At 68.5% G+C, this 57,671-nt stretch carries 43 protein-coding genes and 3 pseudogenes (2 of these 46 running past the window's edge); 12 read left to right on the top strand and 34 right to left on the bottom strand.

Features of this window, described 5'->3' with window-relative positions; translation table 11 throughout:
• The 12 genes and pseudogenes from O7542_RS14040 to O7542_RS13985 form a co-directional block, all read right to left on the bottom strand.
• Positions 1-82: the 5' end (the start) of a hypothetical protein gene (locus tag O7542_RS14040; protein ID WP_281606413.1), read on the bottom strand. 368 nt of this gene lie to the left of the window's left edge; 82 of the gene's 450 nt are visible here — the first part of the coding sequence; its start codon is at positions 80-82; its stop codon lies beyond the left edge, outside the window.
• A gap of 124 nt (positions 83-206) precedes the next feature.
• Positions 207-1,196 carry a DUF932 domain-containing protein gene (locus tag O7542_RS14035; protein ID WP_281606412.1) on the bottom strand — a complete coding sequence of 330 codons (990 nt, stop codon included), beginning with the start codon at positions 1,194-1,196 and terminating at the stop codon, positions 207-209.
• 69 nt (positions 1,197-1,265) lie between these two features.
• A complete protein-coding gene (locus O7542_RS14030; RefSeq protein WP_281606411.1) occupies positions 1,266-2,495 on the bottom strand; it encodes a MarR family winged helix-turn-helix transcriptional regulator in 1,230 nt (409 codons plus the stop codon).
• Between the two features lie 171 nt (positions 2,496-2,666).
• Positions 2,667-3,260 carry a hypothetical protein gene (locus O7542_RS14025; RefSeq protein WP_281606410.1) on the bottom strand — a complete coding sequence of 198 codons (594 nt, stop codon included), beginning with the start codon at positions 3,258-3,260 and terminating at the stop codon, positions 2,667-2,669.
• A 12-nt stretch (positions 3,261-3,272) separates the two neighbouring features.
• A complete protein-coding gene (locus O7542_RS14020; RefSeq protein WP_281606409.1) occupies positions 3,273-4,001 on the bottom strand; it encodes a hypothetical protein in 729 nt (242 codons plus the stop codon).
• An 86-nt stretch (positions 4,002-4,087) separates the two neighbouring features.
• Positions 4,088-4,783: a hypothetical protein gene (locus O7542_RS14015; protein WP_281606408.1), complete on the bottom strand. Its 696-nt coding sequence runs from the start codon at positions 4,781-4,783 to the stop codon at positions 4,088-4,090.
• 307 nt (positions 4,784-5,090) lie between these two features.
• Positions 5,091-5,942, bottom strand: a complete 852-nt coding sequence (locus O7542_RS14010) for a replication-relaxation family protein (protein ID WP_281606407.1) — start codon at positions 5,940-5,942, stop codon at positions 5,091-5,093.
• Positions 5,943-6,145: 203 nt separating this feature from the next.
• Positions 6,146-8,611: a type IV secretion system DNA-binding domain-containing protein gene (locus O7542_RS14005; protein ID WP_281606406.1), complete on the bottom strand. Its 2,466-nt coding sequence runs from the start codon at positions 8,609-8,611 to the stop codon at positions 6,146-6,148.
• A complete protein-coding gene (locus tag O7542_RS14000; protein ID WP_281606405.1) occupies positions 8,608-10,311 on the bottom strand; it encodes a DUF87 domain-containing protein in 1,704 nt (567 codons plus the stop codon). The genes O7542_RS14005 and O7542_RS14000 overlap by 4 nt, the downstream gene beginning before the upstream one ends.
• Before the next feature lie 44 nt (positions 10,312-10,355).
• On the bottom strand, positions 10,356-11,249 hold the full coding sequence (locus O7542_RS13995; protein WP_281606404.1) for a PrgI family protein: 894 nt from the start codon (positions 11,247-11,249) through the stop codon (positions 10,356-10,358).
• A 3-nt stretch (positions 11,250-11,252) separates the two neighbouring features.
• Positions 11,253-12,233, bottom strand: a complete 981-nt coding sequence (locus tag O7542_RS13990; RefSeq protein ID WP_281606403.1) for a conjugal transfer protein TrbL family protein — start codon at positions 12,231-12,233, stop codon at positions 11,253-11,255.
• Between the two features lie 2 nt (positions 12,234-12,235).
• Positions 12,236-12,451, bottom strand: a pseudogene (locus O7542_RS13985) (pilin); the annotation flags it as partial.
• A gap of 132 nt (positions 12,452-12,583) precedes the next feature.
• On the opposite strand from O7542_RS13985, the gene O7542_RS13980 reads away from it, so the two are divergent.
• The 5 genes and pseudogenes from O7542_RS13980 to O7542_RS13965 all read left to right on the top strand — a co-directional run bounded on the left by O7542_RS13980 (position 12,584) and on the right by O7542_RS13965 (position 18,356).
• Entirely contained in the window at positions 12,584-13,360 is a 777-nt protein-coding gene (locus O7542_RS13980) for a transposase family protein (protein ID WP_274477492.1), read from the top strand.
• Positions 13,361-13,471: 111 nt separating this feature from the next.
• Positions 13,472-13,564: pseudogene (locus O7542_RS30530) on the top strand (transcriptional regulator); the annotation flags it as partial.
• Positions 13,565-13,937: 373 nt separating this feature from the next.
• A complete protein-coding gene (locus tag O7542_RS13975; RefSeq protein WP_281606402.1) occupies positions 13,938-14,066 on the top strand; it encodes a hypothetical protein in 129 nt (42 codons plus the stop codon).
• An 89-nt stretch (positions 14,067-14,155) separates the two neighbouring features.
• Positions 14,156-14,479, top strand: coding sequence for a hypothetical protein (locus O7542_RS13970; RefSeq protein ID WP_281606401.1), 324 nt, complete (start codon positions 14,156-14,158; stop codon positions 14,477-14,479).
• Positions 14,480-14,786: 307 nt separating this feature from the next.
• On the top strand, positions 14,787-18,356 hold the full coding sequence (locus tag O7542_RS13965) for an AAA family ATPase (RefSeq protein WP_281606400.1): 3,570 nt from the start codon (positions 14,787-14,789) through the stop codon (positions 18,354-18,356).
• Positions 18,357-18,751: 395 nt separating this feature from the next.
• Here the strand turns inward: O7542_RS13965 and O7542_RS13960 are convergent.
• The 4 genes and pseudogenes from O7542_RS13960 to O7542_RS13945 all read right to left on the bottom strand — a co-directional run bounded on the left by O7542_RS13960 (position 18,752) and on the right by O7542_RS13945 (position 24,740).
• A pseudogene (locus O7542_RS13960) lies at positions 18,752-19,526 on the bottom strand (transposase family protein).
• Between the two features lie 129 nt (positions 19,527-19,655).
• Entirely contained in the window at positions 19,656-23,573 is a 3,918-nt protein-coding gene (locus tag O7542_RS13955; RefSeq protein WP_281606399.1) for a restriction endonuclease, read from the bottom strand.
• 278 nt (positions 23,574-23,851) lie between these two features.
• Complete coding sequence (locus O7542_RS13950; protein WP_281606398.1) at positions 23,852-24,103, bottom strand: hypothetical protein; 252 nt, start codon at positions 24,101-24,103, stop codon at positions 23,852-23,854.
• Positions 24,104-24,482: 379 nt separating this feature from the next.
• Complete coding sequence (locus O7542_RS13945; RefSeq protein WP_069089447.1) at positions 24,483-24,740, bottom strand: transcriptional regulator; 258 nt, start codon at positions 24,738-24,740, stop codon at positions 24,483-24,485.
• A gap of 64 nt (positions 24,741-24,804) precedes the next feature.
• On the opposite strand from O7542_RS13945, the gene O7542_RS13940 reads away from it, so the two are divergent.
• On the top strand, positions 24,805-25,437 hold the full coding sequence (locus O7542_RS13940; RefSeq protein WP_281606397.1) for a hypothetical protein: 633 nt from the start codon (positions 24,805-24,807) through the stop codon (positions 25,435-25,437).
• 105 nt (positions 25,438-25,542) lie between these two features.
• On the opposite strand, the gene O7542_RS13935 is transcribed toward O7542_RS13940, so the two are convergent.
• The 3 genes from O7542_RS13935 to O7542_RS13925 are packed head-to-tail and all read right to left on the bottom strand — an operon-like array spanning position 25,543 to position 27,251.
• Entirely contained in the window at positions 25,543-26,292 is a 750-nt protein-coding gene (locus O7542_RS13935; protein ID WP_281606396.1) for a hypothetical protein, read from the bottom strand.
• An 18-nt stretch (positions 26,293-26,310) separates the two neighbouring features.
• On the bottom strand, positions 26,311-26,628 hold the full coding sequence (locus tag O7542_RS13930; RefSeq protein WP_262013705.1) for a hypothetical protein: 318 nt from the start codon (positions 26,626-26,628) through the stop codon (positions 26,311-26,313).
• Positions 26,625-27,251 (bottom strand): hypothetical protein, encoded by a 627-nt coding sequence (locus O7542_RS13925; RefSeq protein ID WP_281606395.1) that lies wholly within the window; start codon positions 27,249-27,251, stop codon positions 26,625-26,627. Before O7542_RS13925 ends, O7542_RS13930 begins: the two co-directional genes overlap by 4 nt.
• A gap of 195 nt (positions 27,252-27,446) precedes the next feature.
• Here O7542_RS13925 and O7542_RS13920 point away from each other — a divergent pair, with 195 nt between their 5' ends.
• Positions 27,447-27,797 carry a hypothetical protein gene (locus O7542_RS13920; protein ID WP_281606394.1) on the top strand — a complete coding sequence of 117 codons (351 nt, stop codon included), beginning with the start codon at positions 27,447-27,449 and terminating at the stop codon, positions 27,795-27,797.
• A gap of 128 nt (positions 27,798-27,925) precedes the next feature.
• Here the strand turns inward: O7542_RS13920 and fxlM are convergent, their stop codons facing one another.
• The 7 genes from fxlM to O7542_RS13885 all read right to left on the bottom strand — a co-directional run bounded on the left by fxlM (position 27,926) and on the right by O7542_RS13885 (position 35,115).
• On the bottom strand, positions 27,926-29,158 hold the full coding sequence (gene fxlM / locus O7542_RS13915) for a methyltransferase, FxLD system (protein ID WP_281606393.1): 1,233 nt from the start codon (positions 29,156-29,158) through the stop codon (positions 27,926-27,928).
• Between the two features lie 103 nt (positions 29,159-29,261).
• On the bottom strand, positions 29,262-30,083 hold the full coding sequence (locus O7542_RS13910; RefSeq protein WP_281606392.1) for an aminoglycoside phosphotransferase: 822 nt from the start codon (positions 30,081-30,083) through the stop codon (positions 29,262-29,264).
• Between the two features lie 12 nt (positions 30,084-30,095).
• Positions 30,096-30,584, bottom strand: a complete 489-nt coding sequence (locus O7542_RS13905) for a hypothetical protein (protein WP_281606391.1) — start codon at positions 30,582-30,584, stop codon at positions 30,096-30,098.
• A gap of 149 nt (positions 30,585-30,733) precedes the next feature.
• Complete coding sequence (locus O7542_RS13900; protein WP_281606471.1) at positions 30,734-31,066, bottom strand: hypothetical protein; 333 nt, start codon at positions 31,064-31,066, stop codon at positions 30,734-30,736.
• 949 nt (positions 31,067-32,015) lie between these two features.
• Positions 32,016-32,690 (bottom strand): GPP34 family phosphoprotein, encoded by a 675-nt coding sequence (locus O7542_RS13895; protein ID WP_281606390.1) that lies wholly within the window; start codon positions 32,688-32,690, stop codon positions 32,016-32,018.
• Positions 32,687-33,703 carry an acetamidase/formamidase family protein gene (locus O7542_RS13890; protein WP_281606470.1) on the bottom strand — a complete coding sequence of 339 codons (1,017 nt, stop codon included), beginning with the start codon at positions 33,701-33,703 and terminating at the stop codon, positions 32,687-32,689. The genes O7542_RS13895 and O7542_RS13890 overlap by 4 nt, the downstream gene beginning before the upstream one ends.
• A gap of 5 nt (positions 33,704-33,708) precedes the next feature.
• Positions 33,709-35,115: an APC family permease gene (locus tag O7542_RS13885; protein ID WP_281606389.1), complete on the bottom strand. Its 1,407-nt coding sequence runs from the start codon at positions 35,113-35,115 to the stop codon at positions 33,709-33,711.
• Between the two features lie 502 nt (positions 35,116-35,617).
• Here O7542_RS13885 and O7542_RS13880 point away from each other — a divergent pair.
• Positions 35,618-36,892: a helix-turn-helix transcriptional regulator gene (locus tag O7542_RS13880; protein WP_281606388.1), complete on the top strand. Its 1,275-nt coding sequence runs from the start codon at positions 35,618-35,620 to the stop codon at positions 36,890-36,892.
• Here the strand turns inward: O7542_RS13880 and O7542_RS13875 are convergent.
• Positions 36,889-37,623: a haloacid dehalogenase-like hydrolase gene (locus tag O7542_RS13875; RefSeq protein ID WP_281606387.1), complete on the bottom strand. Its 735-nt coding sequence runs from the start codon at positions 37,621-37,623 to the stop codon at positions 36,889-36,891. The two genes, O7542_RS13880 and O7542_RS13875, sit on opposite strands and share 4 nt — an antisense overlap.
• Before the next feature lie 357 nt (positions 37,624-37,980).
• Positions 37,981-38,877 (bottom strand): hypothetical protein, encoded by an 897-nt coding sequence (locus tag O7542_RS13870; protein WP_281606386.1) that lies wholly within the window; start codon positions 38,875-38,877, stop codon positions 37,981-37,983.
• A 1,749-nt stretch (positions 38,878-40,626) separates the two neighbouring features.
• Between O7542_RS13870 and O7542_RS13865 the strand changes: the two genes are divergently transcribed.
• Together O7542_RS13865 and O7542_RS13860 are read left to right on the top strand one after the other, a co-directional pair.
• Positions 40,627-43,218: a tetratricopeptide repeat protein gene (locus O7542_RS13865; protein WP_281606385.1), complete on the top strand. Its 2,592-nt coding sequence runs from the start codon at positions 40,627-40,629 to the stop codon at positions 43,216-43,218.
• A gap of 931 nt (positions 43,219-44,149) precedes the next feature.
• Positions 44,150-44,824, top strand: coding sequence for an HNH endonuclease family protein (locus O7542_RS13860; RefSeq protein ID WP_281606384.1), 675 nt, complete (start codon positions 44,150-44,152; stop codon positions 44,822-44,824).
• Positions 44,825-45,213: 389 nt separating this feature from the next.
• Here O7542_RS13860 and O7542_RS13855 read toward each other — a convergent pair whose 3' ends face one another.
• The 6 genes from O7542_RS13855 to O7542_RS13830 form a co-directional block, all read right to left on the bottom strand.
• The gene (locus O7542_RS13855; protein ID WP_281606383.1) at positions 45,214-45,372 is read right to left on the bottom strand and encodes a hypothetical protein; all 159 of its coding nucleotides are present in this window, start codon (positions 45,370-45,372) and stop codon (positions 45,214-45,216) included.
• 667 nt (positions 45,373-46,039) lie between these two features.
• Positions 46,040-50,113: a tetratricopeptide repeat protein gene (locus O7542_RS13850; RefSeq protein ID WP_281606382.1), complete on the bottom strand. Its 4,074-nt coding sequence runs from the start codon at positions 50,111-50,113 to the stop codon at positions 46,040-46,042.
• Positions 50,114-50,154: 41 nt separating this feature from the next.
• Positions 50,155-51,159: a MoxR family ATPase gene (locus O7542_RS13845; RefSeq protein ID WP_281606381.1), complete on the bottom strand. Its 1,005-nt coding sequence runs from the start codon at positions 51,157-51,159 to the stop codon at positions 50,155-50,157.
• A 9-nt stretch (positions 51,160-51,168) separates the two neighbouring features.
• Positions 51,169-52,875 (bottom strand): trypsin-like peptidase domain-containing protein, encoded by a 1,707-nt coding sequence (locus O7542_RS13840; protein WP_281606380.1) that lies wholly within the window; start codon positions 52,873-52,875, stop codon positions 51,169-51,171.
• Positions 52,872-53,225 carry a CU044_2847 family protein gene (locus O7542_RS13835; protein ID WP_281606379.1) on the bottom strand — a complete coding sequence of 118 codons (354 nt, stop codon included), beginning with the start codon at positions 53,223-53,225 and terminating at the stop codon, positions 52,872-52,874. Before O7542_RS13835 ends, O7542_RS13840 begins: the two co-directional genes overlap by 4 nt.
• A 308-nt stretch (positions 53,226-53,533) precedes the next feature.
• A complete protein-coding gene (locus O7542_RS13830; protein ID WP_281606378.1) occupies positions 53,534-54,778 on the bottom strand; it encodes a hypothetical protein in 1,245 nt (414 codons plus the stop codon).
• 592 nt (positions 54,779-55,370) lie between these two features.
• Here O7542_RS13830 and O7542_RS13825 point away from each other — a divergent pair.
• A complete protein-coding gene (locus O7542_RS13825) occupies positions 55,371-55,739 on the top strand; it encodes a CATRA system-associated protein (protein WP_281606377.1) in 369 nt (122 codons plus the stop codon).
• Positions 55,717-57,671, top strand: the 5' portion of a protein-coding gene (locus O7542_RS13820; protein WP_281606376.1) for a CATRA conflict system CASPASE/TPR repeat-associated protein. It continues 229 nt past the right edge of the window; the window shows 1,955 of its 2,184 coding nt (coding positions 1-1,955); it begins with the start codon at positions 55,717-55,719; its stop codon lies beyond the right edge, outside the window. The genes O7542_RS13825 and O7542_RS13820 overlap by 23 nt, the downstream gene beginning before the upstream one ends.

Genomic DNA, 57,671 nt, shown 5'->3' with positions numbered 1-57,671 from the left:
TTTCCCACCGCTGCACATCGGTGGCGGGTAGGCCACATACCGACTGTCGCAGGTCGCGGGGGTGGCGGAGATGGCCGGTCATCGGCGGGTTCTCTGGTTTGCGCCGAGTCTTCGGGTGCGGGGCTGTGTCATCTGAGGTGTCCGTTCCTTCGATGCCGGGGCAGCGGCGCGGGTGACCGCTGCCCCGGCGGCTATGGGTGTGGCGGTCAGATCTTCAGTAGGTCGAAGGCGGCGACTTTCAGGTCGCCGGTGTTGCCGGTCAACACCCGGTTGGCGCGGACGAGGTCGTTCTTGGCGGGCTGGTAGTGGTCGAGGTATTCGGTGATGGCCTGGTATCCGGCCCACCGGCTGCCGGTGATGGCTTTCTGGGTGTCGGCCTCGCGGATCAGGTACTTGAGGGTGCCGAGGCGTTGCTTGGCGTTGTTCTTGGCCTGCTCGGACGCGGTGTCCTTGACCGGCCATACCTGCGCGACGACGTTTTCGAACTCCCGCATGGTCAGCTCCGCGTTGAGCATGCGTTCGGCGGCCTTCTCGAAGGTCTCCATGTAGGTCCACATCAGGCCCAGGGCTTCGCGGGCCTGGCTGATCTGGGAGTTGACGTTGGAGGTGTGCCGGAAGGTGTAGTGGCCGACGGCGTGCTGGAAGGCGGCGCGTTGGGTGTTGGCGCAGACCACCCGGATCGGGCTGGCGTCCACCCGCAGGGCGGCGCTGCCGTCGTGGGAGGTGGTGCCGATGAGGTACAGGTCGAGGCGGTCCACCCCGGCGATCTCCATCGCGTCGGGCAGCTTCATCGTGACGAACACGCTCTTGCCGCGGCGCAGGCTGCCGGCGGTTTCGAAGTGGGCGCCGCCGACCTGATCGACGAGCCGGTCGAGCATCTCGGCACACTGCTCGTTCTGGACGACCGTGTAGTCGGTACCGACGATGCCCAGGTATTCGGTCTGGCCGGTGACCGGGTTACGGCGGACGGTCATCCGCTTGTCGTCGGCGGGAACCTGCACCTCGACGCCGTTGACGATGTCGATACCGACGGTGCGGATAGTGCGGACGCCCCAGTCGCCGAGGCGGGCGGCGGCCATGATCTCTTCGGCCTTCATCGTTTCCTGGGTGACGGTGCCGAGCTGGTGCCAGGCCGACAGGCGTGCGCTGGCAAAGGCAGTCGTTCCGTCGGTGAAGGTCTCGAGTTCGTGCGGCACGGATTCTCCTCTCGATGCGCTGGCGGGGGCCGAGCACGCGGCTCGGCCCCCGCAGGGAAGTGGCGTTGGTCAGGACTGGTCGGTGCTGCCCGCGTCGGCCTCGACGGGGTTGTCGCTGTCGGGTTGCGCCGGGTGGACGAAGGTCAGCGGCGCGTCGGAGACCAGGAGGATCCGACCGCCGGCGGCGGCCTTGGTGCAGTTGTTCCGCACGGCCCCGGAGCTGATAGCGCGGCCGAGTTGGCTGGCGAGCACGGTGGCGATGTCCTGCGGGGTCATCTGCTGTCCGGGGTTGGCGGCCAGGACGTCGAGGGTGAGTCTTTCCAGTTCGCCGCGGCTGAACGGTGGGCTGCCGTCGGCGTTGACGGTCCCGTCACCGCGCGGGCCCGTGCTGCGGGCGACGCGCGGCGTGCGGCCGGGTGCGCGCAGCGGCAGGGCGACGACGTGGGTCTGTCCGTCTTCGTCGACGACGTGCAGCGTGCCGTCCGGTCGGATCAGGGGCAGCACCGCCGCTGCAGCGATCGGCATGCTCGTGTGGCCGCGGATGACCTGGGAGCACAGCGGGCAGCGGGGCGGCTCCGGGTTCGGGTCCACCTCACTGGCTCTGGTCGGGCCGGCGACCCACCGCTCTGGTAGGCCGGACAGTCGACGGGCGGCGTCGGCCTGTTCCATCGCGGTCAGCAGCCGGGACGCGGTGGCGTGTCCGATGCCGCTTTCGGCCACGATCAGGTCGATGGTGGTGCCGGCGTCGCCGTAGTCGGCCAGGACTCCCTTGATGGCCATGACCTTGCGGTCACCGGGCCGCGCCGGCTGCACCGCAACGACGGCGGAACTCTCACCGGTCTCGCTGCTGTCGTCGTCGCGTCCGCTGCTGTCGTCGTGATCGGTCTCGTCTCCTGCCTCATCCGGCGCCTTGTTCGCGTGGTCGTCGCGGGATGGATCAGCCGCGCCGCCGTTGGCAGGTTCGCTCGCCGAGGTGTCGAGATGCGATCCGATGAGCTGCTCGCTCTCGTCCGCGGCGGCGGTCTGCTGGTCGCCGAGGTCGACGGCAGCGTCCGGTTCCGCAGCGGCGGCGCCGTCTGGGGCGGGCAGGGCCCACCGGGTGGACGAGCCATCGGCCGCATCGGCGTCGGTGTCCACGGGCACGATCAAGCCGGCGTCGGCCAGGGTCTTGAGTGCCTTGTCGGTGGTCGAGCGCGCTTTTCCGGCGCGGTCGGCCAACTCGTGGACATCGCCCTGGCCAAGATCGGTCAGGGCGTCGAGGACAGCCTGCGCTGCAGGCGTCAGGGACAGGTCTTTCATGGGGTTCCTTCCTTGGGGACGTAGTTCGGAAAGCGGCGCGAGTGAGGCCGCCCGGATGGTGAGCCGGATCGCGGGTGGCAGCCGGGGCGGCAGGCGCGCGTCGGGAGCGCCGTGCCGTGCGAGGTGTGCCATTCGTCGCCCGGTGAAGGGCGCCGCGATGAGACCGGTCGATTACCGGCCAGAGGTGGCGGGCGCGCCTGCCGCGGGCTGCAGCATGTAGAGGCGGCCCTCGGTGCGGTCCCGGTAGACGCCGGCGTCGCAGTGGGACAGCCGCACCGAGCTGACGCTGCCGGGCGGCCGAAACCGGACGTCGGAGCCGCCCACCCTGACGTGGGCGATGTGTCCGGCGAGGTTGAGCGCGCGGCAGGAGTCGGTATGCGGCAGAACGACCAGCACGGTGTCGCAGGGGTCGACGTAGCGCCGCCGTACCTGCTGCCCAGGGTGGGTCAGCGCGTAGGCGGTCCGCGTCTCGTCGCCGATGAGGGCGTCGATCCGAGCGCGAGTGTGGCCGTACTCGCCGGCCAGGTTCTGGATCGTCTTCGCCGAGCCCGTGATGGCGGCGGTGGATGCGTGTAGGTCGTCTTCGTTGAGGAGTCTGGTGCGCAGGTGGTCGACGGCGAGCAGCAGCTCGTCGCGTAGGTGGCGGAGAGCGTCGGCGGTCTCGGGTAGGTGCGCGGCGGCGGGGATGGGGTCGACGGCGTGTTGGTCGAGAGTGCGGCCGGTCGCTGCGGTGATCCACCGCTCGACCAGGTTGTGGTGCGGCATCACGCTGCTCCGTCAGTCGGTGAGGTGGGCGAGTTCGGCGGGGGTGAGCTGTGCGGGGGTGCGGTTGTGCCAGGCGTCGGAGTGGCGCAGGTGCCACCAGCGCAGCAGCGTCCGGCAGGCCGAGGTGAGCTCACCTCGGATCGGCAGGGAGTACACCGTGGCGAGCGGGACCTGATGCGCACGGGCGACGTAGGCGGTCGGCGCCCATCCCCGTTCGGTGTGGGTGACCTCGCCGACGATGCGCTGCGGGTAGGGGATGTCGAAGGCGGTGGCGGCTTCGGCGTCGGGTATCACCAGCCACGTGTCCGGATCCTTGCGCCGCAGGGTCGCCACGCCACGCGACGGGTCGCAACGCCGCAGCAGCACGTGTCGCTCGTCGCCTTCGTTCATCGGCCGGTGGTTGCGCCAGGCGCGGTAGCAGGCAGTGAGCGTGACGCCGAGGACGGTGTGCCGCTCGCGGGCGGCGAGAGCATCGGTGACGACCTGGTGGTGACCGGGGAGGTACAGGCCGGCGTGCGCAGCCAGTCCTCGTCGGCCTGTTTCGGCGAGTGCACTCAGTCGGGTGAGGGCCTGGTCGAGGTTGGTGGTGCTGTCGGTGAAGTCGAGCGCGGTCTTGTGCAGGAGGCGGGCGAGGTCGCCGATCGGTTCGGCGGTGGCGGTGTCGTGGCGCCACTGTTGCTCGGGGAGGACGTCGTTGGTGTCGGCGGCGATGCGCCGCAGCACCGGGTCGGTCAGGAACATCAGGGGTCTCCTTCCAACGGTGGGACATGGCGAAGGCCGGTCGCAGCGGGGCTGCGACCGGCCGTGGTGTTTCGGGTCGGGGGGTGTCAGGTGATGGTGACGGCGCACAGCCGCGCGCGTGGGTCGAGGTGGCGCAGGTAGGCGCAGGCGTCGTTGAGGAAGCGGAACCGGTCGGCGACGGAGCCGCCTGCCGGGGTGAGGAGGCGGCCGTCGGTGGTGATCAGCGCGTCGCCGACCAGGGCGATGCGCCAGTGCAGGCCGGTGTAGGTGGCTTCGCCGGCTTGGTAGGCGGGCAGTTCGTATGGGTCGAGGTGGTGGGCGAGCATCGCCAGGACGCGGGGTTGCTGCTCGAAGCGTCGGCGGGCCTCGTGGGCGCTGACCTTGGCGGGATCGGTGTGGTGTTGGGCGAGGTAGTCCTCGAACGGCCGGGCCGGGGGAGTGGTCGCGGCGATGTGGGTGTGCCAGGCACGCCAGCGCAGGGCGGCGTCGTGTGCGGCGGTGGCGGCGGTGCCGGTCAGGTCGAGGCGGCTCTTGCGGCCGCCGGCGGCGATGGTGATCGCGCCGAAGCGGCGGGCGGCGTCGAGCAGGTAGTAGCCGATGAAGCGGGTCAGCCAGCCGATGAGGCGGCGGTGTCGGACGCGGTAGCGGCGCGACGGCGTGCCGTTGGCTTGCAGGAGGTCGTGGACCTTTTCGGAGGCGGCGAACCAGTCGGCGTCCTGGCCGGGGGCGAAGCAGACGGTGATGACCTGGTCGGTGAGGGACGTGTTGGTGAGTGCGGGCATGACGGGGTGCTCCCTTCGCGAAGGCGCGGTTCGACTGCGGGTGTGGTGGTGCCACCGGCATGCGGCGTCTGTGGCGGAGTGCTGCCGGGAAAGGTGCGGGGCGGGATCACGGGGCCGACCGGATGGTGGGCCGAGGGGTGACCCGCTGGCGCGGGCAGATCCGGGAGAACAGACGGGCTGCGGTGCGAACAAAAGAGAAGAAGCTGCACCGTAGCGTCGTGACCTGACAGCACGCCCTCGACCAGCAATCGTGATCAAGTGCTTCACCTGCGTTGACAGGTTCCGGCGGGTCGGCTGACAGGTCGTGTCAGAGGACGAAGACTCCGTCGTCGAAGTTGGGGTTGTCCGCCACCGGCTGACCGTGGTCGGTGGGTAGCTGCGCGAGTCCGACTCGGCCGGTGGCGCCGACCGGCAGCCACACCGCTTCGGCTGGGTCCGTCTCGTGGGTGGCGGTGGCGACGAGGACGTCGCCGCGTCGCCCGCGTAGGAGCCGGTGCAGGTGTTCCTCCCGGGCGGCGCTGCCGAGCCAGAACAGCACCGGGTACCGGATGCCGACGCGTCGGGTCAGGGTGGCGTAGCGGTCGAGTTTGCCGATCAGCCGGCCCAGCGGTTCGGTGCCGGTGTCGGCCTCCAGCCAGAACCCGGCGCTGGCGCCGGCGGCGGTCCAGATGCCGTGGCCGTCGGCGGTGATGGTGCGGAACTGCCGGGTGGTGGTGCGCTCCGACCACCACCGGTCCAGACGCGCGTCGGGGTGGTGCCGGGTGTGGGTCTTGAGCCGGACGAAGAACTCGTTGATGGTGAGTAGGTGGGTCAGGGTCGGGCTGGCCGACACCCGTTGCACGGCTTGTCGGCTCGCCCGGGCGGTCGGTTCGGGTCGTTCGTGGGCGGCGGCCTGGAACCGGTGTCCGTTGTGGCCGAGGGTCCAGTGCCACGGCTGGCTGCCGCCGCCGGTGCGCGCGAACCGGAACCGTTCCAGCAGGCCCAGTCCGTACAGCTCGCTGAGGCGGATCTGGCAGGTACGTCGGGCCAGGAAGAACAGCTGGTGGATCTGATCGGTGGTCAGAACGTGATGGTCGTCGAGGAGGTGGAGCAGCTGCCGGTCCCGGCTGGTGATGTGCGGGTAGATGGCCAGCAGGTCAGCAGAGCGTGATTGCGGCATGGGGTACCCCTGCAGAGAGATTCCCGGTAGGGAGTCTGGACGAGTTGATCTCGCGGACAGACCGGAGGCAGGCCAGGCACGGGCAGGTCAGGCACCTGACAGACGGCTGGGGGAGGGCTCGGGTGCGGTCTCGTCTCGCCGACACCCCCAAACGAGCCCTCACCGCAGCACCCGGACGAGGCCCGAAACGAGCAGGCCGTTGCTCAGCGCTCCCGGCTGGACATCCGCCGTTTCATCGCCGAGCGGGCGACCTGCTGCATCGGCGGCTCACCGTCGGCGCGGCGGTGCGCGGCGGCGCACTCCTGACGGATCGCGGTCGCCTCACCCACCACCTCCGCCGGCGGGTTGGTGGTGAACGTGAACGAGGGCAGCTCCCGGTTGCCGACCAGCAGCCGCGCGGCGGCGGTGTAGACGTCGAGGTGGGCCAGATCGTGCTCGTCGAGCTCCGGTTTGGTGTGGCGCGACAGCTCCCGGGCGTCGGCCGGGTCGACGTTGAAGAACAGCTTCGACCGGGCGTTGGCGGACACCGCCGCGGCGACATCCTTCGGCAGCTGCGCCAGGTCCTGGTGCGCCAGCACCAGACCCAGCCGGAACCCTCGCGCCTCGGCCAGCATGTCCCCGACCGAGCCGGGCAGGGTCAGGAAGTTCTGACACTCGTCGACGTACAGCACGGCGTCGCGGCGCTGGTCCTCCGGGATGCTGGCGCGGGCGATGGCGGCCTGCCAGACGCGGGCCACGATGAGCGAGCCCAGGATCCGCGTCGTCTCCTCCCCGAGCACCCCCTTGGGCAGCCGGCACAGCAGCACCCCGCCGTCGAGCACCCGGCCCATGTCGAAGGAGCTGTGCGCGTTGCCGATGACCGACTTGACGAAGTCGCGCAGCAGAAACGCCCGTAGCCGGGCGAGGACGGGGGCGATGACCTGCCCGCGGAACTGCTCGTTGATGCCGTCGTACCAGACCCAGAACCCGCCGAGACCGTCCGGGTCGTCCAGGCCGTGGGTGAACCGGGCCCGGAAGTCTTTGTCCTGCAACAGCGACGGCACCAGGCTCAGCGTCGGTTTGGCGTGGCGCATCAGCGTCAGGCACGCCACCCGCATCGTGTCGTCCATCCGCGGCCCCCACTGCCCCTGGAAGATCTTCGCGAAGATCCCCACCAGGTTGTCCACCGCCAGGTGCGGATCCCCCCGGTCATCGAGCGGGTTGAAGCAGCCGGGGTTCTCCTGGTCCGGGTCGATGATCACGATCTTGTCCGCGGAGGTGGCGGGGAGCCGGTCGAGGATGTCGGTGATTAGGTCTCCGCGCGGGTCGATGACCACCGTGCCCCGGCCAGCTTTGATGTCGCCGAGGATCATGTTCAGCAGCAGCGTGGACTTCCCGACGCCGGTCTTGCCGACCACGTGCACATGCTGGCGGGCGTCGGTGACGGTCAACCCGACCTTGTGGCGGCCGATCTGGGCACGGCCGAGCATCTTGACGCCACGCCCACCGCCGGGGACCTGCACGGGCGCCGGCACAGCCTTCGCTCGGGCGCGGTCCAGGCCGGGCACGGCGAGGTCTTGCGGCAACGCGGCGAGGGCCGCGAGTTCCGCCACCGTGGCCAAAAACCCCCGCCGCAACCGGCGCCCGGCGAGGGTGGCGACCGGATGGGGCATCTTCATGCGCCGCAGCCGGTTCGGGCCCGTGTACGTGGCGGCGGCCGAGGCGATGGTGTGCCCCAGCCCGATCAGCCGTTCACGGGTCTGCCTGGCCCGCCCCGCATCCGGTGGTGTGGTGTCCGGGTCGCGGGCGACGGCGAACCGGACCGCGATCTCGAAGTGCGGCACCCGCACCGCCTTGTCCACGACCGTGCGGGCCTCAGCGGCGGCCACCGGATCCCGCTCGGCCACCCGACCCACCACAGTCGAGCCGCGCGGCGACCTGGACGGGCCGGGCGTGAACACGTCGAGCAGCCACAGCAGCGGCTCGACAGCCAGTCTCGCCATGCCCGACGCCGCCCGCGCGGCCAGATCCGGCTGCCCGTGCGGGTGGGTGGCGGCCGTTGTCGCGGCCCGGCGGGCGGCGCGGACCCGGCGGGCTCGCGCCGGCCGGGCGAGGACCTGCACGCAGGCGTGCTCGCGGGGGCCGACCCCGGCGCCGGCGGCGAGCAGCGCCCGCAGCGGATCGGTGTCGTGGTCGCTGCGCAGCGGCAGCCCATCGGGGTACTGCGGCCAGTGCCCCCCACCCACCCCCTCACCGACCTGCGGCGGGATCGGCGCGGCGGCATCTGTGGTGGTGATGGTGGCGGCGGGCCAGGCCGCGCGGACGGCGGCCTCGACCGCTCCGGGCGGCACCGTGCCGGGCACCCAGACCCGGATGGTCAGCGCGCGGCCGGTCCACGTGTACTCCCAGCCGACATGCGGGTAGCCGAACACCCAGCGGCGCCACACCGACGGCGTCAGGACGCCGGTGAGGGTGGTCCAGAACGCTGCGGCGGCCTCGGCGGTGACCTGCGGTGGGGCGGCGACGGTCAGCCATCGCGCGCCGGCGGTGAACCGCCGGTGCCGCCAGGCGAGCACCTGGTCATGCCCGAACGCCGCCGCGACAACGATCGCGGCGGCGACGAAGGCCAGCCACGGCCGGGCGAGCACCCAATGCCCCATCTCGGCGGGCCAGCCCGGGGTGGCGGTCACTCGGTCTCCCCGATGCCCGTGACGGCGATCGCGTGCTCCGCGGCCGACCCGACGCTGCGGAACGGGATCCGCGACCTGCCCGCGACGAGCAACCCCTCGCCCCGGGGCGCGGCCAGCAGCAGCCGCGCCTCACCCGCGGTGAGGTTGAACGCCTCCACCACAGCGTCGATCGACTGGGTGCTCTGGCGCATCAGGACCTGCGTCGCGGCGTTGGACACCACGGCGAGCCCCAGGTCGGTCGACAGCACATCAGCCGCGTCCTGCGTGACGACGCACAACCCCGCCGACCGCTTTCGGGCCGCCTTCGCCATCCGGAACAGGAACCGCGCGCCCTCGCCGTCGCGCATCAGCAGCCACGCCTCATCCACCACCACCAGATGCCGACCCCGGCTAGCGCCGGCCGGCGGGGTGTCGATGCCCGACCAGATCGAGTCCAGCGCCAGCAGCGTGCCGATGGTCCGCAGCTCGTCGGGCAGGTGTCGCAGCGACCAAACCACCAGGTGCCCGTGCGGGACGGTGGTGGTGGGCCCGTCGAACAGGCCGGCGAAGTTCCCCACCGTCCAAGGAGCGAGCCGGGCGGCCAGCTGCCCGGCGGCCGGATCATCGTCCCCGGCGAGCACCTCGGCCAGGTCACGCAGCAGAGGAGCGGGCTTCGTCCAGGTGCCCGGGTCGGCGTTGATTCCGGCGCGGGCGTAGGTCGCGGTGATGGCCCGGTCCAGGGCGGCGCGTTCGGCCGGCGGCGGGGCCGCGCCCAGCATGACCGCGATCAGCGTATGCAGGTACAGGCCGCGTCGGGTGAGCGTGTCCGGCCGCCGGTCGTCGGGCAGGTCGAGCGGGTTGACGCGCACCCCGGGCACGCCCAGCTGCACCACCGTCCCGCCGACGTGGTCGGCCAACGGCGTGTACTCGTCCTCCGGGTCGATGACGCTGACGGTCGTGCCCTGATACAGGTTGCGCAGAACGTCGAGCTTGACGAAGTAACTCTTACCCGCCCCGGAGCGGGCGAGGACGACCGAGTTGTGGTTGTCCTGCGCCCACCGGTTCCACACCAGCACCCCGTTGGAGGTCGTGTTGACCCCGTACAACACCCCCTCCGCCAAGGGAGTGCTGCCGGGTGTGGGGGCAGGGAAGTCCGCGGAGGCGAGGGGAAACGCCGCCGCGAGAGCGGTAGTGTCCAGCACGCGGCGCATCCGCAGCGGGTCCACCCCGACCGGCAGAGTCGACAGCCAGCCCTGCTGATGGCGGAACGTCGCCGGTTGCAGATCCAGCAGCACGCTCGCCGCAGCCGCCTTCACACCGGCGGTGAGGGCGGCGAGGTCGTCGAGGGTGCGGGCGTGCAGAGTGACGTAGATGCCGACCTCGAACAGCTTCGCCGCCCCGCGGGCGACCCGCTCGGCCAAATCGGCGGCATCAGCTGCGGCGGCCTCGACCATCGGGTCGCCCAGCCGCCCGGCGTCGGCGTCGAGCCGGCGCGAGGATTCGAGGCGGGCGCGTTGCCGCTTCAGCATCGGCGCGGCCAACTGCGGCACCACCGGGTCCAGGTGCACGGCGACGTCGACGCGTCCCGGATAGGACAGCAGCGGGTCGAGCCACGCCGGGCCGACCTCCGCCGGGTAGCCGCACACGACGTAGGTGGCGGCGTAACCGTCACCAACCCGCACATGCGACGGGGTGAGCGACAACGCGGCCGGCGACGGCATGCCCTCTACGCCTCGGACACTCTTCTTGGGGATTTTCCACAGGTTCATGTGCTGCTCCGCAGAGTGATGGGGACGCCGGGCACCGCGCGTGGGCCGGGCATCGGTGGGGAGAACGGGTCGACCGCGCCCGCGAGCGCGGCGCACACCGCAGACCCGTCCAACACGGCGGCGTGCACGCCGAGCCCGGACAACGCCCGCACCGCGGTGTCGCCCGCTCGCGCGCCGGTGACGACCGCGAGTACCTGCCGGCGCAACGGATCACGCTCGCCGTCAAGGTCCAGCAAGAACGCGGCGTGGTCCTCGGCGGCGGCCTGCAGCGCCCGGTGCGGCAGGCGCCGGACGTTATCGGCGACAGCATGCGCGTGTGCGGCCAGGTCGTGGCGCTGCGCGGCCACGACGATCTGCGCCGGCCCGGTCAAGCCGTTGAGGAACCGGCCGAACCCGTCCAGCAACGCGCCCTGCTCACCGCCGGTTCGCAGGTGAATGTTGGTGGTGCCGCAGGCGATCACCACCTTGTCGCTGCCCCCGCTGGTGAGCACACCAGCGGGGCTGACCGCCGTCACCGGCGACCGCAACAGCGCCGGCACGATCGGCTTCCCCTCCACGGCCGCGCCCGGGACCGCGCCGGCCGTCCCGGGTGTCAGCACGCGAGGGCTGTGCGAGAGCGTGAAGGCGTGCCGCAGCCACACGTCCAAGGGCAGGCCGTCGCGGCGGCCGAGCGCCACCACGACCGCGACAGCGAACACGACAGCACCGCCGACGAGCCACACGGGCCGCGGCAGCAGATGCCCGAACGAGCGGTAGACACCGGCAGCGGCCAAGCCGACGCCGCCGATGATGCCGAGCTGACGGAAGGTGAGCCCGAACGCGACCCGGTCCGGCTCGTTGACGTTGGCCGGCACCACCGCGTGCGGCGCCGCCTCATCCAGATTGTTCATTGATCACTCCGGGCTGGGGTAGACGCCGGGCATGTGGCGGTAGGGCGGGCGGCTGGGGTTGCTCGACGCCAGCGGCGTGCGCCGGACCGGGGCGGCTCTGAGTCGGCCCAGGTTGCGGGTCATCCCCTGCAGGGCCACCGTTCGCAGGACGACGCCGCCGATGCCGACGCTGCGGCCCTGCTGACCGGAGAACCGCCGCACCAGGCTCGGAACCTTGACCGTCATCCACAGCACGACGACCACGAGCAGCAGGTTCAGGTTGTCGGAGCCAGGCAGGCCGAGCAGGACCGGCAGGTTCCCCCGCGGATCGATCACCAGGTTGACGCCGGCCGAGAACGTGACCGCCTGGAGCGTCGGGGTGGCCAGACAGCCCAGCGCCGACCGCCACCACAACTGCGCGACCCCCTCGGTCCAAGGGGTCGCGTGGCAGGCCAAGGCCACCGGCGCGACACCGGCCAACACGACCAGCACCGCGATGCGGGTCAGCCAGCCGCCGACGAGCAGGAACATCAGCACCACGATCAGCAGCCCGATGATCAGCATCAGCAGGCCCGAACTCGGGTCCTCCACCGCGGAAGCGAGCCGCGCCTTGACGAACGTGACCGCCTCGGTCGTCGGGGCGTCCACCCCGGCAAGCGACGTGGTCAACGCGTTCGCCACCTCGATGAGCACGCCGGTTAACGGAACCGCGAACGCCGACAGGACCAACCCGACCACGAGCCGCGGCACAAGCTGCTTGACCGTGTAGCGGGTCTCGACGGAGTCGCCCAACATGACCGCGGCGCCCGCGGCGACGATCGCGAGAATGAAGCAGGCGTCGACCACGAGGGCGCTCTTTCCGGCGATCGACTGCACCTGCGGCAGCCCGGTCACATCCGGCGACACGAAGATCGAGGACGTCAGGAAAGCCAGCAGCCCGCCAAGGAGATCGATCACCCGTTCCGCGAGCCAGCGGACCAGATCGTTCATCAACCAGGTGGTCATCCTCAGCCGCCGAGGATGCCCTGCAACACCTGCAGGATCACCGGGGCCAACACCGCCAAGGCGTAGCCGACCAACGCAGACTTGAAGTTGCCCTTGGCCTGCTCGACCTGGGCCGGGTCACCGCCGGCGGCCATGTACCGCAGACCACCAATGACCAAGAACATCGTCGCGACCAACGCGATGATGCCCATGATCCAGCCAGTGATGTTGGAGACGACCTGATTGAGCCATTTTCATCGTGATCAAGGGGCCTGAGCAGGTAGGCAGGGGCGTGTCGATGCTCCAGATAGGACGAAGCTCCCGGTAGGACAGCAGTCGACCAAGACGCACTGCCCAGCACAGGAGCTTCGTTGCTGACCTATCCTGCCAGCATCCCGCTGTCCACGCGTAGCCTGACCCGCCTGACCGAGCTGATCCGTGGTCGGCGCCGCACGCTCGGCGGCCGCTGGCGCCGGCTGCCTGCGCAGCAGCAGGCGCTGATGGCTCTGGCCCACCTGCGCAACGGCGACACCCTCACCCGGCTGGCCGCCGGCTTCGCCGTGTCGGTGGCCACCGTATGGCGCTACCTGCGCGAGGCCGTCGACCTGCTCGCCGGCTGCGCCGACGACCTCACCGCGGCGATGCGTCGAGTCACCCGGTTGGCGTACGCGATCCTCGACGGCACGCTGATCCCGATCGACCGGGTCGCCGACCAGCGGCCCTACTACTCCGGCAAGCACAAGCGACACGGCGTGAACGTGCAGGTCCTGGCCGACCCGGCCGGGCGGCTGGTCTGGGCCTCACCCGCCCTGCCCGGCGCCGTCCACGACCTGACCGCCGCCCGCACGCACGGCCTGATCGACGCCCTGACCAGCACCAACGTGCTGACCTTCGCGGACAAGGGCTATCAAGGCGCCCGCGGCGCCATCTGGACCCCGTTCAAACGCCGCCGCACCCGACTGTCCCGCCGGCAGAAGTCCGTCAACCGGCACCACGCCAAGATCCGAGCCCTCGGCGAACGCGCCGTCTCCACGCTCAAGACGTGGAAGATCCTGACCAAACTCCGCTGCTGCCCACGCCGCGCCACCCCAATCGTCCAGGCCATCCTCGTCCTCCAAGCCGCCGAGGAGGCCCGCTACCCACGATGAAAATGGCTCAGTAATGGCTATCCGCAACCTACGGACAACCCCGGCCGGAGCGCCGAGCTCTACCGAAGGAACCGCTACGCCGATTCGCCGCGCCACCGGGCACGCCGGGGCTTCTACCAGCTCAGCGCCCCCCGTCCCGGCCACGACGACAACCCGACGCTGGGCACCGGCGCGTACGCACTCGACCAGTCCAGACACGTTGGCTGCTGTCCGTGTCCGCACCCATCGCCGGTACCAGGTAGGAGGCGGCTCGCATGTTCGGAAGACGAGCGACCGCCGCCGAGCAGTACGACATACCGAACATGGACGTCGTCCGCCGCGAGACGCGACGCCTCGACGACCCGAAAGCCGACTACCCCCTCGCCGTCCAAGCCCGCCAAGCGCGGCAGGCGGGCGCCCGCCGCGCCGGTCACGCCAAAGCCGCTTAGCCCTGTCCACTGGCTTCGACAGGGCTGTCGCTGTCGCATATCCGACCGCTGAGGAGGAGAACTAAGATGGCCAGCACGATCACCGTTCTCTTGACCGCAGCACGATCACCGTCAACCGCGACCAGCTCGTCATTGCGATGCTGCTCCGGATGGAATACGACGTCGACCAGGGGGCCGTCCGAAACGCGCTCGTCAATGAGCATGACGTCCCGCACCAGGAGGCGATCTACCTGATGGTGGCCGCCCGGATCTGCGCTGAACGCGGCATCGAACCTTGAACCGACTGACCGAGGAGAACTCGCTGTGTGGCGAATCTTCGAGCCCCGCGAGACGAGCCGTTGGGCAACGCGCGAGATTGTGGACCGGAATGGCTGACGACCGGCCACGCTACGAGATTCCTGGCCTGCCGCCGCTGCCACCGCCCCGCAAGAACATCGCCGACCCCACCATGCTGCACCACGCGTACCGGCGTCAGCCCGGCTACCGGCCACCCCCGGCACGTCGGCCGCTGCTCGATGACAACGCCCGCATCTCGGCGTGGACCGCTTCAGGCGTACTCGCCCTAGTCGTGCTGACGGTGTTGGTGTTCGCGGCACCGATCCTGCTGTGCCCGCTGCTGGTGGTGGCCCTGCTGGGGTGGGGCACCTGGCTGTACGTGAAAGGGTGGAGGCCCCGGCAGCGCCTGCTGTAGCCCTCCGACGTAGCGAACCCTGGTCTCCCACCCGTTACCTCCATAATCGTCCCCAGCCGGGGGCCCTCGGTCGCCCGGCCCGGTATGACTTTCATGCCCCTGCCTGTCGGATGATCCGGGGGTGTTGTCGCCGGGTCGGGTGGCGTCGGCGGACCGCTGATAGGGACACGACCATTCGTGTTGGGGTAGGTCTTTCGCACCGTGGCTGCCGAGTCAGGGTCTGGGTCCAGTCCCGGCTACGCCGGCGTCTCTGTCGGCTATCCGTCACGCGCTGGCGAGCAGCGCCTTCGCGTAGTGCGATGATCAGGTGGGGCGGGCGCCAGGGGAGTACGGTCGCGAGTCCGGGGCCCTGCTGGGCACCATCGCCGTCGGTCTGGCTATCAACATCGTGACGGCGCGAACGGACAGCTGGCATGGGCCGTGGCGGTTTGTCCTTGACTACGCCTACCTGTGGCTTCCGCTCTGCGTTGTCGTGTGGCTTGGCTGGCGGTACTTCCTGCACCGCCGGACGGCGATTACGTGGCGGAGCACGGAAAGCCCATACCCGGGCCTCGCGCCGTTCACGGTGGAGCGCGCCAGTGTGTTCTTTGGCCGCGACCGCGAGGCAAGCGACGTACTGCATCGCCTGGAGCGCTCGGGGCCGGCGCCGGCAACCCGGATCGTCGCTATCGTCGGCCCGTCGGGAGTGGGCAAGTCGTCGCTGATCCGCGCGGGCGTCATCGCTGGACTACCACGGCGGTGGACCGTGGTGGGTCCGCTTCGCCCGGCTGCCGACCCGTTTATGAACCTCGCCGCAGCCTTGGCGGATGGCCCGGCCGCTGTGCTGCAGACGGCGCGGCTGTTGCGCGAGGAAGCCGCCGCTCCGGAAGCTCCGCTGCAGGTTATGCCGAGCCTCCTCAGCCTCGCCCGCGGACCTGTGCTGCTCGTCGTCGATCAAGCCGAGGATCTGTACACCCTGACCGACGAGCACGACCGGGCCCTGTGGTGGAGCCTGCTGACCCGCACGCTGACGGTGCTGCCGGAACTGCGCTTGCTGGTGGCGATCCGGCCCGAGTTCCGCCGCCGGCTCACCGAGCAGCAAGCCGGCTTCATCACCCGGCCTGTCGCCATCGGTCTGCTGGATCCGGCCCGCATCCGACAGGCCATCGCGGGGCCCGCCCGGGCTGCAGGACTCACGTTCGAGGACGATCTCATCGACCGCATGACCGCCGACGCCACGGTCGGTGACGCGCTTCCCCTGCTCAGCCACCTGCTACAACGTCTACACCTTCAGTCTGACCGCCGGCACATCACGGTGGCCCAATACGAACAGGCCGGCGAGGTGGGCGGCGCCATCGCAGCTCACGCTGAACAGATCTACGAGTCGCTTACCGTGCGGTACCCCCGACACGCCGTCGACTCTGCCCTGCTGCGCGGCATCGGCCTGGAAGGCAAGGAAGCCGTACGACGGACGATCCGTCGAGCCGACCTTGATACCACCGCCGCCCACATCCTTGAGGAGTTCAGGGCAGCCCGCCTGATCATCGACGTCGACGACGGCACCTGCCTCGAACTGACCCACGACGCCCTGCTCCGCCAGTGGCACCGACTCGCCGCTCTGATCAACGCCAACGAGGAGCGCCTGCACCGCATCACCCAACTCGAACACCGCGCGGCAGCGTGGCAAGCGAACCCACAGACAGACGACCTTTTGCGCGGCCAAACCCTCGCCGATGCCCTTGCGCTGGCCGCCGAAGTGCCCCTCTCCACCGCAGCCCGCCACCTGCTCGACGCCTCCCAGGAGACTGATCACCAGCACCGCGTCCGACAGTCCGAGCGCGTTGCCGAGTTCGCGCAACAGGTGCGCCGACAAGACCACGAACTGGCCGTGGCGCTCGCCAACACCGCGCTGCACGAGCTGCCACCCACCCTGGCAGCGACGATGACGCACTGGGCCCTGACCGCCGCACCGCAAACCCGGCGCCTTACCATCGGACACACCACCGGCATCACCTCCGCCGTCTGGCTGCCCGACAACCAGGGGTTGCGCACCGCCGACAAGATGGGCCGCGTCTGCACCTGGGACGACGCTGGCCGCCTCACCGGGGTCGCCTTCGCCGCTGACCCAGAAGCATGCGGTCAGACCCTGCTCAGTGCCACGGGAGCCCTTGCCCTCACAGAGCGCGATCGAGCTGTCATGCTGTGGCGTGTCGCAGACGGCCGTAACCTGGGCAGACGGCGGGGGAGTCTTCTGGCGTCATTCGACTCGTTTTCGTGGGGAGGTGATGCGTGCTTCGCGGGAACCTTCGACTACCGCGCCGTTGACGTCTACCGCCTCAAGGACGACGTCCCCAGATTGGTCACCAGCATCCCTGCCACGAACGTTCACGCCACGGCATGGTCTCCTCAAGGCGACCGGCTGGCCATCGCCTCAGACGGTCTGCTGCTCGTGATCGGCGTCGGCGAGCAGACGTCGGAGATCCTGCGACAGCAGGTAGCGTGGTCAAAACCGGTGTTGTGCTGGGCGCCCGACGGCATCCGCCTCGCTGTCTCAGCCGCCCCGGCTTTCACGCTACGCCGCAGCGACATCTTCGTGCCGAAACTGCGCACGCTGTGGATCTACGACACTGACACCGGCCAAGCCGCCGAAAGCGCGCCCCCCGGCTTGGCCGGAGCAATGGCGTGGTCGCCCATCGGTGATGTCATCGCCTGCTCCGTCAATCGAACACGACACCGAGACCGGGTGGCGCTGATCGACGTAGGCACAGGCCGGACAGTCGAGCGGCGGGCACGTCCTCACCAAATAAGCACGATCGCGTGGTCCTCCGATGGCAAGCGTATCGGCCTGGGAACCTCATTCCATAACGTGGAGATCTGGGATGTTGTCGACCGAAGCTTCCACCGCATGCCTACCGGAGAGCTGCAGCGAGTCTCTTGGTCGCCTGATCTCGAGCGAGCCCTCGTAAAGCGGACCGGAACGCCGCCAGAGATCATTGAAGCGGCTAAAACGTTGCCGCCCCTACCGCTCGGAGGCGATCATTGCCTGTCGATCGCGTTCTCGCCACTGGGAGACCTGGTCGCCACTGCTAAGCAGGAGCAAGTCACGGTATGGGATGCGAGATCTGGTGTCCTCTACGCACAATGGGGTGCTTGCCCGCGACGAATGCCGAAACGCATTCCGGCATCAACGCCATTTCCGTGGGCGTATGGACTTGCCTGGTCTGGAGACGGCACCCGGCTGGCCGTCCACACACATTGCTTCTACGGCAGAACGCCAGCCGCAGTCTCCGTCTGGCACGTCGGTAAAGCGCAGCGCTTAGCAGTTCTCGAAGGGAGCGAAGAGAGCACAGGGAAGATTGCTTGGTCGCCGGACTCAAGTTTCATAGCTGCAGTCGTCAGCAAATACACCGTGAGCCTCTGGCGAGGAGATGACTACACATGCATCCATCGATGGCAAACCGATGGGTCGGGTAACATAGCGGCTCTGGCCTGGTCGGATGACTCCACCAAACTCGCGGTTGCGGTCGGCAGCCAGATCGAGATCTGGGGCGTAGCGCAGCAGCGCGTCAGCGTGCGTTGTATCGGGCATATGGGCAAGGTGCAGCACTTGAGCTGGTCGACCGACGGGCACCGGCTGGCAAGCATTAGCGATGACCATGTGCTCTACCTCTGGGGCGCCCAAGACGGACGACCGCTTGGCGTAGTCGACATGTCGCACGGGATCGTGCGGAGCCTGTCATGGCAAGACGCTCTCGTTGTCACCTACGGCGACGGCATCATCATGAGCTGGGACGTATGCGATGGCCTCGCGATGACTTCCACCGGAAGCGGTGAGCCTCGTGCGCTCAGCGCTGAAGAACGCGACCGTTACGGCTTGCCCGCGACGCCAGTCGGCTAAAAGCTCGCCCAGGTGAGATTGTCGGGATTCAACCGGGGCCTGGTCGACTAGGTGGCGCGTAGATGGACGACGGCGTCGATGACGTCGTGCCGCACGAGCTGTTGTCGGCCCGGTCTCGCTGGAGCGTGACGTGGCACCGGTTGAGCCATGCCACCTGGTGGAGTTACGGCACAGGTCGTCGATTGGACCGGTAGCGTCGGTCGGAACCCTCTTCGAGCGGGTGCCGTTGCGGATGTGTTCGACCTCGTGCCGGCTTGGTCACGTTTCTCGTAGCCGAGGTGCTCGGTCATCTCCTCGTTCAACGCCACCTTGAGGAGCGCGATACGGCGCTCTGTTCAACCCAGTGGGTAAGGCGCCAGCTGCACGGCAATTACATTGAGCCCTTTTCATCCTGTTTAGCGGTTGGCTTCGACGTGGTGCAGAACGAGGATGGCCTGCACGATCGGGGTTGCTCGCCGTGGGCAGCAGCGCAGCTTGTTCAGGATTTTCCAGGTCTTGAGGGTGGCGATCGCGCGTTCGCCCCGGGCGCGGATCTTCGCGTGGGCGAGGTTCACGGTCTTCTCCCGGCGTGACAGCTTCGGCCGGAAGCGGCGTCGCTTGAACGGGGGTGCGCACGCTGCCACGGGCGCCCTGGTAGCCCTTATCGGCGAAGGTCATCACGTCTGCCGTGGTCAGCGCCTCGATGATGCCGTGGGTTCGGGCTGCGGTCAGGTCGTGGACCGAACCGGGCAGCGCCGGCGAAGCCCAGACGAGCCGGCCAGCGGCATCGGCGATGACCTGCACGTTCACGCCGTGATGCTTGTGTTTCCCGGAGTAGTACGGCTTCTGGTCAGCGACCCGGTCGATCGGAATCAGGGTGCCGTCCAAGATCGCGTACGCCAGCCGGCGGATCCGTTCCATGGCGGTGGCCAGGTCGTTGGCGGCCGTCGCGAGCAGGGATATGGCTTCCTGCACGTAGCGCCAGGCGGTGGCGACGCCGATCTGGAAGCCGGCCGCGAGTCGGGTGTAGGTGTCGCCGTTGCGCAGGTGAGCCAGAGTCAGTAGCGCCTGCCGGCCGGGGTCGAGGCGTCGCCACCGGGAGCCGCGCTGCTTGCGGTGGCCGCGGATGCGTTCGGCGAGGTGGTTCAGGGTGCGGCTGGACAACGGAATCGTGGCGGGGTAGGACAGCATGGCGAGGCTCCCGGTCGGGGCTTCGAGTCTTGGTCGACAGCTGTCCTACCTGGAGCCTCGCACCCATCGATCACCGAGCCTGCCACACCCGCCTTGAGCTGCAAGACCAGCTTGGAAAGGGCTCAGTGATCAGTCGGCTTCCTCGTCAGCTTCGGCCAGAAGTTGCGCGGCGTGGGTTGCCGCCCAGGACTCGGCAGCCGTGAACGCTGCCTTGAGGTCCGGATCTGTCTCAGTGCTTGCTGCCTGTGCGGCGGCCGCGCGGGTCTTGTTGAGCTCGTCGGACACGCCGTTCGAGTATCCCCATGAGCGGAGCGTCATGGCGTCCGAGATGTCGGCGAGCGCACGCGTCGGCAGATCGTCGTTCACGCGGCGCGCCCTGACGAGAATGGCCCTGGCCAAGTCAAGATGGTGCAGAGGCCACGTGGCGACGTCTCGGAGTGCCGACACCATGTCCTTGAGTGCGGCATCGTCGAGCCTATCGACGGCGGCGGCGAGATGTTGAGCCTGAGCGGTCGTCATGCCATCCCCCATGGCGATGGAGACGACAATTGATGCGTGCGCGGCTTCGCCGTGATGAGCGCGGTCGACCATCCAGTGCGCGAGCGCCTCGGCGTTTCGGCCGAAGGCGCCCGCGAAGCCGTCGACGTCTGTCGGCAAGCGGCCGCCGTCGCCGTGCAGGTTCTGAAGATGGTCTAGAACCAGGCGTGGGTAAGTGAGTGCAATGCCGGCGGCGATCTGCTGAACGGTGTAATCGTCCCAGCCTGCGTAGTTGATCAATTCGAGGATTGCTGATGCGTCCTCTTTGCTGAGGGTCTGGCCCCAGCTGAGCCCGGCGTAGCCGCATGCGCTCTCCAGTGCGTTTGTTAGCGCGTGCGGTGAAGCTTGTTCGCTGAGCAGAAGGCGGGCCGTGGCGGCCGGCGCGGTAGCGAGCAACTTGTGGCTGCCCATCATGTACCGGTTGCGTAGCTCAGGCTCGGCTTCCGCTATGCCCTCGCGGTGGATCTTCACGAAGGGTGCCCCGCGGTCCGTCCAGGCATACGTGGCGAAGGCGTTGCCGATGGCCAGGCGCACCTCCATGCGGTAGCTCGAAGCGTCAGCCAGCCAAGCGAGTAAACCGGTCTCGTCGTAGTCGGCCCAGGCATCCAGCAGCTGGTGCAGACTCTGGTCGAGGACCGACGCCGGTCCGTCGGCGATCTCCCGAACCACGTGAGGGAGGAGATCGGATCTCTGCTTGCCGAACTCCCGCCAGACGCCCCACAGCGTAGGTGGCCTAGGTGCGGCCAGCTCGACCTCTACCGCGCGGGCGCGGAGCGTACGCACCAACGCAGGGATGCTGTAGGACGTAAGCCTCGTGACGACCTGCGCGACTGTATGCTCCTGCATCGCAATCCGCTCCTCGATCCTGACTCGGAGCTGTTCGCGGTGTTCTGCATCGATCTCGTCCTGCCGCATACCGGCTTCACGGGCGGCTCGCGCTTCTTCCGCCGCCCGTAGCTTATTGAGCGTTGCAACCGTCACTCCGCGCCGGGTCGGGAAGCCTCGGAACGTGCTGAGGAGGACGTCTGCCAGGTCGTCGTCCCGGTTGTCGAGCGACGTCACGAGAGTCAGAGCAGCATGGCGAACACGTACCGATCGAGCATGCTCGGCTGTCCAGCCAATCTCGTGGCGGATCAATCGGCGGACCACGGCACTGCCGGTGGAAACAGCCGCCCTCTCCAAGGTCGTCAGCGTGGCGAGATCATCCTCTTCCCAGTCCAGGACCTCTTTCCTGGTTACTTCCCGGTTGGCCGGACCTGCCGGTTGACGGACCGCTGTGCCGAGAAGGCGAATAGCCTCCCCGGCTCGGCGCAGGTCGGTCCCGCTTGCTTGTCGGAGAAGAGTCGATCGGATCGAGTCCCGGATCGGGCGTGCCCAGGCCGCCGAGACGGCGTACGGGCGAAGTGAGATGCGTCGGCGGGTTTCTGCGACGGTCCGGGTGCCATCCTTTGCCAGCAGGGGACGTAGCGCGAACATCGGCGTCGCGTGCTGCGGGTCGGTCGCCTGAGCGAGTTGCTTGTCGATCCACGCCACGATTCGGGAGGGGAACGACGGGTCTAACATGTCGCCGATGCTCGCGAGCTGGTCCTTGATGACCCGGGCAGCATGGCCCGGGTGCTGGTTTGGCGGCCGTGAGTCATCGCGGTGTAGCGACCAGAGCGCGTCGAGGACCGTTTCGAGCGTCTCTGGGGCGCTGGCAGCGCACTGCCCGTACAGCTCGGGCATGAGCCAGAGAACGTGCCGTGAGTCCTCGACTCGGTAGAAGAACGGGTGGGCGGCTACAGCGTCGGGGACCGGTCGGTCATGCTCCTGCAACCGGACCCGGAGTTCCTCCAGCACTGTCAGGAACGGAACTGGCAGGGTGGTCGCCAGGTTCCGAAGCCCACGAAGCGCTCGATGTAACTCGACGGGTTCGGCAATGCGGAGCCGGTCCGCCACCGACTCCCAGATCGGCCCGATGACCGATGGCCCGTGCCGTCGAACGAGCCGCCAGTCGAGTTCCGCGAGCGTGGTCACGAGCCGGTTGTCGGAAGGGCTACCGAAGGCCTCCCAGAGTTGTTGAGCGAAGCCGGTCGCGTGGCGCCCGACCGCGGCCTCGGTCTCCAAGATCTCGTCTGCAAGCACGTCGGGGACTACGCGGGTCAGTCCGCTGCGCGTCACTAGGACGCCGCGATCTTGCAAGCTTTGGCAGAGGCGCAGCAGGTCGCCCGTGTCCAAGTCGATGAATCGGGCGATGTCTGTGCGCAGTGTGTCGTCGGTGTCGTCGATGGGGCTGAGAGCCGCGAAGACGGCGAGTGCTCGTCGTACGGTGCGGTTTGGTAGGCCTTCCAGCTCGCCGGTGGCAACCTCTTGGTACCGGGCGAGAACCTGCTGGCGAAGGGCGTCATCGGCCTTCAGGGGCGCTGTCAACCGGCCGCTACGGATCAGGTTGATGCCGATGACCGCCACGTGCGGAGAGTCAACGGCTTGGCCGGCGAAGTACTCCTGCGCCGCTAGGGTCAGGTCGAGGTCATCGGCGATGCTCGCGACCAGCTTGCGTGCGTCCCGCCAACTCAGCTCCTCGACCGGGATTGTCTCGACCTGAGCCGGCGCAAACCGGGCGTTGATGATCTCGGCCTGCACGGCGGCAACCCCAGACGCCCGGGAGCCGAGGACAACCTGCGTGCTCTCCGTCAGGCGCGTGTAGGTAAGTAGCGCTGCGAGGGCGGCCGGGTCACGGTGTGCGTCGTCCACCAGTACCACGGCCGGCGTGTGCGGAAGCTCGTCGATTGCCCCCTGGTCAAGGCTGCGTCCGGGCGAAAGGCAGACGACCGGAACCTGCGGGTTGGCCTGCTCGAACTCTGCCAATGCTTCAGTGAGCAAACGGGTCTTGCCGCGGCCTCCAGGGCCGGCGACAACGACGACCGTCGGGAAGTCCGCTGATCGGTCGAGTGCAGTCCGAAGCGCGGCGAGCTCCGCGTCACGTCCGATGAGGGGTCCACGGTCGTTGAGCAGCGCGTCCTCCTTCATGCGATCTGCGGCAAAGGTGTCGATACTGAGAAATGCGTCGGTGCCGGGCACACCAAGAAGGAACTGCCGGGTCGGCCGGTCCCACGTCGCATCAAGGACGTCCCGTCGCTTATGCAAAGGGAGGTCGTCCAACATGCGTCCAAGGGCGCGCTGATCAAGTAGCTGCCAGTCGGGGTGCTTCTTGATCTCCCTTCTGGCGTCGCGCGATGCCTCGCCAGAGAAGACCAGGTAGTACTCGTCAGCCTGAAAGGTGCAGACGCGCACGACTTCCCGGACGTCTGCCGGCGTCAGCTTGTCGTATCGCTTGCACTGCCAAGCGGCGGTCTTTCCGTCGCTGTAGTCACCTTCGAAGTCGATGCCGTCCTGGGAGTCGCCTCGCCGGCCCCAACGCTCTACCCGGGTTATCCGACGAGCCGAGCCCGGACAGAACCGGTTCGCACTGAGCAGACGCTCGGTAAAGTCCTCGAACTCGTACTCGGAGAGGCTGGGGGTCGGGGGCAACCGGGGATTCTTCCCCGGCAGCGGACCATTCGCAGGCATCGGCCCCCTCCCACGCTGCGTAGCATGATTTTCTGGCGATATCGACATCTCTGGCTCGAAGCAGGATATCCCTTGCCAAGGTTGCCGCCTGCTCGCGGTGCGATGCGGTGACGGGCTGGCGGCGGGGTCGCTTCAACGGAGATGGAGCGCTGCTGCATGCCACGTACAAGATCCCTTCCTCGGGTCCGAATCCGAAGATGGGTTCCGAACGACTACAGGTCCGATCTCGGCCTGCCCTTTCACACGTCCCAACCGAGCTTGTCCAGTGCTCGCCTCGCCAAGCGGCGCCGGTTCGACCATGAAACGTCGTAGCTGTCGACGTCGGAAGCGCCGACGGTCCCCACCCGGGCAGCAGCAATTAACTCGATGTCAGACGCAGCCGCAGTATCGTCAGGCGCCGGCACCACCTTGATGCACCGCTCCGTCCGGAAGTTGTCGATCTCCCACCGGGCTGACCCGTAGAGAACCTTGATGATCTTCGAAAAGGTCATGCCCGTCTTGCTGCCACCAACAGCGGCGCGTCTACTCCCAGCCGCACAAGTCAGACACCGTCACGACTTTGCCGGGGTCCTGAGGGTAGCCGTTCTGGTGCCTCGGCCTCGTCGGCGCCGACCCGCAGCCCAGTCTGCCGCGCGGTCGCGCGAACTATTCGGTGTACCCGCAGGCTGGGAGGGCAGTGCCTCGAAGCCATCCGGCACGCCCTATTCCTCGGCGCCACCGGAAGCACCAGCCTTGCACCGGCTCCACACCCCACGTCTAACGACGGCCCGAGAGGCGAGCAGCGGTGTAGCAATAATTGTCATTCTGTGGGCCATCGCCCAGTAGTCGCTCTCGCGACGGCGTTCCGCGGTAGTCATGGAGGGTCTGGCGTCACCGTCGGCGCATGATCGCGTAGACCATCCTGCTGCTCGCGAACTCGGAGATTGTGATCAGTTCCCAGCCGAATCGCTCCAGCACCTCTGCGGCGGCGACGGCCTGCGTGACCTGGTCACCGCCCACGCCGCGATGCGACAGGACGGTGAGAAGCCGGTACGGGTAGACGCGCAGGTCGACACTGCCGCCGAGGACCGCGTCGGTGGTGACCGTTCTGGTGCGGGCGATCTGCTCCGGTGTCTCACGGGCGGCCATACGTGAACCCTAGTCGTCGCTTGCGCGGACAGTCGCGTTCGGTGACAGCGGGTATGTTCGGGTCGTGTCTACCTCGGTCCGTCTCCCGGCCGTCGCCGCTGCCGTCCTGCTCGCCGTGGCGGTGGCTGGCTGTGACAACGCCGATGATGGTCCAATCGCGGCGCCTACCCCGCCATCTGCCTCGGCTACCGGCGTCACGGCCAGCCCGACAGCACCTGCCGAACCGGCGTACACCGCGGATGGGCTGGACCTGTGCGCGAGGACGGATGTGAAGGTCGTGGCGGACCTGGCGCCCGAGGTGACGCGCGAAGATCCGCGGCCGCCGCTGGCTCGGCCCGGTGCCGCCTGCCTGTTCGAGATGCGAACGAAGGCTGGCTACCAGGCGAATCTTCGGGTCGAGGCGTCGACGCTTGCAACGGCCGACGAGGCGCGGCAGCTGTATCGCGGGACGCGGCGGGCTACGGGGATGACGCCCGCCGGAGTTGTGCCAGGGGTGGGGGAGGAGGCGGAGGCTTTCACCAAGCGGTCGACCCCGGGGTTCAAGTACGCCGAGTACATGGTGCACGCGCGTACCGGCAACCTGGTGGTGAAGGTGTGGCTCGCCGTCGGCGGCGAGTCTTACGTTGCGAACTCGGCGCTGGCGGAGAAGTCGTTGACGATTCTGCGGGCCACGCAAGCGGCGGTGCCGACGGCCTGAGCGGCCTTGGCTCGTCCCCCCGAGACCACTGCCTTTTGGCGTGAACGCCCACGCTTGCCGGGTAGCGCACGCTGTGGCCTCTGGAGAGGGGCGCCTCGTGCTGGGTCAGTCCCGAACGGCTTGCGGCCACTGGCTTCCGGGTAGCTTCGAGTAGTCACCGACCTGGGTGGCGATGTCCCGGATGTTGCCGAGGGCGTCCATGAAGCGCTGCCCGACGGTGAGCAGGGTGTTGAGGCCGGCGCTGACGAGGTCACCGACCGATTTGGCGAGGGTGGAGATGGCCCAGGGGATGTCGATGACGGTGCTGGCCTCGGTGGCGGCCTGCGCCAACTTGCCGGCGAGTCCGGTGACGATCTTGGCCAGCTCGACGGCGTAATCGACGTTCGAGCGGGCGATCTTGAACAGCCATTGGCTGATGAACTCGGCCTTCAGCACCGACTCGTCGATCGCGGCTTTCTGCTTGGTGGCCTTGGCGTTGTAGGCGATCGCCGCGTCACCGCTCCACTTGGCGATGTTGTCGCTGCGCGGCTCGGTGGCGGTGAACGACAACTCGGAGACGGGAGTCTTGACGTCGTTGACCCACCGGAAGCTGACGTTGATCAGCGACAGCACCGGCACCTGGCGTTCCAGCGCGTGGTCGACCTGGTCGAGCAGCGTGGTCATGGCCCGGCGGGTGGCGTCGAGGTTCTGCTTGATCCACCACAGTCCGGCGGGTCCGAGAAGCCACCTGTGCTCGTTGACGCGTTCCACGATGTCGTTGAAGGAGCCGACGGCTCGGTCGATGCCGGAGCGGATCTGGTCGAACGCCTTGTTGAACGGCTCGCCGTACTCAAGGTCTCTGCTTGCGGGCTGCACCTGCACTGCCTTCCATAATCATGCGCGGTAGATCTTGTCGAGGTCCAGGGAGACGACCTCGTCGGCCCGGTCGTACTCGTCAGCGATGCGCCGCAGCGTCGCGCCGATCTGATCGAACTCCGTGACGGCACCGCTCAGGATCCGCACCATGAACGTGTGGAAGTCCCGGTAGGAGCCGGCGTGCAGGACCACGCTCGCGTCGCCGATGAAGAACGCGGACGGCTCGAGATGCAGCTGTTCGGCGGCTGTCTTGACCGCCGCGATGCTGTCGGACATCGCCAGCCACTTCTTGCCCTCGTCGCGCAGCGCGTCGGTGATGACCTCCAGGTCCTTCATCGTCGCGCCTCCGTCTCTCCGGGACGGGCGAGCTCGTAGGTCCGGAAGAGTGATCGAGCCTCGAACCGGAGTTGTTCGGTGTCCATGCCGGCGACGCGCGCCGTGTCTGAGGTGATCGCCGTGATGCCCGCGCCGCGCAGGTGAAGCGTCAGGCATCCGTGCGGACTGGAGATCGTCCGTTGCTCGGGCTGCTCCGGTGCGTGGGACAGTCGGGCGAGTTCGGCGTCGATTTGGTGCAGGGCGCCCCACGTGCGCTGCAGCCAGAGGGCCTGGTCGAGTTCGGGCTCCGTGCTGGTAGCTGGCGGCTGTGGTGGTCGAGCCAGGGCGGGCTGGTCTGGCTGCAACTCCTCGAGTGCGGTGGTTTCGAGGAGGCTCCCCAGCGCGCAGGTGTATGCCTCGTAGACGGCATCCCCGATACGGGTCACACCGGCCTGGCGTCGCCAGTCGCGGCTGATCGTCACGTCGTCCACTTGTCCGGCTCTGGTGAGGAGCAGGCTGACAGACGCTGTGCGGTCCTGGCCGGAGTGGAGCCTCGGCGCGGACCGGGTAGCGGACTCGTCGACAGCTTGCGCGGCGTTCGTGCGCAGTGCGTCGTCGTCGCCGAGGAAGTCGAGGTTCGCCAAGGACAGCCGAACGTTGGCTCTGTCTCCGAACATCAGCCTCAGCCCCCGCGAGATGGCCAACGCATACGGTGATTTGCTCGTTACGGCGCAGGGGACACCGTACGGGAAACGCGAGAACCTATGGGGGTGGGTCACTCGGCTGGCCTTGAGGCAGTCTTGGTAGCCCTTGCGCCAGAGGCCGAGGATGGACTGGGCATGGATGCGACGCTGACCGCCAGGGTGGCAGCGGGTGTGCCGGCGGCGGTAGGCGGGGAGGGAACGGCGGTGGATGCCCGTATGCGGTGGAGGCTGGCCGTCCCGCTGATCGGCCTGAGCCTGCTGATGGTCATCCCCGCCATCGCTGGCACCTGGGTGTTCTGGTTCGAGTTCGGGAACACGTATCGGGCGCTGAGCGTCGTCGTCTGTGTGCTGTTGCTGGCTCAGTTGGGACTCGCGGTATCGATCGGCGTCCGGCCGACACGGGACGTGCCCTCGCTGCGGATCGGGTTGATCGCGCTCGCGTTCGTGCTGGCCTGCGGAGTCGCCGCCGTCCGCAGGTCCCTTTGACCGCTCCCACAAGGGTGGGCTGCGGCGCGAGGCGGGGATTGGAATTGGCCGCAGTTGCGTCACACGGCCGGCCTGCCGTCTTCTGTTTGCGACGGTGGTTCGTGCAGGCGTGGACGGGCCGTTGCTGGTTATGCGGGATGGCCGTTGCTGGTCCAGGTGATCGCGATGGTGGTGTGTGGGCGGGGGATCAGTAGTCGCCGGTGGTTGGTGGGGCTGGGTGCGGTGCCGGTGGGGTAGACGGCGATGTGCGGGCTGGGTTGGTGTCGGTGGTGGCGGTCCCAGGCGGCGATGAGGTCGAGCATGTGGCCGGTGAGTGTGGTGGCGTGGGGTCCGTAGCCGTGGGTGCCGAACTGCCAGGTGGTGTGGTCGAGTTGGCGGGTGGCGAGGTAGGCGATGCTGTCGGCGGTGAGCAGGGCTGGGCAGGCCACCCAGTTCTGCGGTGCCAGGTCGGCGGTGCGTTGCCGGTTGACGGCGAGCAGACCGTGAGGGTGGGGTTGGCTGGCCAGCCACAGGTGCAGGGTGTCGAACGGGGTCGCCGGTGGGGTGGTGACCGGTGACCAGGCGTCGTGACGCGGTCCGTCGAGGGCGGCGGGCAGCGCGCGGAGATCCAGGGCCTCGGTGACAGGGTCGTCGATGAATACGGTGACGTCGTCGCCGCGTAGGTGGTGTGGTGTGACGGGGTTGGCGCCGGCGCCTTGCATCGGGACGAAGCCGCAGACGAGGGCATTGGTGGCGACGAGGTGTACGCCGTCGCGGACGAGGGTGAGGCAGCGGGTGTGGCCTCGCATCCGCAGCGGGGCGACGAGGACGCCGTCGGGGGCGAGCTGGTCGGTCCAGGCGGGTGGGATGTCGCTGGTCTCGACGGTGACGATGATGGCGTCGTACGGGGCGGCCGCCGCCCAGCCTTCGTCCGCGTCGGCGTGCACCGCTGCAACGTGCGGGTAGCTGGCGGTGTCGAGGGCGGTGCGGGCGTGGGCGGTGACGGCGGGGTCGATGTCGATGCTGGTGACCGTGCCGTGTGGGCCGACGACCTCGGCGATGAGCGCGGCGTTGTAGCCGCCGGATCCGACCTCCAGCACGCGTGCGCCGGGTTGAAGGTGGGCGGCGTGCAGCATGGCGGCTTGGAGCCACGGCGCTGAGATCGAACTGGTCGCCTTGCCGTCCGGGCCGCGGCGGGTGACCACGACGTCGTCGGCGTACGCGGCCTCGACACTGATTCCCGAGGGCGTGAACAGGTGGCGGGGGACCCGTCTGAAGGCCGCTTCCACGGCCGGTGAGGTGATCGCACCGTCGGCGAGCAGCTTGTCGACCAGTCGAGCGCGAGCCGTCTCCGTGAGCTCGGTGTCGAGCGGATCGGCCATCGTTGGCTCCCTGCGGTTCGGGCGCTCAGCGCGCGAGTTCATCCCTGACTTGGGTGGGCCGAGATCCTGGGGCGTGGGGTGACCTTGTCCAGCCTGCCGGTTGTCAAGACTGCCGGGCCCTTGGCGGTGGCTCACGGCCTTGAGCTATGCGCCCGTGGGCTCGGTGGATCGCCCAGTCGCCGGTCCATTGGGCGAGGTCCTGTACCCAGCGCTCGGTGTTGTGTCGGGCCTTGGTCGCCCATTTCGCGGCGTTGGCCGAGGCGAAGTGGTTGAGCACGTCAGCGCTTGTGGCGGTCCAGGCCGGGAATTGCCCGAGCCAGTCTTCGGCTTGGTCGGCGGTGTGGCCGCTGCCGATCAGCCATTGGACGAGTAGTGCGAGTTCGACCCAGGCAGCTGCTTTGGTGGCCCAGGCCCAGTCGACGATGCGCAGGCCGTGCGGTGTGATGATCAGGTTGGTCGGGTTGAGGTCGGAGTGCACGAGTGTCCCGCCGTGCATCGCCGGGTGCGTGAACCCGAGCCGGCCGGCAGGGGTGAACCACCGATCGCCCGGCGCCGGCGTCTGCTGAAGGTCTTTCAGGGCGGCGGTGAGCAGGTCGAGATCGGGGCTGTCGGGGGATAGGTCGGGGTGGGGGCCGGCGAGATGCTCGGTTCCCACAACCAGCCAGCCATCGGCCTCGAAGTGCCACCGCAGCGCCGGCGGGTACCGGTCGACGGCTTGGGTGACGGCCAGCTCGTAGCGCAGCGACTGGACGGCCCATTCGCCGCAGGCCGCTTTGACGAAGACCGGTCCGGACGGGGCGGTGACGGTCGAGGCGATCTGTGCGTGGTTGCCGTCGGGTGCCGGGGATGCCTCGAACGCTCCACCGACCTGGTCGGTGATCCTGGTGATCACGCTGCGGGGCAGGGTCGTCCAGTCGCTGCGCATCAGGTTCTCCTGTTACCGGCCGGGTTGCGGCGGGTTCGGCGGACAGCAGGACTCGGCCTCACCGCCCCAGAATTCCATGTCGATCTGGTAGCCGGTGTCGTGCAACGCCGCGAGGGTGTAGGTGATGGCGGTGCCGTCTCGCATGGCTTCGGTCAGGATCGGCCGGTGGTGCACGTAGTGGCCGGCGATCTGGTGGCAGGCGGCGGTGTAGGGCTCGCTGATCTGCAGGAGGGCGTGCCAGACGGCGTCGACCGGTCGGGTGGGCACGACCCGGTAGGACTCGCCGGTTGGCAGGAGCATCCCGAAGTCGGGCTTGCCGGCCTGGCTGGCGTGGGCCTTCAGGAAGACCAGGAATTGCCCGACCGCGCGCTCGGCGTAGGTGTGGCTTACCTCCTGCCGGGCGGCGAAGTAGCGGGTCAGCTTGTCGAACACCTCGGTCGACACGAGCGTGCGCGGGTCGTGTGCGACGGTCGTGACGGGTTTGTCTGCGGTGATGCTCAAGGTTCCTCCTTGATCGCGAACGGGGATGAGCGCGCATCACGTCGCCGTCGGGGCGGTGATGCGAGCGTTTGTCGTGCGGTGATGTAGAGGGGACGTCGCGGCCAGCCGTCGCGGAGGTCCTCTCACCAGCGGCAGGCTGCGGTGTTTGCTCACTGCTGCTTCAGGATTGATCTTCGGAATGGGCCCCAGGCCACGAAGCGGTCGAACATCTCCTGCGGGCTCGGCCCGTCGTGGGGGTTGAGGTGGAACAGGTCACGCATCGCCTCGAACATCAACCCGCTGAGGTAGATCGAGAGCGCAGGGAGAGCCGATTCGTACTCCACTTTCAACAGCAGCCGGGCCTGCGGGCACGGCCACGCCTGACCGCATGCCCGGCATGCCCACGTCGGCCGCAGAGGGGTGTGAGGAGGCGTTGTCTCCGTGCGGTAGCGCGGCCGATCTGGCGTCGGGCCGGCGCCCGGCGTCTGCAACTGCGACGACATCACCGACAGCTCCTGGGTGCTCGCACCTGCCACTCCTGGCAGGGTTGCTCGATCGGGCCCGTTCGACGGCCAGAGCCGGCCCACGTTCGTAGATCCATGAGGAAGTACCTCTTTCCTTCGCCGTTGTCGGTAGGCGGTGGCGATGATTCGGTGGCCTGGTGCTGCAGTGGCTACGCGTCGCAGCTCGGGTGACCCCTGCTGCTGATCGCGCCTGCGACGGTGGAGGTTGGTGGCCGGCCGGTCAGGGTCCGACGGGGCGCCGGCGTAGGTGGTGTGGCCGCGTTCGAGGATGAGGACGTACGAGAACAGGCCCGCCCGCCGGCCGGTCAGCCGCTCGTGCACGGCGAGGACCTCGCCGCCTTGCGGGTCCACCAGGAGCTGCGAGATGGATCCGTCGGCGGTGACGGCGAACGTCAGGCCGGTGCAGCCGACGAGGTCGTTGCTCTGGCCGCGGTCGGTGATGCCGGGGATGTCGGCGATGACACGCAGGCTCGTCGTCCGCAGGTCCTGGTTGAGGTACTGGCTGCTCACGAGCGCGACGACACCGCGGATGAGCATCCGCGAATAGGCGAGGTCGGTGGCCAGTTCTCGGGGCGCTACCGCCCCGGCCAGCACGTCCGTGTCTTCCAGGAGTGCTTCGGGCAGGTATGGGTGCAAGCCGCCGGGCAGGTGCTCGTTCGTCTTCCTCGGCGCCTCGCCGGGTGTGGTGTCGACGGGGTCGGCGAGGGCGGTGAGCCGCTGCCACGGGGTCAAACCTGGCCCGGCGGCGCTGGGGTGCGTGGTGGCGGATCGGCTGCCGGCGACCGTGGGCGCGGTCGACGCGGGCCTCGGATGGCCGGGGGAGCTGGCGAAGCAGTCGGCGAGCAGGACGCTGCCGACCAGGTTCACCGCCAGGCGGGTGGGGACCGTCGACGGGAGCATCACGGTGTCGGGGGTTCCTTCCTCGTGGTTAGCGGTAGATGGCGGTGGCGAGGTCGCCGACTGCGGCGTCGACGGCGGTAGTGATGTCGCGCACCGGCCGGTGGTGTTGGTCGGCGATGGCGCGCAGCTGGGCGGCGACGGTGGTGGTGTCGTCGTGGAGATAGAGGTGGTCGGTGAGGTTGAGGGCGACGACGAGTCCGGCGAGGGCGGCGGTGTGGTTGTCGGGTTGCTCGCGGCCGTCGGCGAGGTAGCGCAGGCGAGCGCGCGCGATGACGGGCCACCGGGTGTGGGTGGGCAGGTAGGTGTCGGCGCGGATCAGTCCGCCGAGTCGGCGGTGGCTGGTGTGGCGGAGGATCCCTGCGGCGTGCAGGCCGGCGCGGGTGCGTTCGTAGAGGTCGTCGGCGAACCCGCGCAGCCAGTGGCGCAGCGGTGGGGCGGGCCGGGTGTGGCGCAGGCTGGTGAGGGCGGCATCGGTAATGAGGTCGCCGACGGGCCGATCGAGGTGCAGCCGAACCCGCTGCTCCCCAACCTGGCCGTGGCAGTCGAGGGTGGTGCGGCCGGTGAGGACGAGGTCGATGAGGACGGCGCCGGCGAGACCGAGGGCCAAGGCTTGGCGGTGGATGTGGGGTTGGCCGGTGTCGTCGTTGTGGGCGAGCAGGTACAGCTCATCACGCAGCGGCAGCCCGGGCACCGAAGCGGTCATCGCTGCCCCAGGGTGAGGCCGCGGAGCCGGGCGTGGGCGTCTGCGTAGGCGGGCTGCGGCTGAGGGAGGTGGGCCTTGTCGATCGCAGCCAAAACCGTGTAGTTGGGGTCGCAGACGTTGCCGATCGGCGCCCGGCCGGCTTGGGAAATGAGCTGGTAGGCGTCAAGGGTGTCCAGCCCGCACAGGTCGGCGGTCCAGGTGGTGAGGTCCTGGTGGGCAATGCGGTAGGCGTCCTCGAGTGGTCGGGCGCAGCCGACGGACATGATCGCGGTGTCGCTTTCAAGCCGCGGCCACGCGGTGGGAAGGCCGCCCTTGATGACCTCGACGGCGAGGGTGGTGACGGTGGCGATCTCCACCGCGACCCCGCACGCCTCGCCCTCGCCTTGGCGGGCGTGTCCGTCACCGAGGGCGAGGAGCGCACCGTGGACGTTGACGCCGAGGTAGAGGGTGCTGCCGGCGCGCAGTTGCGGGGTGTCGAGGTTCCCGCCGTAGTAGTCCGGGACGATCGTGGCGCGGACTTGCATCGCGGCGGGGGCGACGCCGATCGTGCCGATCATCGGATCCAACGGCAGCTCAACCCTGTGGCCACTGGTGGTCGCGCGGTACCGCACGACGCCAGCGGTGGGGTCGATGTCGTAGACCCAGACGCGCTCGTCGAGGGGTGGCTGGAGGGTCGCGGTATGCGGGGTCGAGGTCAGCGCCCCGAAGTACGGGAACGTCGCGGACACACCCCACTCCCGGGCCGGAACGATCGAGGCGATGTGGACGGCGAGGGTGTCGCCGGGTTCGGCGTCCTCGACGAAGAACGGCCCCGACACCGGATTCAGATACGGCATCGCACACACCTGCGACGGCAGATCCGCCAGCCCTCGCACCCGTCCGCCGAAGCAGTCCTCGGTATGCACGCTGAACACGTCACCAGAGCGCACATGCGCCACCGGAATCCGCCCGCCGAAGGTGTAGGCCAACTCGTCACGCGCCGGCCGATACGTGAAGTGACTTCCGGAAGACATCGTGGTCACACCCGCTCCAGGTCACGAGCGGACCGCTGCACTGGCACCAGGCCCGACAGCGACGGGCGGCGGCCGGTGGCGTAGAGACCGGCGAGCACGACGACGCCGAGAGCGAGCCAGGCCAGGCCGAGGCGCTGCGCGGCGATGTTCGCGTTCACCACCACGTAGGCCAAGATCGCGAACCCGATACCGGGCATGACCAGGTGCGCCCACCAGTTGCCGCTGCGCCGCCGGATGAGGTGGTGCACGACCACGGAGACGTGCAGGACCAGGAACGCGACCATCGCCCCGAAGTTGATCAGCGATGACAGCAGCGTGATCCCGTCAGCGCGGGTGGCCATGTACAGGCCCAGGGCGAGGGACACGACGCCGGTGAGCAGGGTGGCGTTGATCGGCACGTTGCGCCGTACCGACACCTTCGCCAGAAACGCCGGGAGCTGCCGGTCGCGGGCCATCGCGTACAACAGCCGGGACGTCGCCACCTGCGCGACCATCGAATTCGGCAGACCCCACGCGATCGCCGTTGCCACCGCGCACAGCGTCGCCAGCCAGCCACCGCCAGCCGCCGCGGCCGCGCCGTAGAAGGCAGTGCCGTTCGGATCACCCTGCGCTAGAAGCACGCCCGGGTCGGGGACGAGCATCGCGGCCAGCCACGTCTGGGCGATGAACAACACCCCCGCCAGGACGAGGACAGTGGCCATCGCGCGGCCGATCTGCCGAGAACCGCCCTTGGCCTCCTCGGCCAGCATGCTGATGCCGTCGAAACCCAGAAAGCTGAGCACGGCGATCGACACCGCCCCCGCCACCACCGACCAGGTGAACGTGTCGGAGTTGTAGAACGCGTCCCAGCTGAACCGGCCCCTGCCCGAGGCGAGAGCCCAGCAGGCGACGCCCAGGAAGACCGCCAGGATGATCAGCTCGCCGACGAGCATCACCCGGGTCACCATCGCGGTCATGCGGATGCCGACCGAGTTGACGATCGTGTTGACCGCGACGAATCCCAGCAGCCACAACCACACCGGCACCGCCGGCACGGTGGCATGCATCGCCACCGACGCCACCAGATACAGCAAGCCCGGCACGAGAACGTAGTCGAGCAGGATCACCCAACCGGCCAGAAAACCGACCGGCGCGCTGATGCCCCGGCCGGCGTAGTTGTAGACGCTGCCCGACATCGGGAACGCCTTCACCATCTGCGCGTACGAGAACGCGGTGAAAACGAGGGCCACCACACCGACCGCGTACGCCAGGGCCACCATCCCGCCGGAGCCGGCGTACACGCTGCCGAAAATCGCCATCGGCGCGATCGGCACCATATACACCAAGCCATACGCGACCAGGTCCCGGAATCGGAGGCGACGCGCCAACTCCTGTGTGTAGCCGTAACGCTTCAGCTCATCATGATCCGGCATCCGGGATCTCCTCAGATTTCGTCAATCAATCATCGGTACCTGTGCCGCCGGGAACGCCGTCCGTGATGGGCTTGGTGGTAATGCGTTCGGGCCGAAACGCGGAATGCGCTATCGGCGACGAGAGTGACTAAAGGCGAATGCGCTCGAGGTCGGCAAGGCTCATCGTCAACGTCTGACAATTCCTTGACAAGACGCCCCTTCATTGGCGGTCGGGGTTGAGGATCACGCACTCGTGCTGGGGCATACCATCTCGTTGTCGATCGGCTCCTCAACGCGGCACTTGGCTGCAAGGTCATAATCAGCCTCGGCCAGCTCTAGGTCACGGACGCGGAATCGCAGGTCACGCGAGTTCGGACCACCTGCGAGTGTGATGTCGGAACTTTGTCGGAGATTGTTGGAAGAAGCCGCTGGTTGGCCTACGTATCGCGATCCTGCACTACAGTGCTCCCAGGCCACCGCGTCTCGCCCCTGCGCGAGCGTCCGTACTAGTCGGGAGTTGCTGATGCCGAGCGTGCCACCGCAAGACGTGGCCAATGTCTGGAGCGCCCTTGGTCAGATGCTTGCGCGCAGCCGCAAGGCCGCTGGTTACACGCAAGAGACGTTTGCGCCACTGGTGAGGTATGGACGGAGCACGATCGCCAACGTGGAGACCGGTCGGCAGCGCGTAGGGCGTGACTTCTGGACCCGGAGCGACGAATTGCTGGGAACCGACGGCAGGCTGTCCCGGGAATACGATCGTATCCGACTCGCCGGCACCCAGCGCGTGCGGAACGGCGTGGCTGCCATTCAGGAATTCCAGGCGGCTGGGGCGCCGTCGTACTCCTCCAAAGCCGGGGAAATGCTCGCGCGCACGTCCGGAACCGACTACCTGATGGGCGAGTGGAACAGCTTCTCCACGCTCACCAGCATGCTGGCCCAGCAGCGCCAGGCCGTGTCGCCCGACGCGCTACTCGGTCTGATCGAGGCCCACCGAGATTGCCTGTCCACGCTATACCGCAAGGCCGGTCGTGCGCCCATTCGTACTGATATCGGAGCGATGCTCGCCGAAGCCTCGATCGTCGCCAGCCGGTTGTGGAGCGCACAGGGCAACCGAACCGTCGCGCTTGCTCACTGTGCCTACGCTCGCCAGCTCGGCGACAGGCTGGGCAACCACAGGGTCAGCGCGACCGCACGCATCTTCGAGAGCAACCTTCACTCGGAAGCCGCCACACTGATCGAAGCAGACGGTGACATTATGATTGGCCTGCGACTACTCGACGAGGCCGCCCGCGCGTCCACCGACCTCAGTTCCGCCGCACGAGCTCGATTAGCTGCCGAACAGGCCCAAGCCTTCGCCGCCCTGCGACTTCCACGCGAGGCCACGGCGGCTTTGAAGCGGGCAGAAGAAGCCGTCAACGATCTGTCTCCTGTTGACTGTGTCGGTCTCTACAGCGACGACTGGAGCGGCGCCCGCCTCCTCGTCTATGCGGGCACATGCCATCTCCTCCTTGGCCAGCCCTGCCAGGCCGTGACCGTGCTCGAAAGCGCGGTACAGATGCTGGAACACGACCACGCCAACGTCAACGTCGCCTTGGCAGCAGCCGTAGACCTCGCCAGCGCCTACGCCGAGGCCGGCGAACTTGAACAGTCCTGCACCCTGCTTGGCCGCACCTACGACCGGCTAAAAGCAGGCGGAAACCATCGAGGCATCGCTCGAGCCCAACGAGCCCGACAGCGGTTGGCACGATGGCTTGACGAGCCAGTTGTCCTCGAACTCGAGGAGCAGATGGCCGCCTAACAAGCAGCTGACGACCCGCCCGCACTCAACAACGAACTGACGGCGGCCACCACCGTCATCGGGTTAAGACTCTCTAGTACCACGTCAGGCTCGTAGGAGACCAGCTCTTGACGCCCAAGCCGGTGAGCGACCACAGCGATACGAAAGCCGGCGTGACGTGCGCATGCGATGTCGTTAGGCGCATCCCCGATGACGATCACTTGAGCAGGATCGAGTGGAGCACCGTAGATCGCGGAATAGCGCTGCGTTACGACCGCCGGAAGCTGAAAGCGATCGCGAGCGTCCGATCCGAACCCGCCGATGCGAAGATCAAGAAACTCATCCAAGCCCGCCACGTGCAGCTTCACGTCGGCGGCCGAACGCAGATTCCCGGTCAGCACGGTCTGGATGAAGCCACGCTCGTGCAATTCCGCGATGCTCGCCACGGCACCTGGATACGGCGGCTGAACCTCAGCCAACTCCTGCCGACCCTCTTGCATGACCGCGGCAATGGCCTGACGAAAGGCGGGTATGCCCGCCTCCGCAGCTGACGGGTCCACGCCCGAAGCGATCGCCGTGTCAACGGCGATCGACTCGTCCGTATACCCATGCACCTTCTTGTCAGGGAAGACAACCTCGGACTCCGCGATGCCGTACGCCCGAGCGATCGCGCGCGTCAGCCAGCGCAAATCAGCGGGTATGAGCGTCCCGTCAACGTCCCAGATGACCAAGCCGACGCTGCTGTGGTTCATCGAAGCATCGTCGCACAGGCTCCGGCAGCTGCCCCCGTCGAGCATTCCGGGGTGGCGGCCGGCCGGTGGCGCATTGTCGGCAGGAATGCCCGCTGAACAGGCACTCGACGTCGCGGCAGCAAAGGATGGGGCCGTGGTGTGTCAGGTGGCAGCCGGACTCGGCGGGATTGGCAAGAGCCAACCCGCCGCTGGTTTGGCCCACCGGCTGTGGTCCCGTGGGGACTCAGGTTCCCCCGGTTGCCGAAGGGTCTCTACAAGATCCGGAGCGGTTCACAGCTCAGTGCAACGTCTCACGAGAGACGTAGCGTCGGGAGCGGGATCCGGTCCACGCGCTCCGTTCAAGCTGCTCGATCGTCGTCACCGCGGTCGATGTCGGGTCCGAGTACAGCCATTCGTACTCCCCGGTCCTGACCCCGGCCGTCCGGTTGGGTAGCGGTCTGCCTTGAGCCGTCGGCTACCAGCCGGACCAGTGCCATCGGCGGATATCGGGCCATCGGGCGGGAAGGGCAGTGCCAACAGCCCACCGAACGCTACGGTTCCTTCATGTGAGGCATAGGCGATCCAAGTAAGGCCGTTATCGCTCCATACGCCCTCGGCGCCGGTATATCGAGGCGCGAACAGATCGACGTCCACCAGGTAGTCTGCGCCGTATTCACGCAGCTCAGCGATCCGTCGGCCGCCCGCTTCCTGTAGCACCTGACGAACTCGGCCGACACCCTGCTCATCCCACATGTACGCCTCCTGCAGCACCAGAACCTCGTCTGGCAAAGGAGCTGCCAGCATCGGGTGCCAGGACAGACCCTGTAGCCCCCATCGCTCCTGCAGGCGTTGCCGCCAGCCCGACGACTCCTCGGCCGTCAACACGCGGCGATATCCCAACGGCTCGACGTCGATGTCGGATTCCGAAGTCCAGCCGCGGATGGCGGCAGCGAACATCTGGCGCTCGTCACGGATCACCTCGGCCTCGTCCTTGCCTTGTGGATTGATCAGCGACTGGGCGTCGTTGGCCGCGCGGAGCAGCGCGGCCGAGAGGTCGGCAAAGTCGGGTAGACGCTCTGGGTCAAGCCGTTCGACCTGTCCAAGCATCGCCTCGATGATGTTGTATCTGGGGAAGATCCGCCGAGCCTCCCGCGTGTAGTGGTAGCCGTCCATCGCCCGGCCCTGGTTGGGCAGCTGCGCGTACACGCCGTTCAGCTCGTCGTACCTCCGCATCAGGTATTGGCGGGCTGCCTGGTGCAGTATCTCGGGTTCCACCCAGCGATTCTGCCGCCGGGTCGGCCAAGCGCGCTCCCTGTAATCCCGCGCGTGGCCGACCGTCACAGCGAGCGGTTCTCACTGCCGAATTGCCTCTTGAAGATCAAGGCGCCGCGCGAGCGCGGCGCAGGCCCACCGCGCTCGGCCTGCTGGCGGCCTCCGGCCGGCATCGGCCGACCCGGTGGTCCATGCCCTGCCTCAGGGATAGATCTGAACGACGCCGTCCGAGGGATCCAGGGTCGACTGGCTATCTCCGGCCATCGGTATAGCGCGGCGCCGGCGGTGTACGCCAAGTTGATGCCGGTGTCATCGACGAATACCCGACTGACCGCGGGATGCACGGTACGTGGCTGAGGTATCGGAGTGAAGCGTCACCCGCAGAACGTCGCGACGCCGTACCGATCGCGTGGGTGGCCGGCTGCCACCGAGGTCGGGGCGATCGGCTGCCGCGCCGCTCCGCGGCTTGCCACCGGGTACCGGGCCCAGGCGCACGGTGAGCCAGCGACACGGCAAGCCGCCCCCGGCCCGAACGGCCGGGGGTGGTAAGCCGCGCGCCGCCGGGCAGCCGCGCGCCCACCACGCGGCCGTGCCAGCCACGTGCCAGTAGCTGGTGTCCCAGTCGGTCAGCAGCGGTCATGATCGGGCACGACGGCACTGCCCCTGACCAGGCGTTCCGGACAGATCAGGTCAGCCGGAAACGATCTTCCAAACTGACGGTGTGATCGATGCGCCATCGGGGACGACTAGTGTTCGCCCATGACTCCCGCGCATCTAGCTGTAGAGCATGAGGACTTGGCCAGGCTGCGCGGTCTCCTCGACCCCGGATGTGACATCGAAGATCCGGATGAACAGAGCTTCACCCTTTTGCTGCACGCGATTGACGTCGAGAGAGACGGGGCGTACGAGGCAGGAGATCTGTTGCAGGTCTCAGCAACGGCGTTCCTCCTCGCGCGCGGCGCCGATCCATTGCGACGGCACTGCTCGGGACTGACGCCACTCGATCACGCGGAGATCACTGGCCACTGGCTCGCGGCCGAGGTAGTCCGGGCATGGATAGCCCGGCGGACGGAGACCCACCCTGACGGATTGCTCCGCGTGGCTGTACTGCCATCAGTACAGCCAAGCCGGCCGACGGAGACGGCCCGGGGTCGACGCGAGACGACACGGCGAGCAGCTCAACGGCGGTCACTGACGCCGGCGGACAGCAGCCTTCATCTTTGCAAGGCCGGGGTAACGCCGACCGAAGTACAGCAGCGAAGTACAGCAACCCACCGACCCGCAGCACCGCGCGACGGACCGTCATGCACCGGTCCACGGCGCGGGCGACCCAGCCGGACTCCATCGCCTAGAGCTACGGATCAGACGGCGGCTGAATAGCCGTCGGTACTGCAAAGCGTGTCTGGAAAGCTGCGGGGTTCAGTGCTGGCAGTGAATGTCTGGTCTGTTGGTGGATGTTTTCCCGGGCAGCGAGGTGCAGTGTATCGATCGGCGGTTTGTCGGTGGGAGGTTGTTGTGGCTGTTGGTCGGGGCGCTGATCGGCTGGGGCGGCGGGGCCTGGTGGTGGTGGGCGCCGGTTTGCTGGTTGCGGCTGGCGTGACGGCCGCATTGGCGAATTTTGTGCCGTGGCTTGTGGCTGCGGCCTTGGGTGCAGTGTCTGGTGCCGCTGGCCTGTATGGGGGCGTGTTGTGGCAGCGCCGGGGTGAGCTCTTGGCGCGGGAGGCTGCGTGGCGGGATGTGACGCTGGCCAGCGTGGACGGTGCAGATCGAGCTGGCGTCGACGACGGCGGTGTGCTGGCGTTGCTGTCGGCCGGCCGGGCATTGGTCCCCTACAGCGTGTTGCACGGTCCGCTGCTGCGGCGGGTGTTGCGCTGGGCGGACGGGCAGGGCGACGTGGTGGAGAGAGTGCTGTATGTCGATGGGCCGGCGGGGGTGGGCAAGACGAGGCTGCTGGTGGAGGCGGCGGGTCGGAGTGCTGCTCGGTGGGGCTGGGTTCGGCGGGGGTGTGGAGCGGAAGCGGTAGCGGCGGCTGTGGGTTTGGGTGGTTCGGTAGTGTTGGTGTTGGACGATGCCGAGACGCGTGATGATGCGGCGGCGACGGTTACGGCGTGGGCGGCGCTTGGCGCATTGGAGGTCCGTCTGGTGCTGGCCGGCCGGGTCGATGCCGTGTGGTGGCCAGCGATCCGGGGCGGGCTGCCGAGTGATCTGGTGTCAGAGCTGCCGTTCCGGGCCCAGGTGACGGTGCCGCCCATCGTGGGTGACGAGAAGGCCCAACGCCAGATGTTTGCCCAGGCGCTTCGTCACTTCACCCCGGAGGGGGAGCCGGTGCCGTCGGCGGTCTGGGTGCCGGTGCGGCCGTCGCCATCGATTGCGTTGTTGCATGGGGGTGCGGCGTGGGCCGCGGTGACGAGCGCGAGTGGGCAAGTAGATGCTGCTGAGACCGTGGCCGGTGTGTTTGCGGTGGAGCAGGAGCGGTGGCAGGCGGCGGCCGAGCGGGCAGGACTCAGCGCTTTGCCGCAGGAAGTGTTCGGGCAGGCGGTGGTGCTGGCTGCGCTGGTCGGTGCGCCGGACGCGGCGATGGCGCGGCAGTTGCTGGCGCGGCTGCCGGCGCTTGCCCGGGCAGGTAGACCGGGTCGGGAGTCGGGGCGGCTGGCTGAGTGGCTGCGTGGGCTGTACCGACAGCAGGATCCGGACTGGCTAGCGCCGTACTTACCCGCAGTGTTGTTGGAGGGCTACGTCGCCGACCTGCTTACCGGCACGCCGGTCATGGCCGTGGCCGTGAGCGAAGCCACGAGCGGCGACCTAAGCCGCGCTAGGCGGGTCCTGACCCTACTTAGTCGAGCGTCGGTCCACACGAGCGCCGCACTGCCGGCTGTTGCCATGCTGCTGCGCCATGACCCGGTACCGATGCTCACCGCGGCGATCTGCGTGGCGAGCGAGATGCAAACACCCTTCGATGCGTTGATCACGGAATACCTAACCGCCGATAGCACACGCGCGCTCACCGCCGCGCAGATTCACCAGCTGTACGACCTGATTCCCGATCACGCGCAGCGACGGGTGCTGGCTACTACGACGAGACGCTTGCTGCGCCTCTACCTCAATCACCCAGACGTTGACGTCAATGATCCGCACACTCTGCAGATCCGCAACAACCTCGCGGACATCATGCGCTGGCAGGGCCGTTATGCCGAGGCTGAGACCGGGTACCGCGAGGTGCTGGCCGCCCGAATCCGGCTCCTCGGCGCCGATCACCCCGACACCCTGAGCACTCGCCACCACCTCGCGGTCGTTATGCAGGAGCAGGGCCGTTACGCCGAGGCTGAGACCGGGTACCGCGAGGTGGTGGCCGCCCGAATCCGGCTCCTCGGCGCCGATCACTCCGACACCCTGAAAACCCGCAACAACCTCGCGGTCGTTATGCAGGAGCAGGGCCGTTACGCCGAGGCTGAGACCGAGCACCGCGAGGTGCTGGCCGCCCGAACCCGACTCCTCGGCGCCGACCACCCCGACACCCTGAGCACCCGCAACAACCTCGCGATCGTTACGGCGGACCAGGGCCGTTACGCCGAGGCTGAGACCGAGTGCCGCGAGGTGGTGGCCGCCCGAATCCGGCTCCTCGGCGCCGATCACTCCGACACCCTGAAAACCCGCCAGGGCCTGGCGGTCGTCATGCAGGAGCAGGGCCGTTACGCCGAGGCTGAGACCGAGTGCCGCGAGGTGGTGGCCGCCCGAATCCGGCTCCTCGGCGCCGATCACCCCGACACCCTGAGCATCCGCCACAACCTCGCGGTCGTTATGGCGGAGCAGGGCCGTTACGCCGAGGCTGAGACCGAGCACCGCGAGGTGCTGGCCGCCCGAACCCGACTCCTCGGCGCCGATCACCCCGACACCCTGAAAACCCGCCAGGGGCTGGCGGTCGTTATGGCGGAGCAGGGCCGTTACGCCGAGGCTGAGACCGAGTGCCGCGAGGTGCTGGCCGCCCGAATCCGGCTCCTCGGCGCTGACCACCCCGACACCCTGAAAACCCGCCAGGGGCTGGCGGTCGTTATGGCGGAGCAGGGCCGTTACGCCGAGGCTGAGACCGAGTGCCGCGACGTGGTGGCCGCCCGAACCCGACTCCTCGGCGCCGATCACCCCGACACCCTGAAAACCCGCCACAACCTCGCGGTCGTTATGGCGGAGCAGGGCCGTTACGCCGAGGCTGAGACCGAGTGCCGCGAGGTGATCCGGCTCCTCGGCGCCGATCACCCCGACACCCTGAAAACCCGCCAGAGCCTGGCGGTCGTCATGGCGGAGCACGGCCGTTACGCCGAGGCTGAGACCGAGCACCGCCAGGTGTGATACCGAGTACCTCGAAGTGCTGGCCTTGACCCTGTTCTCTTGGTGCGACCGGCGGTGGCGCCGACCCTGCGCGCGCAGGCGCTACGAGCTACTGCACCACTGTCTAGGGCAGCAAGGAGGCAGCGAAAGGCCCGCCTGAGAGTGACGAAACCCGCCAGCGGGTGGCGTGGTAGCTGAGCCGAACGGCATCGGACGACAGTCGACGGCAGCGGGCGTTGCGCCGCAACGGTGTTCGGGACGAAGAGGTCTGGCCGTCCAGCCGTCCGTACAGCCAAGCCAGTCGACAAACGCGGTCCGAAAACGACGACGGACGACATGGCGAGCAGGCCAGCGCCGTTCGTCGACGTTGGCCGACAGCAGTCTTGATCTTTGCAAAGCAGGGGAGCGGGGCGTGCCCGTTCCGTGCCCGATCGGGCGGGTGTCGAGGGTCAATGGCGGTCAGCTCCGGGGCGTGCAGGCCGGTATGGAGGTTAGGCCGTTGCCGAGCGACTTCCGCCCGTGTCCACACTTCCAAACCGCGTGTGGCCGGTTTGAGTTCCCCCGCTTTGATGGAGCGGTGGTTACCTGCTGCCGGCTGGTGCAGGGGCGGCGATAGTTGGTTCGGCTGGTTCGGTCTGTCGGCTGTGCCAGGCGGTCTCGACGATCAGGTTGTTGGCCACCGTCGCGCCCGGAATTGCAGGTGTGGTGCCAGCCTGAGACTCGCACTCTAGGACGTCGGATTGTCGCTGATTGCCGGTTCGTCGCCATCTCGACAGGCGCGATCGGCGGCGGGGCAGCGGACCGGCGAGTTCGCCGGGGGCGGTGGTGCGGACAGGGAACGGTTGTGGTCAGTGTTCGCGGGAGCCTTTCCCGCTCTTCGCAGTGGTGACCATCGATGGACATGATGGGGCGAGATGGTCGCTGTCCACGACCGATGACCGAGGAGGCCCTCATGCGACTCACCCGACGACTCACCACATCTGCGTTGGCGCGGCGTGCCCTGACCGGCGCAGCGGCCGTGATGGTCGCCAGCGCCGGCCTGGTCGCCGTCGACGCCGCGGTGGCTTCGGCGACACCTCCCGGCATTCCGTCCAAGGCGAGCGCCCAGTCGCAGCTCAACGCCCTGACGGTCAAGAGCGAGGGGTCGACGAGTGGGTACTCCCGGGATCTGTTCCCGCACTGGATCACCATCAGCGGGGCCTGCAACACCCGAGAGACGGTCCTCAAGCGCGACGGCACGTCCGTGGTCACCAACAGCAGCTGCGCGGCGACCTCGGGCCGCTGGTACAGCCCCTACGACGGCGTGACCTGGACCGCGGCCTCCGACGTCGACATCGACCACGTCGTGCCCCTCGCCGAGGCGTGGCGCTCGGGTACCAGCGGGTGGACTACCAGCCGGCGGCAGAGCTTCGCAAACGACCTGACCCGCCCGCAGCTGATCGCGGTGACCGACAACGTGAACCAGGCCAAGGGTGACCAGGACCCGTCGACGTGGCAGCCGCCGCTGTCGTCGTACCGGTGCACTTACAGCAAGATGTGGATCACCGTGAAGTACAACTGGGGGCTGAGCCTGCAGTCGTCGGAGAAGTCCGCCCTGCAGAGCATGCTGAACACCTGCAGCTCCTAACCGCACATACCCGCCTCGGAGCCTGACCGCTGCGAGCGCCGACGAACGGCAACGCCTGAACCGCGAGTTGCCGCCGCGCCTGCGCAGCCCGTGAAATGGCGGTATCGACGGGCTGGAGGGCGGGTCGCTATACGGACCCGGCCTCCAGCGCCGCCGTGCCATCGGGCGAGGCGCTGATGGCCGCCAGTTGGGCCGTCCCCCGGTGGGGCGGCAGCACCGTCGCAGGCCCACACGGGGCTGCCGTCGGTCCATACGACCGCCGACTCGTCGACGGCGTGCAGCAGGCCGTCGTCGGTGACTCACAGAACGGTCAGGCGCTGGGTCATCACAGCCACCGGGGCCAGGAGCCACCAAGGCTCTGCCGTCAACGCCACGTCCCGATGCCCCTCTCACGCCGGTCCGGGCGCCGTGCCGAGTACCTGCTGGTAGGTGTCGATCGCGGCGAGCAGAAGCCAGTTCGGGTAGAGGTTCCAGGCCGGATCGAATAACCCGGCGTGAGGATCCAGGCAGTAGTGGACGACGGCGCGTCTCTCGTCGTTGCGTTTCACGATTGTCTGCTCGTCGCTTCAGCACCAGGCGGATCGCACGCTATGACCGCCGGCGAGGTGCGGTCGGCGCAAGGTACGAGATCCGGGGCGGCTCGACGAGCATTTCCAGTTGCGTCCCTTGAGCAGGGGCCGTCATGCGCTGACCGCGAAGTGCTCGACGATCACCCTGTGTGTCTGTGGATAAGGTGCGTGTCGTCCACAGGGGCTTCCAGCGGCGTGGGGGGAGGCCCGACGATGCCTCAGCAACGTACGGTCACCGCAGCCGCCATCTACCTGGCCCGCTACCACATCTTGGCCCACTACCCACTCGACTCGCTGCTCAGCCGCCTCGCCGGACAACCAATCAACATCCTTGAAGCAGGGCGCCACCTCACCGCCCTAATCCGAGCGGAAGGCCCACGTACGCTGCCAGCTGGACTCCCATCCAAGGGGCGACGCTCGTACGCGGTCTGAGCGAGACAAATCCGGACCGGTCGTCTCGGAGCCAGGTGGCCATTGCCTTGACGTGGTTGCGGAGTCGATCAGGAAGCTGGCCTGACGGCCTACACGGGAATTCGAGATGGCCGTTGACGGTTTGTCGCGCGACGAGGTCGCACAGGTGTTTCCGATGACGGTCAGCTCTGGAGCTCTGGACCGGCTGGCCCGACTATCGGCCCTTGTACCGACTTTAGAAGATGTTGATCTGCCTGTTGTGGTCGCCGATCTGAACGCCCCGCACTCCGGAAACGCGCACGTCGTATTCGCGTCCGCGCGGCGTCAGCAGAGCGAGCAGATCCCGGGCCGCCTTCTGGACCTCTTGATCTTCGGTCGCTCCGGAGTTGGCCAGATCTCGGCTGATCTCCTTCGCCCACCGTTGTGTGCCGGGCTTCTCAGATTTCAGTGCCCGACGGGAGAACTGGTGGACCCGGCGAACTATGAGCTTCATCAATGATCGGTAGGCAACGTCTACCACCGCGAGGTCGGTGGTCACTCCGGCCTCCAGAGCCCGCAGGATGGTAGTGAGACTCTCCTGCCGCCATGAGGCCAAGGCCTCGCGAGTGGCCACGGTGTACGGGTGTTCGACGCCGAGGATGCGTTCTCGGTCGATCAAGAGCCGCCCGAACTCGGCAGCGGCGCCGGCAGCGTCGCCCGCTAGCCCTCGCCATCGGGCATAGTTGCTGCGGGCCGCCAGGGTGTCGGGGTGGTCGGGGCCGAGGATGCGCGTCTGGTCGGCGAGCAACTGTTCGAACGCCGCGGCGGCGCCGGCCGCGTCGCCCGCCTCGCCGCGCGAGAACGCCAGGTTGTGACGGGTGGACAGGGTGTCGGGGTGGTCGGGGCCGAGGATGCGCGTCTGGTCGGCGAGCAACTGTTCGAACGCCGCCGTGGCGTCGGCCATGCCGCCGGCCTGGCCACGCCAGAACGCCAGGTTGCTCCGAACCGTCAGGGTCCGCGGGTGGTCATGGCCGAGCACGCGCAGGAAGTCGGATAGGAGCGCTTCGAAGGCCACGACGGCACCCGCAGCGTCCCCGGATTCACCACGCCACCGGGCGAGCCTGTTTCGCGTGGACAGGGTGTCGGGGTGGTCGGGGCCGAGGATGCGCGTCTGGTCGGCGAGCAGCCGCTCGAACGCCGCCGCCGCGCCATCCGCGTCGCCGGCCTCCCCGCGCCACAGCGCCCCGTTGGCCCGGGTGAGCAGCGTGTCGGGGTGGTCGGGGCCGAGGATGCGCGTCTGGTCGGCGAGCAACTGTTCGAACGCCGTCGCCGCGTCACCCGCGTCGCCAGCCGCGCCCTGCCAGAACGCCTGGCTGCTCCGTGCGAGCAAGGTGTCCGGATGGTCGGGGCCGAGCAACCTTTCCGTGTTCGTCCGCAGGTCAGCGTAGTAGTCGTGCGCTCCGGCGACCAGGCCGGCCTCGCCCAGGCTCGCCCCGGTCCTGAACAGCACCGGATGGGTTCGTTCACGACCTCGGAGGTCACGCCAAAGCAGCGAGCCGGTGACGCTGATCAGGGCTGTGGCGTTCGCCCGGAGGTAGTGGCCCAGTCCGGGGTCCCGTTCGAAGTCCGGCCACAGCTCCACCAGCGCGTCCGCGGCCGTGGTGGCGATCCGGTGCAGATCGCGTCCCAGGATGTTCTCCCGGATGATGCGCTGGATCACCGCGTGGATCCGCAGGGTCGACTGCCCGTCGCCCACGCCAGTGGTGGCCAGGCTGAGCCGATGCAGGGCGCGCAGCGCGTCGTTGACGTCGTCCGGATCAACGTCCGGCTCGCGATCCTGTCGGTAGTACTCGTGGCTCGCCTGTGTCGTGAACACCGCCATCGGTATGCCGTGGGGATCGAGCACCGACGCCAGCCGCAGAACGAGGCTTGCCCGCCCCGAGGTCGCCATGTCAGCGGCCGCGATCGACAGCGTCCAGGCGTGCGCGACCGGCATGAGCTGCTGGTCCGGCAAAACACCGGGATGCAGCCGGGACAGCGGACGGCGCGCGAGCCGGTCGAGGTAGCCGGCGCAGGAGAGACCCTGGTCGACGATGTACGCGGCCGCCTGCGCCAGGGCGAGCGGCAGATGCCCCAGCTCGGCGGCGAGGCGGTCGGCCTGCTCCAGCCGGGCCGGGTCGTCGCCCAGCTGGCGGGTCAGGTACGCCCGCGCCTCTTGCGGGGTAAACACGTCGACGTTGATAACGTGGCGGCCGCTCAGGAGCGCGGCGTCGCGGCGGCGGGTGGTGACGACGGTACGGCCGGTACGGGTGGCGGGCGGCCACAGGCTGTTGAGGTGCTGCGGATCGTCGAGGTTGTCGAAGACGATGAGCCATCGTCTCGTCGTGGCCGTGAGCCAGCTCAGGAGCCGCGCCGCACCCTCCTGCGGGTCGGCGTCGTTGGCTCCGGAGACAACCGCCGCCGCTCGGGCGTAGGATGAGACGATTATCTGGGGGTCGGTGGCGGTGATCCAGATGAGTAGGTCCAGTTGACCCTCCGACAGCATCCGGTGCGCGAGATTCGCCGCGATCTGCGTCTTCCCGATGCCGCCCATACCGGACAGGATCTGCACGACCACCGCGGTCTCACCGGCGCCGACGGCAGCGAGGGCCTGGTCCGCGGGTCGCGGCTGGCGTCCGGACGTCAGCGGGGGAAGCACGCCGATCAGCACCGGCCACGAGGTCTGGGGACGGTCGGCGACGCTTGTCACTGCCCAGGAGTAATCGCCGGTCTGCACCACGCCCACGCCATCAGGTATGCGGACCGCCGGAGTCGCCGGCTGCGGCGCGGGCGGCTCGGGCTGCTGCCGGGCACGGCGCTGCAAGGTGCCGAGTGCCTGCTGGACCTGGTGCCGACCGAGGTCGGTGATCGCGGCGAACGGCGTGCTATCCACTGCGAGCCGCTCGTCGCCGTCGCCGGGGACGAGCACGGTGAACCGTCCGCCGCCGGCCGACATGCGGCGCTGCACCGCGGCGGACACTCGCGCGAAGAGGTCCTCAGCCTCAATTGTCTGACTGACGGTCAGGGTCGCGGCCAGCAGCTCAGGTACACCGTCGACGAACCGGTACAGGCCGCGCCGGCTGTCCTCGACCTGGAGGAGTCCGCTGAGTAGGAACTCGGCCAGGTGGGCGGGATGCGCCGGCCGGAACATGTCGTGCTGGACGTAGCGGATCACCTCGAGCTGCGGTGTGCCGAGCGCGACGTACCGGGCGAGCTGGAACGCCTGCCGTGATGCGACGGCCCGAAAGTCGCGAATCCGCTGCTCCGCCGTGGGCTGCACCTCGGGTAGGCCGGAGGGATCGTCGGGAACCACATCATCCGTGCCGGTCACCGCCATGGTGACCGGAGGGCCGCCGGCGATCAACGTCGTCCATCGTCTGAGCCACGTGCTGTCGGCCTGAAGGACCGGGATCAGCGTGCCCTCGGGCTCGGCACAGCCACCGAAGGGCACGAAGCCCAGCTCGGCGTTGGGCGCGCAGGGCCGTAGCGCGCGGAGCGTACCGGCCACCGTGGGCGCCCCGGTGCGCGCCCACAGACGCTCGGGCAGCGGCTGAAGGATCGCCACCGGCCCGCGTTCCGCCAGGTCGCGCAGCAGCCGACCGGCGGCGCCGGATTGCCAGACGCTGCCGACGCAGTCGCTGATCACGATGACGAGGCGGCGGTTGCCCGGATCGACCAGCCGGCGCGGCGACATCGGGTCGCCCTGCCCGTCGGCCAGCACAGCGGCGCCGTCCGCGCGTTCACCGAGCGTGTAGCGGGCGACCTGCCGGAACACGCCGGACTCCCGGAGGGTCGCGACGATGTCGTGTGCCATGTCCTGCCAGATGGCCATCGAGTCGTCGTCGTCGACCAGCAGCACCACGTCCAGCCACAGCTCCTCGGGCGGCAGCATCACCGCCGGCCATCGGGCGCCGACGGGCTGCTCGGCCGCGCACCGCGCGGTGGCCTCCTCGTCCAGCGTGCCCAGGCCGGGCATGGTCACGCGCCGCTTCAGCGGGCGCAGCGCCCGCTGAAAAGCGAGCCGGTCGCCGAGCGCGATCGGCTTGGGGATCTCACCGAGTCGCGCGGCCCGGGTCTCGCCCGGGGAGTAGCGAAACACATGCGCCTCGACAGCCGGCCGCGGGCCGCGCGCCGCCAGCCCGGGGGCCGGCTCCGGCGGAGCCCAGTCGGGCAGGGGAGGACGGGTGGTCTCTCCCCCCGGCGGCGCCGGCGCCAGCGCCGCAGCCGAGCGTAGCGAGATCTGGGTGGCCAGCCACAGCGTCTCTGCGAGTTCCCGCGGAGTCGGCTCCACGCCGGACCGGCGGTGAAGTAAATCCCGGAGTCGGCCGAGGCTCACCGGGACTCCAGTGGCGTCATCACCGCGGCGGCCAGGACCTCGCGCGCTTCCTCCTCTTCGAGCTGGACGGCGTGGACGAGATAGATGGCGTTTAGCAGCTGGTCGGTCGCGAGCGAGGACGTCGCACGGCCGTCGAGGAACTGCTTGATCACAGCGGCGCTCTCCGGGGTCATGCCTGGAAGGTGCGCGGCCACGATCTCCTTCAGCTTGCCCTCGCCCGGCGGTGCGACCTCGACCTGGACGCAGCGGCGCAGGAAGGCGGGCGGGAACTCGCGCTCACCGTTGCTGGTCATCACCACGATCGGGAAGCGGCTGCAGCGGACTCGGCCGTTGTGGACGGCCACCGGCTGTCGCCCGTCGATCGTGGCGACCCGCGTCTCCGCGTAGCGTTCGGGTTGGCGCAGCAGCTCCGGGATCTCGAACTCGCCGTCCTCGAAGATGGTCAGTAGGTCGTTCGGCAGGTCGAGGTCGGCCTTGTCGACCTCGTCGATCAGCAGGACCCGCGGTCTGCGCCGGGGCACCAGCGCGGTGCCGAGAGGACCGAGACGGAGGTACTGGCCGAGATCCTCGTCCGGTGCGGGAGCAGTGCCCTCCTCCGGGCGGCTGGCCGCGTACAGGCGAGCCAAGGGATCGTACTGATAGAGGCCGTCCCGTACGGTGACGCGGCTGGTGATGTTCCAGCGGAGCACCCGGCCCAGGCCCAGCTCGTGCGCGATCGCGGTGGCCAGCGTCGACTTGCCGGTGCCCGGCGGGCCTTTCACCAGCAGCGGGCGGCGAAGATAGAGAGCGGCGTTCACCAGGCGTACCGTCTCGGGATCGGGCCGGTAGCGCATGCCGGCGCGCTGTTCCTTCTCCCGTGTCTCTGGCACGAACTCCGGGTCCTCGTCCGGCTCCGGGTCAGGCGCGAAGGTCCGCCACGGTGGCGCCGTGGGAAGTCCGTCGATGTGGTCGTGTTCCTCGCCGGTGCCCCGGTAGACGTACCAGGCCTCATCGTCCGGCACTGCGCCACCTCATTTCGCGAAGGCGAGCGGGATGATCCGCCGCCGGGTGTCGTCGCGCAACAACGTGATCCCGTTGCCGCAATGCACGTCGGTCGCCTGGGCGGCCTGGATCCTCAGCTCCCGGACTGCCCGGGCCACCGAGTCGACGGTCACCGCCTGCAGGTGCTCGGCGAGCTCGACCGCGAACCGCCCGCCCGCGCAACCGGCGCCGCCCTCATGAGCTTCCGCGGAACACGGCGGCCGGCGCCAGATCAGCACCGGTGGACCGGCCGCGACCGCGGCCCTCACGTAATCGGCGGCCGCCCACCGACCGGCCAAGCTGATAACGAACGGCCCCTGGTCCTCGCGGAGCCAGGCCTTGAAGACGCCCGGATCGCTGGGCTCGTGCCGGCAGTCCCTGCCACGCAGCGCGCCGCCAAGGCGGCGCCCGGTGTCTCGCAGACTGCGGGCACGCCGGCCGAGCGACACCGGGTTGCGATGGCGGAACCAATCTAGGTCACGCACCACCACCGGCCGGGAGACACCGAGCGGCGTGTCGTCGTCGGTGTGGTCGATCCATTCATCCACCGGCTCGGAGAGAAACGCCCGGGGCAGAACAAACTCGATCGTGATCGTCTCCACGCCGATTGGCATGACATCCAGGGCCTCGCTGATTGCGCTCTCGACACGTTCCTGCCAGGCCTCGTGGACCAGCCCTGTGCCGGTGACCACGGGTTCAGTCAGCTCGCCGTCTGCTTGGACCGTCCACACCGTTAGGTCGTAGGCCTCCTCACCGGTGTTGGCGGCCGGCGCCAGGCAGACCACGATGGCGCCGTCGGTCTCCGGCGCCGCGGCACCCGGCGGCTCACCGTCGAAGAGATGATCGGCGACCCAGTGCCGCGATTCGGTGGCGCCGAGCTGCCAGAGAAAGGCGGCGAGCCGGCGGCTCATGTCATCGTGGCTGGTAGACATGACCTCCACGACGAGTGCTTCCGCGGCGGCCTGGACCGTATCGACGTGGTCCGGGAAGCCGGGCACCTCGGCGCGCAACGCCGCGAGGCACCGGCTGACATGCGCCGGAGTCACGGAGGCCGCGCGCAGCGCGGAGCGCAGTTCCGCGTACGCACGCGGGCCGAACGGGCCGAGCGGGATCACCTCGTCCAGCATGGGAACGTGCCGCACCAGTTCCGCGATCGGCACCATCACCCCGATCCGGTGTTCTTCGTCCCCGGCCGCCTTGATCATGCCGACAACCTGGCCGGTGCCGGCATGCACGGCGGCGGCGCCGCTGAAGCCCTCCTGTAGCCAGATCCCGATGTCGTCCTTGGCGTCGAGCTGGACGTTGCGGCCCAGCATGCGATGCAGGCTCGCGGTAAACCTGGTGGCGTTGACGCCGCTGCGCTCGAAGTCCTCCGGAAAGCCGTACGAGGTCAGGTCCTGCCCGGAGTAGAGATCGATTGACGTGTGCGGGCCGAAGCGGGCGGGCTCCACCGTCACTGCCTCGGTCAGTTCGAGGACGGCGATGTCCGCCGCTTCCGCCGTCTCGGTCCACCAGGGACCGCTCGTCACCACCTCGGCTCGCCGCGGCGTCGGCGAGTCGCCCAGGACGACTTCGGCCTTCCTGTGCTTCGCGACCACATGGGCGCAGGTCAGCAAGTGTCGTTCGCTGACCAGGAAGCCGCTGCCGCGCGTCACTCCCGGGACGTCGACACGTGCACGCCACAAGCCCTTCGTCATTCGTCGTCGGACTCCGCCCCGCCGTTACCCACCTTGCCGGACCAGGCCAGCCGGACGACGAGGTGGCCCTCGCCGGCGACCTTCGCCAGCACAGCGGCGCCCGCCTCGGCCTTGAACTTCACGCCGAACTCTAGCTCGACCTGATCCGGCCCGCAGGTGCCGCCGCGGAAGGCGTCGAGCGCCTTGAACGCCATAGTCCGGACGTCACCGAGGGCCTGTTCGAACGTCTCCTGAGCCTTCACTATCGTCCCGTCGAAGGCGACGTCGCTGAAGCCACCTTTCGGCCGCTCGATCTCGACCAGCACCGTGCTGCCGTCGTCTGACTGGATGCGCATGAGTTCGTCGGCCACGTGTCGGTCCTTCCGGAGTGGCTGAGGCGAGGCACCCGACGTTAATGGCCGTCACCGCCGGCGAGCCATACCCCGTAGTGTCGATTTTTCGTCAGTCTCGCGGCTTGGATGCGGCGGCGGCCGTTTGGCCGGGTGGCCGATGAAAAACGTAAGCCCGGGTACCTGCGCAACGCCAGCCGCTACCTGTGGCACGTACTGAACGGCTCCTACCGGCCACTTCTGAGGAGTGAATACAGGGAGCCTGGACCCTGAATACCTCGGCAGGCTTCCAGTGGGGCCCGAAAGGCTTCCTAGCTGCCCAGGGAACCTCAGGGCCTGGCAACCCCTCGATCCAGGTGAGCGCCGAACCGTTCGCTGTCGAGTTCATCTCGGCGGTAGTAGGTGGGGGAGTGGCTGCAGAGTTGGCAGGCGAGGACCAGCGGCTGGCCGATCCGTCCGGGGGGCCTCTTGCCGCAGCACAGGGGCAGGCTTTCGATCTCGGGGGCTTCCGCTTGGGCGACGACTGCGTCGTATCGCCGCTCGCAGGCTCGTTCCGCAGGCCCGTCGCGGCGTGGGATGCTGCCGGTCTCGGCCAGGTCGAGGGTTCCGCCGCGTTCGGAGGTGACGGTGGCGTGGGCGTCGGCGGGGATCCAACTGACGCGGTCGCGGTGTCGGTACGGCAGCCAGGTGCCGTGCAGGATGCCCTCCAGAAGATGGTCCAGGTGTGGGCGTGGGCCGCAGGGGAACATCGCGGTTGTGGCGGCCTTCTGTCGGCTGTAGCTGTGCGGGTTCAACGTCGGGTACAAGTGCAGGCGGCCACACGGTCGGGCCTTGCGGGTGACGGGGCAGCGGGTGGTGCCGGTCCAGAGGTCCGCCCAGCCGCACCGCTGCGTCTCGAATGTGATCGCGCCGGCGCCGATCTCCAGCCGTGTCTCGGATAGGTACATGCGGTGGTCGTCGAGGGCTGGCACGGAAAGGTGCGGTACCGGGTGCAGGAACGCGATGTCACCGGCGCCGCGGTCGGTGGTCCACACCACCCGGTCGCCGGCTTTGTGGAGCGCTCGCTGCCGCGCCCGAATGGTCCGGGGAGTCTCTTTGGAGTGTTGGACCTCGCCGGCCACGGTCAGGACCGGACCGATGGCCAGGACGTCCGGCCGGCGGCGGGCGCGTGGCCGCCACACCTCGACTTCCACGGTGCCGCCGACGGACTCCCATGTGCGGGCCTTGCGCTCTTTGAGCGCCTTGTGGGTGTCGGTCTCGGGCTGGTGTTCGGCGTGGGGTGAGCGGCCGTTCTCGTGGCGGAATATTGGCCCGTGCTGACCTTCGACGAAGGTCAGCCAGACCGGTGCCCGGAGGAGCCCTCTTTGTGCCTGATGGCGCATGCAGAGCAGGCAGAGCAGCTTCTCGCCGCCTGCGCCGTGGGGACGGTCGTTGGCGAGCCGTTCGCGTAGATCGGGTTGGTGGGGATGTCCCCAGAGCGGGAGTCGCGGCTGCAGCTCGACCATGGCCGGCACGTAGAACACGCCATCGTTGAAGGTGAGCGGATCGACTTGCTCCCAGACTGGTCGAGACATGGATCCCCCTGGTGCTGGTCATACATGCAGTCGCCGAGTTTGGCGAGTTACGTACCGCCTACCGAGAGTATCGACCACCGGCAATATCTGGTAGCGAAGCGAGCCTCCCTTGGTAGACGCTCGATCCCGGGCCGCTCTCGCGGACCGAACTTGCTGTGCGGAAGACCGACTGGACTAATGCCGATGTCCTCGAGCAGGCGGGGATGCCGTTCGATGAGCCGAGCGAACCGGTGCCTGACCGCCGCGTCGAGCACCGGTCGCGCCTTCCGCTGCAACGCGGTCCGCAGCTGCGCCCTGCCGTCGTTCGCAGGAGCAGGTCCGGCGGGTCGGCACCGGCACTGAACTCAGCCGTCAGGAGCGGGCTGGGCGAGCGTTGCCGCCGGAGCAGCTGCCAAGCTCGATCGACTGCATTGCGGCCGGCCGGGTCCGCGTCGGATGCCGCCACGATGCCGCCTGCGGCGCCGGGCAGCTCACGCAAGATCGCGGCCTGGTCCTCGGTCAGCGTGGTGCCGCACGGCGCGAGCGCGACCACTCCTGGCCGGCCCGACCGGATGTTCCTACGGCGGACCCGGTGTGGCTATTGTGGTTGGCCATGGACCACGCCGAGAGCTGGGACGCCGAGACGATCAGCGACGCGCTGGACTTGTTGCAGGACATGGTCTTGTGGGATCTGGTGCCCGAGCGGTGGGAGCACATCGGACTCTTGCTGAGCCGACTCGAGGTGGCCCTCGCCACTGGTGAGGCCGACGAGGCTCGCGACGTCGTCGTCCAGCTGGAGCTGAGCGGGCCCGTACGGGCGAATCGGATCGGTTCGGCTGAGAAGAGCGGCATCCCGGAACCGATCCTCGAGCGCCGGAACACGCTCGTGCATTCGCTAACCGGGGAACGAGACCTCCAGGGCAGGGACCAACAGGACACGTCGCGGACGGGGGTCGGCCGTGGCGACCGACCCGATCGCTGAGCAGGAGTTCGTCGCCCACCTGTTCGCGCCGCTCAGCGGGCCTGACGCCGAACTCGCGCTGCATCAGGTGACGCTGCTGTGGGAAGCCTGTCGTACCCAGATGGGCATGACGCGCACGATCGACGGCACCTCGCTGCCCCCTGACTTTCCCGTCGATGTGCACATGCCAGAGGGTGCGCTTGCGGGACTTCAGGACCCGGCCGTCAACTTCCAAGCCATCGCGCGACGGGAGCACGACGTCCTGAACGTCTCGCTGGTGATGGCCACACCGCTGGCGCCACCGATGAGGCGGAATCGGGTCGGCGCTGCGGTCCCGCCCGGGTGGATCGAGTACAGCCGGTGGTGGCAAGGCCTTACCGCGGGCGGCGTCAGCGCTCTGCTCGGCGGCGCCGCCATCTATCAGGCCAAGTCGGCCGAACCTGAGCAAGCCGATGTGCGCGCGGCGTTGCCGGAGCAGGAAGATGACGGCGAACAGTGGTGGACGAGGAAAACGGCCGTTGATCACTTCACCGTCTGTGAGGTCACACCAGGGGGCGACCGCGCGCTGCGGCGACTCGTCGTGCTGGGCCGACCCGACGAGGACGACCGCCTCAGCCGGTTCACCTGGAGCTCCGGCGACGTGCTCCTGCCGCCGCTGGGCCGCTATCTGATGCACGCTGCGAAACTGCGCTACGCGGCCCGCGTCCGTGGGGACGGGAGCCGGCTGGATCGAGTCCGAGACCGCGCCGCCACCCGCATGGACCGGATCGTCGAACTGTTGACCGTCGGAGACTCTCTCGCGGACGAGGCGAACGGACTCGCCGCCGACGAGGCCGCCGTGATCGGCACCCTGCAAGCGCTCAACAGCATGCGGCGCAGCGTCGACATCGCGCGCGAGAACATGACGTCAGCCATGGCGGAGCCACTACCCACCGATCGGGCCCTGGCATCGGCGTTGACGCAGTGGCTCGACGACGACGTCTACTTCTTGGAACAGGTCCGCATCCGGGCGGAACGGACACGACAGCTGCTCCCGACTTCGGTGGATCCGGCACCCCCGCGCTCGGCAATCGTCGTGCCTTCCGCGCAGCCGGCACCGGCGCAGCCCATCACGATGGAACAACGGATGAGTTTCGGGGTCGACGTGGTCGCGTACACCGGCCGTACCGTGCTGCAGCAAATCGAGGTACAGCGGCGGCTGGCGAAGATCGTGCGACGGGTCCTCGAGGACATCGGCCTGGCACTGCACGACACCGATCATCAGGACGCTGGTGACGGCATGACGGTCGTGCTTCCCGCGCACATCCGGCCGCACCTGGCACTTCCGAAGCTGCTCAACGGCTGGAGCGCGCTAGTGGCGGCCGACAACGCCATGCATCCGGAGGATCGGATCCGGCTGCGTCTGTCGGTGGCAGCCGGGTCGTTCCATGCGGCGGCGATCGGGATCACCGGCGCCACGATCATCGAGATCACCCGGCTGCTGGACAGTGAGGCCCTGCGCAGGGCCGTCACCGATCATTCCGACGCAGACCTCGTGGCTCTGATCTCAGACCGTCTGCACGCGGACGTCATCGCCGAGGGGCATCCCGGCCTAAACCCGGGCCATTTCACGCAGCTGCGGGTGCGGGCCACGTCGTATGACGGTCAGGCCTGGCTCTGGCTCGGCGGTCCGGTACCGCCTCGGACGCCGGAGAAGCCGCCGGATCTACCTTCGCCGCACGCACCGTGGGATGAGCCGAAGCGCGATCTGTTCGTCATCCACGGCGACGCTGAACGTGCCCGCAAGGCGCTCTTCGATCTTCTTCGCGATATCAGGTTGCGACCTCTGGAATGGGATGATCTGGTCGCCCAGACCGGCAGCGTCGCCCCCGAGCGCAGTGCGGTGCTCCGGCAGGCGTTCGCCAACCACACCGCCGCGCTGGTGCTCTTCGCGCCCGGTCCCGGCGGGTCACC

It is taken from the genome of Micromonospora sp. WMMC264, from assembly GCF_027497275.1.
In the GTDB taxonomy this organism is placed as follows: Bacteria; Actinomycetota; Actinomycetes; order Mycobacteriales; family Micromonosporaceae; genus Micromonospora; species Micromonospora chalcea.
The sequence above is the reverse complement of the archived record's forward strand: the minus strand, read 5'-3'. Positions and strand labels throughout refer to the sequence as shown.

Excerpts from the sequence above, each read along its gene's own strand:
- O7542_RS14015 (WP_281606408.1), bottom strand. The coding sequence starts at position 4,783 with ATGCCCGCACTCACCAACACGTCCCTCACCGACCAGGTCATCACCGTC.
- O7542_RS13875 (WP_281606387.1), bottom strand. The coding sequence starts at position 37,623 with ATGAACCACAGCAGCGTCGGCTTGGTCATCTGGGACGTTGACGGGACG.
- O7542_RS13900 (WP_281606471.1), bottom strand. The coding sequence starts at position 31,066 with ATGTCGTCGCAGTTGCAGACGCCGGGCGCCGGCCCGACGCCAGATCGG.
- O7542_RS13910 (WP_281606392.1), bottom strand. The coding sequence starts at position 30,083 with ATGCGCAGCGACTGGACGACCCTGCCCCGCAGCGTGATCACCAGGATC.
- O7542_RS13950 (WP_281606398.1), bottom strand. The coding sequence starts at position 24,103 with ATGACCTTTTCGAAGATCATCAAGGTTCTCTACGGGTCAGCCCGGTGG.
- O7542_RS13860 (WP_281606384.1), top strand. The coding sequence starts at position 44,150 with ATGCGACTCACCCGACGACTCACCACATCTGCGTTGGCGCGGCGTGCC.
- O7542_RS13920 (WP_281606394.1), top strand. The coding sequence starts at position 27,447 with ATGGATGCGACGCTGACCGCCAGGGTGGCAGCGGGTGTGCCGGCGGCG.
- O7542_RS13840 (WP_281606380.1), bottom strand. The coding sequence starts at position 52,875 with ATGACGAAGGGCTTGTGGCGTGCACGTGTCGACGTCCCGGGAGTGACG.
- O7542_RS14025 (WP_281606410.1), bottom strand. The coding sequence starts at position 3,260 with ATGCCGCACCACAACCTGGTCGAGCGGTGGATCACCGCAGCGACCGGC.
- O7542_RS13975 (WP_281606402.1), top strand. The coding sequence starts at position 13,938 with ATGGAATACGACGTCGACCAGGGGGCCGTCCGAAACGCGCTCGTCAAT.
- O7542_RS13945 (WP_069089447.1), bottom strand. The coding sequence starts at position 24,740 with ATGGCCGCCCGTGAGACACCGGAGCAGATCGCCCGCACCAGAACGGTC.
- O7542_RS13825 (WP_281606377.1), top strand. The coding sequence starts at position 55,371 with ATGGACCACGCCGAGAGCTGGGACGCCGAGACGATCAGCGACGCGCTG.
- fxlM (WP_281606393.1), bottom strand. The coding sequence starts at position 29,158 with ATGGCCGATCCGCTCGACACCGAGCTCACGGAGACGGCTCGCGCTCGA.
- O7542_RS14010 (WP_281606407.1), bottom strand. The coding sequence starts at position 5,942 with ATGCCGCAATCACGCTCTGCTGACCTGCTGGCCATCTACCCGCACATC.
- O7542_RS14020 (WP_281606409.1), bottom strand. The coding sequence starts at position 4,001 with ATGTTCCTGACCGACCCGGTGCTGCGGCGCATCGCCGCCGACACCAAC.
- O7542_RS13885 (WP_281606389.1), bottom strand. The coding sequence starts at position 35,115 with ATGCCGGATCATGATGAGCTGAAGCGTTACGGCTACACACAGGAGTTG.
- O7542_RS13930 (WP_262013705.1), bottom strand. The coding sequence starts at position 26,628 with ATGAAGGACCTGGAGGTCATCACCGACGCGCTGCGCGACGAGGGCAAG.
- O7542_RS13990 (WP_281606403.1), bottom strand. The coding sequence starts at position 12,233 with ATGACCACCTGGTTGATGAACGATCTGGTCCGCTGGCTCGCGGAACGG.
- O7542_RS13830 (WP_281606378.1), bottom strand. The coding sequence starts at position 54,778 with ATGTCTCGACCAGTCTGGGAGCAAGTCGATCCGCTCACCTTCAACGAT.
- O7542_RS14030 (WP_281606411.1), bottom strand. The coding sequence starts at position 2,495 with ATGAAAGACCTGTCCCTGACGCCTGCAGCGCAGGCTGTCCTCGACGCC.
- O7542_RS13995 (WP_281606404.1), bottom strand. The coding sequence starts at position 11,249 with ATGAACAATCTGGATGAGGCGGCGCCGCACGCGGTGGTGCCGGCCAAC.
- O7542_RS14000 (WP_281606405.1), bottom strand. The coding sequence starts at position 10,311 with ATGCCGTCGCCGGCCGCGTTGTCGCTCACCCCGTCGCATGTGCGGGTT.
- O7542_RS13895 (WP_281606390.1), bottom strand. The coding sequence starts at position 32,690 with ATGACCGCTTCGGTGCCCGGGCTGCCGCTGCGTGATGAGCTGTACCTG.
- O7542_RS13890 (WP_281606470.1), bottom strand. The coding sequence starts at position 33,703 with ATGTCTTCCGGAAGTCACTTCACGTATCGGCCGGCGCGTGACGAGTTG.
- O7542_RS13970 (WP_281606401.1), top strand. The coding sequence starts at position 14,156 with ATGGCTGACGACCGGCCACGCTACGAGATTCCTGGCCTGCCGCCGCTG.
- O7542_RS13880 (WP_281606388.1), top strand. The coding sequence starts at position 35,618 with ATGCCGAGCGTGCCACCGCAAGACGTGGCCAATGTCTGGAGCGCCCTT.